Genomic DNA, 54663 nt, shown 5'->3' on the forward strand with positions numbered 1-54663 from the left:
GCTCATCACCACCACGCGGATGTCCTCATGCTCGGCGCCGACGCCGTGAATGCCCGCCGCATGTTCTGAATTGACGCGTCCGCAATAAAGCGCGCAGGTTTCGGTGGCGCCGCCGGGACTGACCAGATAGTGATGAACCGGCACCAGATCGCTCACATCGATCCCCGCCTCTTCCTTGGTTTCCCGCCTTGCGACGTCGGCATGGCTTTCGCCTTCCTCGATGATTCCGGCAACGATCTCGAGCAGCCAGGGATTCCAGCCATGCGCATAGGCGCCAATGCGAAATTGTTCGATCAGCACCACGGCGTCTTTGACCGGATCATAGGGCAACAGCCCCACCGCATGGCCGCGCTCGAACAATTCGCGGGTCATGACGCCGCTAAGCCCGCCCGCAAACAGACTGTGGCGCAACTTGTAGCGATCAATCCTGAAATACCCCTGATAAGCCGTAACCTTCTCGACCAGTTCGACCTTGCGTTCCTGCCCGTCCATCCGTTCCTATCCCCAAAAATTGCCCGTAGCGCCCAAGACCGAAACGATCATCCCCAGAACCAGATTGACCATCACCACCCGGCGGATGCGGTCGAATTCGCCCAAAGCCGTCTTCTGATCGGCCTGTTTCAGCGCCTGCATGAAAAGTTTGAAGGGGCGAAAATACATCCAACCGAACAACAGCATCATGACCAGCCCAAGCCCCTCCATCAAGCGGACATGCAGCCCGGCCCCGGACAGTCCGTCATAGCCGAAATACAGCACGCCGTAGCCGGTGACGAACAAGGCGATGATGGATATCCACACCCATTTGAAAAAGAGGGGCAGCAGACGGCCCCTCAGCGCCATGCGTTCGCCAGGCTCCATCGGCCCCATGGCGGGGCGCAAGATGACATGGGCGAAAAACATGCCGCCCACCCAGACGATGGCGGCCATTGTGTGGATGCCGATAGCAAGAACGAGCATGATCAACCTGCTTGGGTTATATCGATGTCAGTTTAAGCCCTGATGCGCAGGGGGCTACGTTGAAACGCACCTGAAAACTGTTTTGCTGAACGATGTCCGATACGCTGCCAAGCGCTTTCGCGATCCGCTGGCGCATCATATGGCCTTCCGTCGCATACCGATGCCTTGCCATCAAGCCCTCCTCGCCCATTGCGCCGAACAGGGCAAGGGCCTCGGCATGGCCCTGTTTCACTGACGTAAGGCTTGTCCCATCCACTTGCAAGACGCCCAACCGCTTTCTTTCCGCTGGCGGCATCACGGCGTCAAGGTCTGGAAAGTCGCCCGCCAGCAAGGGAATCTGCCCGGCATAGAGGGCGTCGAAGAAGCGGGTGGACAGGTCGCGATCGACCGGCAGAACCAACGACACCTTATAGCCCAGCCATTCTTGCAAGCGCTGCTCGGGCGTCTGGCCGAAATAGCCCTGCTTGTTTTCCGGCGACAGGCGGCGCACATCCGCCCAAGCCCCCTGCCCCGCCAACTCGCCCAGCAATTTCGTGCGCCCGGCCCAGGGATAATCGACGTAATGGGCCATCAACCGATCCGAACGCGGCCCAGACGGGGGCGGCAGTTCGCCTTGCCACTGAGCGCAGCAGGCAGGCAAATGCGGTCCCAGAATGGACATCGGATTCATCAAATGTGCGCTGGCATAGGCATGGCTGGGAAAGACGATATCGGCGGAAAGCGCACTGTGCAGATTGTGCAACAGGCCCAAGTGATTGTCCCAGGCCCACAGCAACGCCAAGCGACCGGGATGGTCCATTCGCCATGACCAAATGGCGGGAGCGACGTCAAGCCCATGATGGGTGAACAGGGCCAGATCGGCGGGCGACTTGGCGTCTTCGACCAGTTCGACGCCCTCAGGCAGATCGATGGGACGCGCGACATAGCCCAGCCGCTCCACCTCGGGTTCGATGCGCAAGAACAAACGCAGCGGCCTTGCCGCCTGGGACACGTAAAGCGCCGCATCTTGAATTTCTTGTATGCGCCGCTGAAGGGAGTCCATCAGAATTTCAGCCCCAAGTTTTTGGCGATTTCCTTGGCCAAAGCCTCGATCTCGGCCATGGCCGAAGGCGAGCGCGGCGTCTGTTCCATAACCCCCAGCCCATCCATCATGCTGGAGGCAAAGGCCATCCGGTTGCCCAGCATGGTTTTGGCCATCGGCAGATTGGCTTCATGCAAACGGGCCAGCACCGCCTGGGGCAATCGGCCCTTGGGCGGAATGCGGTTGATGACGATCAGGGCTTGGCTTTTTTCCTTGCTCACCAGTTCCAGCGTGGGCTTGGTGGCCCATAAATCCATCGGGCTGGGCTGCACCGGCACCAGCACCAGCCGGGCTGCGCGCACCGAAACGCGGGCGTCGGTTTCGGCATGCGGGGGACTGTCGATGACGATCAGGTCGAGATCTTTCTTCATGCGCTCGATTTCGTTGCCCAGCTTCCAGCCCGAAACCCGCGACAGCACGATGCCGCCCGCCTCTGGCCCCAGACGTTCCACGCGCGCTTCAAACCATGCCGACAGACTGCCTTGCGGATCGACATCGATCAGACCCACCTTGTGGCCTCGCTGGGCATAGGTGACGGCCAGTTGCGCCGCCAGGGTCGATTTCCCAGCGCCGCCCTTTTGTTGCGCGATGGTCAGAATGGAAGCCGTCATGTTCAGTCCTCCGCCAACTTCAACCGCCTTGCTATGCCCTTGACCTTGCCGGTGGCCTGCGCCTTGGTCTGGCCCAGATAGGCTTCATCCGAATGAAGACTGACGGTCACCATGAATTCGACGCCGTCGGGACCCAGCGACCCCGCCAAGCGCTTGGCCTCGGCCTGATCCGCCGCCTCGATGAAGCGCGTGGTCGAGCGCATGCCGCCGTCTTCGGTGGCGATCATGTAGCTGGCGATCCAACGCGCCATCGGCTACCTCGTCTTCGCTTCGGCCAGATAGTCGCCCGCCAGTTCGACATAATGCGGCGCCGACCAAGCGAAAGCGGCGATCTCCTCTTCCGATATGGCGCGCATCAGCTTGGCCGGGCTGCCCGCCCACATCTCGCCCCGTTTCACGCGCTTGCCGGGCGTGACGACGGCGCCCGCAGCCACCATCGATCCGCCCTCGACCACCGCCCCATCCAGAATGATCGCCCCCATGCCGACGAAAGCGCCGTCTTCCAAAGTGCAGGCATGGATGATGGCGTTGTGGCCGATGGTGACGTTGGAGCCGATATATGTGCCGAATTTGGCCCCGGTGACATGCACCACCGATCCATCCTGGATGTTGGTGTTGGCGCCGATGCGCACCTCATGCACGTCGCCGCGCACGGTCACGCCAAACCAAATGCTGGAATTGGCCCCGATCTCGACATCGCCGATCACGGACGCGGTGGGAGCGATGAAAACATTGTCGCCCAATTTCGGCATGCGCCCCTTGAAGGGCATGATTAAACCCTGCATTCACTTTGCCCCTTTTGAACACGCCGCCAAGGGCGGCGCGCCGGGTTCCACCCCGGCGGAAGCCAAGCACACCGGAGGTGTGCGCACGGCACCTGAGCGCAATATATTATGGGAACATCGGCACCAGATCGAGTCCCATGGTCTCGGGCAGGCCGAACATCAAATTCATGTTCTGCAAAGCCTGCCCCGAGGCCCCTTTGACCAGATTGTCGATGACCGAGAAGATCATCACGCGCCCCGGCACGCGGTCGCCCGCCACGCCGACGACGCACAAATTCGATCCCCGCACATGGCGCGTTTGCGGAATGCCGCCTTTGGGCAGGATTTTCACGAAGGCTTCGCCCGCATAGCGTTTTTCCAGCAGGTCGCGAATGTCGGCGGCCGTCACGCCATCCTTGGTCCGCACATAGATCGAAGCCAGCATGCCCCGGCTCATCGGCATCAGATGCGGCGTGAAGCTGGCCGTTACAGAATGGCCCGCCGCCTTCGAGAGCTCCTGATCGATCTCGGCCACATGCCGGTGCGACGCGACGCCGTAAGGATGGATGCCCTCGGTCACCTCGCAGAACAGAGACCCTTCCTTGGCCGCCCGCCCCGCTCCCGAAACGCCCGACTTGGCGTCGATCACGATATCGTCCTCCTCGATCAGCCCCGCTTCGGCCAGAGGGATCAGGGGCAACAGCGAACAGGTGGGATAGCAGCCCGGATTGGCGACCAGTCTGGCCGCCTGAATTTCGGCGCGCTTGATCTCGGTCAGGCCGTAAACCGCTTCCTTCTGAAGCGCCAGCGCGAGATGTTCATGGCCATACCATTTGGCGTAGGCCTGCGGGTCCTCAAGCCTGAAATCGGCCGACAGATCGACGATGCGCACATGGGCGGGCACCTTGGCCAGCACTTCTTGCGTGGTGGCGTGCGGCAGGCAGCAAAAGACGGCGGCGATCTCGTCCCAATTCACCTGCTCGATGGTGACCAGTTCGGGCAAAGACAGTTGCGCCAATTGCGGATAGACGGCGGACATCGAATGGCCCGCCTTGCGGTCGGCGGTCAGGGCCTGGATGTTGAAACGGGGATGGTTGGCCAGAAAACGCACCAGTTCGGCACCCGTATAGCCGCTGGCCCCAAGAATGGCGACATCGATGGCGTTCATCATCTTCTCCCACAAACGAAAGGGGCGTTCCTTGCCGGAACGCCCCCTTGTAACAAATAAGGACTTGATCCGACGTTAACGTTTCGAGAACTGATAGCTGCGTCGCGCTTTGGCGCGGCCGAACTTCTTGCGCTCGACGACGCGAGAGTCGCGGGTCAGGAAGCCACCCGACTTCAGGGCCGGACGCAAAGCCGGTTCATAGCCGGTCAGGGCCTTCGAAATGCCGTGACGGACAGCGCCCGCCTGACCCGACAGACCGCCGCCGACCACCGTGCAAACCACGTCATACTGATTGACGCGGTTGGTGATCAGGAAGGGCTGATTGATCAGCATGCGCAGCACCGGACGAGCGAAGTAAACCTCGATCGCGCGGTCGTTGACCAGAACCTTGCCGGAACCCGGCTTGATCCACACGCGGGCAACGGCGTTCTTGCGCTTGCCGGTGGCATAGGCGCGACCTTCTTTGTCCAGCTTCTGCTCGTAGACCGGCTTGGCGGCGGCGACGGCAGGCTTGGCGGCCATCATCTCGGACAGCTTTTCAAGGGATTCGGCCATTGGTTAGGCGCTCCTCTTGTTCTTCGGGTTCATGGCGGCGATATCCACCGTCTGCGGCTGCTGCGCCTCATGCGGATGGGCGCTGCCGGGATAGACGCGCAGATTCTTCATCAACTGGCGACCCAGATTGTTGCGGGTCAACATGCGCTCGACCGCCTTCTCGATCACCCGCTCGGGGTGCTTGCCGGAAAGGATCTGGCCCATGGTGCGGTCCTTGATGCCGCCCGGATGGCCGGTGTGCCAGTAGAAGCGCTTCTGAGCCAGCTTGCGGCCAGTCAGCTTCACCTTATCGGCATTGATGATGACGACATTGTCGCCGCAATCGACGTGCGGCGTGAAGATCGGCTTGTGCTTGCCGCGCAGACGAAGGGCGACCAGGCTGGCCAAACGGCCCAGCACGACGCCGTCGGCGTCGATCAGTATCCACTTCTTCTCCACCTCGGCGGGCTTGGCGGAATAGGTTTTCATCTTAAGGACCCGTTCTAATCAAAGCCCCCGATGGGGCGAAGGAGCGGCAGTATGGCGATTTAGCGCCGCATGTCAACGGCCCAGGCCGGAAAATGCTGAAAAATTCTTATGCGGTATTATTATACCGTATGCTGAAATCCAACAGTTCTAAAGGCCATTGACGGGCCAGCCCCCTGCGCCACATGATTTCTGGAAAGCCTTTAACACCCCAGACAACAGGATGAATTCCCCATGGCCGACACCGTCGCCTCGATCTCCTTCAACAATAATCACAGCATCAGCATGGATATCGAGGACGTCACCGCCATCGAAATCACCGATGCGATGGAACTGTCGCCGGGAAACTGGGCCTGCTCGCTGATCGTGCGCTCGGCCAAGGGCGCGGTGGCGCTGCAATTGCTGGCCGACAGCCGCGAGAAATTGGGCATCGTTCACAGCGAAGGCTAACTTTGACATTTAAATGCGCATCGCGTATTTTTCTTGGGTCCGGTGATTCACTTTCTCCTGGGCACGGCCTATCCCTCTGATCTTTCAGCTATTCTAATTCAATCATGCCAGACGATCTGCCCCACAGCTTGTTCGATGCGCCGTCTGCGTCCACCAGGAAGGCTAAAAACGTAAAGCGCACTTTCGAAGAGACGCTGGTGACGCTCAACCAATTGGCCAAGCTGGTTGGGGCCAAGCCCAGATCGCTTCAGCTTTGGACCGATGGCGGGGCGCTTAAGCCCTTGGAAGGCACCGATCGCAAGGGCAGCGGGGCCTGGCGGCTGTACAGCCAAGCGGAATGCGAATTGGCCGCCATCTTGACCGAAGCGCACAAGACCTTCCATCTGCCGGTGGGCATGCTGGCCGAATTGGCCGCCACCCTGCGCCGCCAAGAGGGCATGGCCGGGCAGGAAGAGGCCTTCGAACGCGCTAGGCGCGGCACTCATGCGGTCTGGCTGATCGTCGCCCCTCAGGGCGATGGCTATGGGCTTGGCTTTGCCACCGGCGCCGTGCTGGCCCTAAGCAATGCGCCCGGTCAGGCAGGGCTTAATCTGCGCGAATGCGGCGCCATTCTGGTGGTGAATCTCACGGCGGCGCTGGGACGGCTGAAGGGCTGAGACTTATAATTAAGCCTTTAACTTATATCCCAGCTTGAACATCCGCCAGCTTAGGAACAGCAGCAGCAAATCGACCAAGCCGATATACAGAGCACCTGCCAGCAGACTGCCGTCGGCATGACCGATCATGCCATAGCGAAAGCCGTCGATCATGTAGAAGAAGGGATTGATCAGGGCCAGGGTGTGAAAGACCTCGGGCAGGCGGTCGATAGTGTAGAAGGTGCCCGACAGGAACGACAAGGGCGTGACGATGAAGTTGGTGACGGCGGCCATATGGTCGAATTTGTCGGCCCAGATGCCGCCCATCATGCCCAGAAGCGACAGCATCAGCGACGCCGCCACCGCGTGATAGACGATGAAGAAGGGGTGCGGTGCGGCCATCGGCACGAAGAAGGCCATGGTGGCGGCCACCACCATCCCCACCAGCAGGCCCCGGATCATGCCGCCGCCGGCGAATCCCACCACCAACTCGCCGGCGCTTAGGGGCGGCATCAGCACGTCGATGATGTTGCCCTGCACTTTGGCCATGATCAGCGACGAGGAGGAATTGGCGAAAGCGTTCTGCACCATGGTCATCATGATCAGGCCAGGGGCCAGGAATTCCAGCAGATGCACGCCCGCCACCATCTCGACCTTGCGGCCCAAAGCCAGCGCGAACACGGCCAGAAACAAAAGCGTGGTGACCACGGGCGCGAAGATGGTCTGGAAATAGACTTTGAGAAACCGGCGCACTTCCTTGGACAGCAAGGTCCACAGGCCCAGCCAGTTCACAAGACCCATCGCGGGGTAGATGTTGGGAGTCATGGTTCGAAGCCTTCAGCAGTCAGCCATCAGCTATCAGCTTTTCCGCCCCGTTTCAATGTTCTAAGCTGGACGCCGACTGCTGAAAGCTGACCGCTTGCCATGAAACAACCTCGCAAAGCGACCCCGAAAAGCCTGGAAAACGCCGCCATCCATTATCTGGAGCGCTTTTCCACCTCGCGCGCCAACTTAAAACGCGTGCTGATGAACCGTGTCGCCCGCTCGGCCAAGGCCCACGACACCGACCCTCATGAGGGTCTGGCCTGGATCGAGGCCTTGCTGGATAAGCTGGAGGGGCTGGGCTACCTGAACGACGCCGCCTATGCCGAGATCAAGGCCGAAAGCATGAACCGTAGGGGCAAACCCAGCAATCAGGTGCGCTGGGCGCTGCGCATGAAGGGGGTGGACCAGGACACGGCCGAGGCGGCGATGACCAAATTGTCCGACGAGTTGGAGGGGAATGCCGACCGCGCCGCCGCCCTTGCCTTCGCCCGCAAGAAACGCCTGGGGCCTTATCGACCCGACGACCTGCGCGAAGCCCACAAGACCAAGGATATCCAAGCCCTGGCGCGGGCCGGTTTCGGCTGGGACTTGGCCCGGGAGATTATCGAGGGGGATGGGGAGATTGGTGACTGAAAGGGCTATGCTTAACGACGACATCCAAATCGGGGTAGCGCCCAAGCGCCATATCCACCAGTTGGCTCCTCGACGCTGGAAATGGATTTTGTCGGATGTATTAATCCGTCATGGCCGGGCTTGACCCGGCCATCCACAATTTTATTGCAAGGCCACCAGAAGACAAGGCGTGGATGCCCGGCTCAAGGCCGGGCATGACGATGCGTTGAAAGGTTGGCAACTCCACATGAAACGTCGAAGAGTCCACAAGTTGTTCACGGCTGAACAGGCTCATCTCACTTCCCCCCTGTCTTAATGCTTGCGGCAATCTGATCAGATTCGAAAATTACTTTCCCATCTGGAAACAGTTCAGGATACTTGCCGTTAAAGGTGGCGCTTCTGGTAATTCCCTCAACAACCAACAATTTGAACCTTGCGATGTCGTAATCGCTCGGCTCGCGACCCTTCGCTTTAGTAAATTTTTCAACAAAATCTTTTTCTTCAATTTTCGGAATAACGAAAAGAACAGGAACATGCCGCTCATAGGGTTCGCCAGTAATTGTGTTTTCGAATAGTTTTTTTTCTTTGAGCATATTTACCTCAAATTTATATTCGAAATCTCCAAGGCAGTACCTAAAGATAATGCCATTAACTGTATCTGGAGAACCCCGCACACTGCGGAGACTTGCCCCAGCTTCTTTGTCGTACGACATATGGGCTTTTTCATCATACTCGATCATGTCGTCACTCATCATGCTCTCCTGCAGCGGAACGCGCGTCGATTCCATCAAGAACTCTGCCAAGCGCGTTGGGGCTTGATGTATCGAGATACGAATCCCTGATGGCCTGCTTAACGACTGCATCCAGGTCGGGGTAGCGCTCAAGCGCCATATCCACAAGTTGTTCGCGGCTGAACAGACTCATGTCACTTCCCCCCTGTCTTAATGCTTGCGGCAATCTGATCAGATTCGAAAATTACTTTCCCGTTTGGGAACAGCTGCGGATGCTTGCCGTTATAGGTGGCGCTTCTTGTAATTCCCTCAACAACCAGCAATTTGAACCTCGCGATGTCGTAATCGCTCGGCTCGCGACCCATCGCTTTAGTAAATTTTTCAACAAACCTCTTTTCTTCTCTTTTCGGAATGACGAAGAGAACTGGAACATGCCGCTCATAGGGTTCTCCTGTAATTCTATTCTTGAATATTTTTTTTCATCTAAGAAATTAATTTCAAAGTTAAACGTAAGCCCTTCACGTTGATACGTGTAAATTCTTGCGTTCACGCTATCTGGAGAGCCTCGCTGTCCGCAGAATCCCGCGCCAATTTCCCTGTCATACGACATATGGGTCTTTTCATCATACTCAATCTTGTCGTCACTCATCATGCTCTCCTGCGAGTGAAAACGGGGGCAAGTCTTGATCGTTTCCTATTCTTGCGACTTCGCCGATTCTGTCCATGCGGGAAATTAGGAATCAATCAAGACCCGCCCCCCGAATCTTCCAGCAATCACGCAAGCCTCACTTCTTCGTGAATACCCGCTTTTCCACCTTGGCCGATGGGTTGTCGGGGTCGGTGGCGAAATAGCCGTCATTCAACCGGTAAAAGAAACGGCAATCGCCCCAGCGCGTTCCGTTGCTCTCGCGAATCATGTCGCGGCAGAACTTGCCCGCCGCATCGACCGTCCACTTGCCCTTGCTTCTAAATTCCCGCCCGTCCGCTGTTCGGGAGAACCCCGCAACGCTGCCGTCGCCCTCATATTCAAAATGGATGATTGCGCTCGCATTGTTGAGGCTTTCGCCCGTCATCACCAAACCGGAAAGCAGCTCGACCAACTCTTCCCGTTCGATCTTCTTGCCGCCTTGACTGACCAATTCCCCAAGATTCTCCTGGGCTTGCGCCAAGTTTGGAACAAGGAACGCCACCAACAACAAACACCAATTCAGCGTTTTCATTTTGCCTCCCCTTGCTTTGCCGCCGCCTTGCGCTCGAGACGCTTGGCGACGAACAGGACGATCACGCCGATCAGCAGGTAAAAGCCGCCTTCGATCAGCACCAAGAACGCATAGGCGCGCACGGATGCGTCGGAAGAAATATCGTAATAGGCGTAGCCGTAACGCAAAACGGCATAGATCACGATCGCCCAGCCGACGAAGCCTACAATCTTCGCGTCGCTGATTTTCCGCTTGGCCATGTCATACTCCTTGCTGTTTTTCCTGCTAGCCCTTCTTCCCCTCGCCCATCCAAACCATGATCTGCGGGAAGGGGATTTCGATGCCCAGTTCGTCGAACTTCGCCTTCATGCGCCGGTTGAATTCGCGCATCACCACCCACTGCTTGCCGGGTTCGGTTTTCATGCGCGCCTTCAAGATCACCGCCGAGTCCGTGAACTTGTCCAACCCCAGAACTTCCAACGGCTCTTGGATCAACTGGCCGAACTGTTCGTCCTCGGCCATCTGGCCGCCCAGATCGGCCAGCACCTTCATCACCTCGTCCACATTGACGCGGTAAGAAACGCCCACCTCGAACATGGCATAGGAGAAATCCACCGTCATGTTGACGAAGGATTCGATCTTGCTGAAGGGAATGACGTGCAGATAGCCCGCCTGATCGCGCAATTGAATATCCACCAGGGTCATCTTTTCGATAACCCCCGCATGCTCGCCGATGCGCACCACGTCGCCCACCGCCAGCGTGTCTTCCAGCAGCATCGAGATGCTGCCCAGCAGATCTTGCACCAGCTTTTGAGCGCCCAGGCCAAAGGCCAGGCCGACCATGCCCGCACCGGCCAACAGCGGGGCGATGTTGACGCCCAGTTCCGACAGCATGATCAAGACAGACATGGCGATCAGGACGATGGCGACCAAGGTTCGCAGCAAGGGGGCCAAGGTTTTCAGCCGCCCATGGCGACGCCCCCCCTGCCCGTCCAGGCGGCGCAAGGCCCCTTCCAGCGCCGCCGCCGCCAGTTCCCACAAGATCAGGGCCACCATCGCCACCAGCAGAACGGTCACGACCCGCCAAGCCAGCCAGCGGCCCTTTGTCCCCTCGAACCAAGCCAGCGCATCCAGATCGAAGGCCTGCAGCACCCCGACCACCGCCGCCATGACGGCCAGCAGACGGATGACGCCTTTCAGAAAGGGACGGTAGCGCCCGGCCCGCATGGCCAAGCCCGGCATCCTCTCTTCATGGCGCTTCAACTGCGCCACGCCGCGCTCCAGCCCCGACTGCAACAGCCCCGCCGCCGCCCAGGCCAGCAGCAGAGCGGCCAGCGACAGACCAATGCTTTGGGCAATGTCCTCGGGCGACATCTTCTTTAGCTTGACGCCTATCCTTTTGAAAAACCCTGGCAATTTCTCGGTAAGCGGGCTTACGGGCTGGACGGCGGGAATGGTTTGCGTCTCCTTGATCCTGGCGATCAGCTTGGCGCGGGCGGCATCGTCCTCAAGGACTTTGAGCAGCGTCTTGACCTCGTCGGGCGGCGGGGCATCCTGGGCCGCCGCCTGCATCGGCAGGGCAAAGGCCAGCCATAGCGCAATGATCGATGAAACAAGCCGCATGAGTACATCTCCGGATGAAAATCCGCTCCCCAACATCTCCCTCTTGTGGCACAATTTCACATCAAGGGGAATTGCCATGCAGGCCGATCCGGGGGCCATGCCTGGCTTGAGGTCATAGGCAGGACATGAAAGTCACCATCTATCACAATCCCCGTTGCTCGAAATCTCGCCAAGCCCTTGACATACTTATATCAAAGGGCATCGAGCCGGAGATCGTCGAATATCTCAAAACGCCTCCCTCGGCCACCGAGATCCGCCGCTTGCTCAAGCAGTTGCATGTCGGCCCGCGTGAAATCCTGCGCAACAAGGAAGCCGCCGAATTCGGACTGGCCGACCCCGCCTTGTCCGACGAGGCCCTGATCGCTGGCCTGTCGCGCCATCCCCAGGCCTTGGAACGCCCCATCGTGGTGGCGGGAAACAAGGCCGTTCTGGGCCGTCCGCCCGAAGCCGTGCTGTCGATTCTCTAGCCGGTATTTTTGCAAGAATCACAAGGAAATCCGTTGACAAACGGGCACCTTCGGACGACTTTAGACGCCAGCGCGCGCATGACGCGTCGCGCTCAAGCGTTCGTGTTTTTTTGCCACGAGAAACTGAAGGCCCGGATGGACCCGCAGGACAACGGAATCAGGCAGACGAAAACAGTGCCTTGCAAGGCGCTGGCTGGTCGTGCCGTGCTGTGTCGTCCGCAGGCCCTTCTGCTTCGACTTAGGTACCCCTGAGCGCTCCGTTTTGCCGGACCGCTTGGGGCGAGAGCGCGCCCAAGGGCGCTTGCAGTACCGACAAGTCGAATTCAAGTTTTTCGTGAAAGGGTCCATCCCATGAATAGTTCCAAGTCACCGGCGTCCGGCTCGAACCGCGTCATCATCTTCGACACAACCCTGCGCGATGGCGAGCAGTCGCCGGGTGCGTCGATGAATCTGGACGAAAAGCTGAAGATCGCCACCACGCTGGAGGAAATGGGCGTCGACGTCATCGAGGCCGGTTTCCCCATTTCATCGCCGGGCGATTTCGAAGCCGTGAAGCGCATCGCCGAAACCGTGAAGAAATCCACGGTCTGCGGTCTGGCCAGGGCCACCAAGGGCGATATCGAACGCTGCGCCGAGGCCATCAAGCCAGCCGCTTCTGGGCGCATCCACACTTTCATCTCCACCTCGCCCCTGCACATGAAGTTCAAGCTGCAGATGGAACCCGAGAAGGTCTATCAGGCGGTGATCGATTCCGTTTCGTACGCCCGCAAATTCACCGACGACGTGGAATGGTCGGCCGAGGACGGCTCGCGCACCGAGCATGATTTCCTGTGCCGCTGCGTGGAAGCCGCCATCGCCTCGGGGGCCAGAACCATCAACATCCCCGATACCGTGGGCTATTCGGTGCCCGACGAATACGCGGCCCTGATCGCCATGCTGTTCAACCGCGTGCCCAATATCGACAAGGCTATCATCTCGGTCCATTGCCACAACGATCTGGGCTTGGCGGTGGCCAATTCGCTGGCCGCCGTGAATGCGGGCGCTCGTCAGATCGAATGCACCATCAACGGCCTGGGCGAGCGCGCGGGCAACGCCGCGATGGAAGAGATCGTCATGGCGCTGCGCACGCGCCACGACCGCCTGCCCTACGCCACCGGCGTCAAGACCGAAAACATCATGAAGGCCTCGCATCTGGTTTCCAACATCACCGGGTTCGTGGTGCAGCCCAACAAGGCCATCGTCGGCGCCAACGCTTTTGCGCATGAATCGGGCATCCATCAGGACGGCGTTTTGAAAAACGCCCAGACCTACGAAATCATGACGCCGGAATCGGTGGGACTGAACCGCTCGAAACTGGTTCTCGGCAAGCTGTCGGGCAGCGCCGCCTTCAAGGCCAAGCTGAAGGAGCTGGGCTATGAGATGGGCGACAATGCGCTGAAGGAAGCCTTCAAGCGCTTCAAGGATCTGGCCGACCGCAAGCGCGAAATCTTCGACGAGGATATCGCCACGCTGGTCGACGACGAATTGCTGCGCGCTTCCGACGCCGTGCGTTTCGTCAGCCTGGATTTGCATTGTGGATCGAAGGCGCCGCCCAAGGCGGTGCTGGAATTGGAAATGGACGGCCAGTTGCTGTCGGCGACGGCATCCGGAGACGGGCCGGTGGACGCCGCATTCAACGCCATCAAGTCGCTGTTCCCGCACGAAGCCAAGCTGTTGCTCTATCAGGTCAGCGCGGTGACCGAGGGCACCGACGCGCAAGCCGAAGTATCGGTCAGGCTGGAGGAACACGGCAAATCGGTCAATGGCCAGGGGGCTGACACCGACACCATCGTCGCCTCGGTCAAGGCCTATGTGAACGCCATCAACAAGCTGGTCGTGAAACGCACGCGGTCGGCGCCCGAAGCCTTGTCGGCCTAGGGAATAAGCACGAGAGGTTTGGAAATCCGAAACGCAAGAAAGGCGTTTCGGGTTTTCCGAAAAGTTAAACAGTTCAAACGGAGCGGTCGGTACAAATGTTTTCGCGTCTGATGGGTATGATGTCGGCCGATATGGCCATTGATCTTGGCACGGCCAACACGCTGGTTTACGTGAAGGGGCGCGGCATCGTGCTCAACGAGCCATCGGTGGTGGCCATCGCGGACGTCAAGGGCAAGAAGCAGGTTCTGGCGGTCGGCAACGAGGCCAAGCAGATGCTGGGCCGCACGCCGGGTTCGATCCAGGCCATCCGCCCGCTTCGCGACGGCGTGATCGCCGATTTCGAAGTGGCGGAAGAAATGATCAAGCATTTCATCCGCAAGGTTCACAACCGCAAGACCTTCGCCAGCCCCTTGATCGTCGTCTGCGTGCCGTCGGGTTCCACCGCCGTCGAGCGGCGCGCCATTCAAGATTCGGCGGAAAGCGCAGGCGCTAGGCGCGTCTATCTGATCGAGGAGCCGATGGCGGCCGCCATCGGCGCCGGTCTGCCGGTCACCGAACCCACCGGTTCGATGGTGGTCGATATTGGCGGCGGCACCACCGAAGTGGCGGTGCTTAGCTTGGGCGGCATCGTCTATTCGCGCTCGGTGCGCGTGGGCGGCGACAAGATGGACGAGGCCATCATCGGCTTCATCCGGCGCAACCACAATCTTCTGATCGGCGAAAGCTCGGCCGAACGCATCAAGAAGGAAATCGGCTCGGCCTGCCCGCCCGAAGACGGCGATGGGCGGACCATGGAGATCAAGGGCCGCGACCTGATGAATGGCGTGCCCAAGGAACTGCTGGTCACCGAACATCAGATCGCCGAAAGCCTGGCCGAACCGGTGGGCGCCATCATCGAAGCGGTGAAGGTGGCCCTGGAACATACGGCCCCCGAACTGGCCGCCGACATCGTGGACAAGGGCATTGTGCTGACCGGCGGCGGCGCCCTTTTGTCCAACCTCGATTACGTGCTGCGCCACGCCACCGGTCTGCCGGTGTCGATCGCCGACGATCCGCTGTCTTGCGTGGCGCTGGGAACGGGCCGCGCCTTGGACGAAATGAAGAAGTTCCGCCAAGTTCTGGCAACGATGTATTAATCACACCGGCCTAAAATAGGTCGGTTTATATGGCGCAGGGAGGGTGAGTGAAGCCTTCAGGTTCGACCGCAAGATTGGCTATCGTCAGGCAACTGGCCCAGCGCTTCGCCTTCGCCACCATGGCGGTGGCGGCTTTCGCGCTGATGCTGGTCGGCAAGGCCGATACCGTGCTGGTCGAACGCCTGCGCGCCACGGCGGTCGATACGGTCACCCCCATCCTGGAAATGCTTTCAAGGCCTGCCGCCACCATGGCCGAGATGGTGGACAATGTGCGCCAGCTAGGCCATATCCGCACGGAAAACACGGCCCTGCGCGATGAAAACCAGAAGCTGTTGCGCTGGCAGGAAGCCGCCCGGCGCCTGGAAAGCGAAAACGCCCAATTGAAGGAATTGCTGAATTTCGTGCCCGGCCCCGACGCCGGTTTCGTGGCCGCCCGCGTGGTGGCGGATTCGGGTGGCGCTTTCGCGCACAGCGTGCTGATCAACGCAGGCTCGCGCGATGGCGTTCGCAAGGGCCAAGCCGTGGTCAGCGGCGAAGGATTGATCGGGCGCGTGCATCAGGTGGGGCAACATTCGTCGCGCGTCTTGCTGCTGACCGATCTCAACTCGCATCTGCCGGTCATGCTGGAAACCAGCCGCACGCGGGCCATCATGACTGGCGACAACGGCGAGCGTCCGAAGCTGAATTATCTGTCCGACACGCTGCGCCTGCTTCCCGGCGACCGTGTCGTCACCTCGGGCCATGGCGGCGTGCTGCCGCCCGGCCTGCCGGTTGGCCTGATGTTGCAAGGCCCCGACGGCGTCGTGCGCGTCGAGCCGTTCGTCAATCGCCACAAGCTGGAATATGTGCGCATTGTCGATTACGGCCTGGGCGGCGCCATCACGCCTCCGGAGGAGGGGGTAAGCGCCGGAGCCAAGCGTTGAGACCGGCGGGCCTGACCCAGCGCCTGGACATGGCGGCCCGGCATGTATTGCCGGTACTCCTCACCTTGCTGCTTTTGCTGATTTCCCTGCTGCCGCTGAAACTGCCGGGACTGGCCAGCATCATGCCGCCGCTGGCCTTGATGGGCGTTTTCTATTGGGGCGTCTATCGCCCCGATCTTTTGAACGGCCCGTCCGCCTTCGTCATCGGCATAGCGCAGGATCTTCTGTTCGGCCTGCCGATCGGCGTCAGCGCGCTGGTCATGCTGCTGGTTCACGGCTTTGCGCAAACCAGACGCCGCTCGTTTCTGTCGCACGGTTTTCTTGTCGTCTGGGTTGGTTTCGCGCTGGCCGGTGCGGGCGCCTCGCTCCTGACCTGGATTCTGGTTTCGGTTCTGGCCGGAACCCCCACCAACCCTAATCCCGCCTTTACCCAGTTCGTGTTGACGGTGCTGACCTATCCGTTGTTCGCCCGCCTCATGGGCCTGGCTCATCAAACGCTTCTGAAGGAAGAATGAGATGAGCCGCCAAGCTGATCGCAACAAAGTCTTCTCGCGCCGCGCCACCTTGCTGGCGGGAGGCAAGCTGCTGTTGTTCACGGCGCTGGCGGGGCGCATGTATTACCTTCAGGTGATCGAGCGCGAGAAATTCGCCACCTTGGCCGAGGAAAACCGGATCAGCCTGCGCCTGCTGGCCCCGCCTCGCGGACGTATCCTCGACCGTTTCGGCGTGCCGCTGGCCATCAATCAGGAAAATTACCGCATGCTGCTGGTGCCTGAACAGGCAACGGACATCGAAGCCACGCTGGAAGCGGCCAGCGAGATCATCCCCTTGTCCGACCACGAGAAGACCAAGATTTTGCGCGAGGCCAAGCGGCGCAGAAGTTTCATGCCCGTCACGGTGCGCGAGAACCTGACCTGGAACGACGTGGCCCGCGTTGAGCTGAACGCCGCCGATCTGCCGGGCTGCATGATCGATGTCGGACAAAGCCGCTTCTATCCCAAAGCGGATCGTTTCTCGCATGTGCTGGGCTATGTTTCGGTGGTGTCGGAGCAAGACCTGACCGGCGACCCGCTGCTGGAACTGCCAGGATTCCGCATCGGCAAGGCGGGGGTCGAGCGCGTGCACGATCTGGCCCTGCGCGGCAAGGGCGGCAACACGCAGCTTGAGGTGAATGCGCTGGGACGCGTGATTCGCGAATTGGCCAGGAACGAGGGTCAGCCCGGCGCGGAAGTGCGCTTGACCATCGATGCCGCCCTGCAAGACTTCGCTTATCAGCGCCTGGGCGAGCAAAGCGCTTCTTGCGTGGTGATGGACGTTCATTCCGGTCAGGTTCTGGTCATGGCGTCGGCCCCCGGCTACGATCCCAACGCCTTCGCCCAGGGGCTGAACGCCGAACAATGGAAAGACCTGATCCAGCATCCCAGAACGCCGCTGCTCAACAAATGCATTGCCGGGCAATACGCGCCCGGCTCGACCTTCAAGATGATGGTGGCGCTGGCAGCGCTTGAACACAATGTCGTCAGCCCCGATTTCAACGTCCACTGTTCGGGCCATGTCGAACTTGGCAACTCGGTCTTCCACTGCTGGAAGAAGGAAGGCCACGGCTATGTCGACATGCTGCGCGGCATCATGCACAGCTGCGACGTCTACTTCTATGAAATCGCCAAACGCGTCGGCATTGACCGCATCGCCGACATGGCCAAAAGATTCGGTCTGGGCAACACGTTGGATATCGATCTGGCCGGCGAAAAGCCGGGGTTGGTGCCCAATCGCGAATGGAAGCTGCGCAATCTGCGTTCGGCCTGGTCGCAGGGCGAAACCCTGGTGGCGGGCATCGGTCAGGGATACATGCTGACCACGCCGCTGCAACTGGCCGCCATGACGGCCAGGATCGCCAATGGCGGCATCGCTGTGCGGCCCCGCCTGACCTACGAAGTGGCGACCGGCCATGAATCGGCCCCCCTGCCCACCCCCACTTATCCCAGCATCCAGATCAACAAGGCCAATCTGGCCATCGTGCGCAAGGGAATGCGCATGGTCGTCAACGAGCCGGGCGGCACGGCGCTGGGTTCCCGCCTGCCCAATCCCAATTGGATCATGTGCGGAAAGACGGGAACGGCCCAGGTGCGCCGCATCACCATGCGCGAGCGCGACACCGGGGTTAAGAAGAATGACGAACTGCCCTGGAAGGAACGCGACCACGCGCTGTTCGTGGCCTATGCCCCCGACGACGACCCGAAATACGCGATCGCCGTCATCGTCGAACATGGCGGCGGCGGCTCTGCCGTGGCCGCCCCCATCGCGCGCGACGTCATGATGGAAACCTTGCGGCGCGATCCTGTCTCCGAAGGCGCTCGCGACCGCTTTGCCTATTCTGCCGAGAAGGACCGCGCCGGATGATCCTGGAACCCAGGGGAAATATGCGCCGCGACGGCAATATGGGGATCGGCGAGAAGCTGTGGCATGTCAGCTGGTCGCTGGTGGCTTTGATCTCCCTGGTCGCTGGGGTCGGTTTCTTCATGCTCTACTCGGCCGCCGACGGCAGCATGTCGCCCTGGGCCAACAAGCAGATCGTGCGTTTCGCCTTCGGCGTCGGGCTGATGATTGCCGTCGCCCTGGTCGATGTGCGTTTTTGGATGCGTCAGGCATACCTGATCTATGGCGTGGCCCTGTTCCTGCTGATTCTGGTGGATCTGTTCGGCACCATCGGCATGGGCGCTCAGCGCTGGATCAACCTGGGATTCGTGCAGATTCAGCCTTCGGAGATCATGAAGATCGCCCTAGTGCTGGCGCTGGCCCGCTATTTTCACGGCGCCAGCCATGAAGATGTCGGGCGCCCCCTTTTCCTGCTGCCCGCTCTGGGCTTGGTGATGCTGCCCGCCGCCCTGGTGGTGGTGCAACCTGACCTGGGCACCGCCATCCTGCTGATTCTGGGTTCCGGCGCCACCTTCTTTTTGGCGGGCGTTCGCTTGTGGAAATTCGGAATCCTGATCGCCCTTGGCGTCGGCGCCATTCCCATCGGCTGGCAGTTCCTGCGCGAATACCAGAAGAACCGCGTTCTGACCTTCCTCAATCCCGAACGCGACCCGCTGGGTGCTGGCTATCACATCACCCAATCGAAAATAGCGCTCGGCTCGGGCGGATTGTTCGGCAAGGGGTATATGGAAGGCACGCAAAGCCAATTGAATTATTTGCCGGAAAAGCATACCGACTTCATCTTCACCATGTTCTCGGAAGAATTCGGCATGGTCGGTGGGCTGCTGCTGCTGGTGCTGTACGCCTGCCTGATCGCCTATGGCTACGCCATCGCGCTTAGGTCGCGCAGCCAGTTCGGGCGATTGGTCGCCATGGGCATCACCAATATTTTCTTTCTTTACGTCTTCATCAACATCGCCATGGTGATGGGCCTGTTGCCGGTGGTCGGCGTGCCCTTGCCGCTGATTTCCTATGGCGGAACGGCGATGCTGACGCTTCTGTTCGGCTTTGGCTTGATGATCGGCGTCTATGTGCATCGCGACGTCAATATGGGTCGGCGCGGCGCTTCGGACGATGTGTAGCTATTCCAGCGCCACCCGATAGATCCTGAATGTTCCCTTGGATGTCGGCAAGGCTGCCTCCGCTTTCAGCCATGCGGGCGCATCGCCTTGCGCCAGTCTGGCATGAAATCCGAGACCTCCCCGTTTGGCGTCGAAGCCCAGCCCTTCCGATTCCTGATCACAGACCGCCACCCAGCCGATATGGCGACGTTGCGCCACCTCGCGGGCGGGCGCGTCGTCCATGGCGCCCAGCGCGTTGACGATGTCCAGAATGCCGTCGGTGCTGCGGTGATATGGACCCGCCACCACCGGATGGCGGCTGAGATAGGCAAGCTCGGGGCCGGGAAAGATGTAGGTCAGGATCGGCTTGCGATCATCGGGCCATTCTGTCTTGAAATGATGGGCCAGCCTGTCCCACGAACAAATGTCGGGAGCGCCTGGGTCTGCGTGGCCCAGCCCCATTTTAGCGACGAAGGCTGCCGCGGCAAGCGGCCCCACCAAGACCAGCGGCACCGCCAGCACGCGAAGCCTGCCCATGCGCAGCGCGGCCAGGGCCAGCAGGGTCCAGGGCAATACGTCGGCGGCGGCGGCAAAGACCGCGATGCGCACCTGATAAAACATGGCGGGCACATAGACCAGCAGCGCGCACAGGCTGATCAGGATGAATCCGCCCGGTTCCCGCCAGAAGCGCCAGGCGGCATAGATCAGGCCCATCAGAGGCGGGGCCAGCAGCAGAACCGCCTTGGGGCCAAGGGATAGTGGCTGGGCCTCCTTGACCAGCGAGAACCAGATGGGCACCAGCCGGGGATCGAGATTGCCATAGGGGCCGCGAAAGAATTGGGGAAAGGTCAAGGCCATCAGCCCGCCAGCCATGGCGGCCATGCCTAGGCCCAGCAACAGCCGCCGACCTTTCGTGTCGGCCCAGTCGTTCCCAATAATGGTCCAACCTGCACTGAGCGTCAGGAAACAACACAGCCCGAATTGCACCAGCGAGAGGCGGTCATATTCCTGATCCATCCAACTGGCTGGCGGGCGTTCAAGAACCAGCGCGCAAGCTGCGACAAGGCACAATGTCAGCAAATAGGCGAGCAGCCGTTTGCGTTCGCTTGCGCCATTCAGAATCCACAGCAGCCCCAGACACAGACCGGCGGCAAGAATCAGCAACAGGGCCTCGGCGCTGACCCACAAGGCCAATCCAGACGCCAAACCGGCCCAGACGGCGGACCTTGTCCCTTGGCGCATCAAACCCGCCAGCGCCCAAATCTCAAGGGTGATCTGCAACCCGTGATGATCAGGTCTGGCAGGCAGAAAAACGCCCACAATGCCGGGCTGCAAGACGAACAACGCCACCGCCAACAGAATGGCCGGAGACGAAAGATGCGGGCGCAAGCCCCAAACCAGCGCACCCACGGCGGCCAATTCCAGAAGCGGGCTGATCCACAGCCCTGCCTGCCAGACCGACTGTTCCACGCTCAGCCAGGGCAGCAACGGCAACGCCGCCAGGGCGATCAGAAGATCGAACAGTCGCGTCCAGTGCAGGGCTTCGCCGTAAGGGGCGTTCAATAAGACGGTGGTGGCGTCGTACCAGCCCTGCCCGCCCAGCAAAGCCTCGACGCGGGCAAGGCGGATATAGCAATCACCATCGACCAATCGGTCGGAAAGAAGGGGGGTGACGCCGGAAAGAATCGCCCCGGCCTGGGTTGCCGCAGCCAGCAGAAAAGAGCCTGACAGCAGCCAGCGCAAAGACACCCGTCAGCCTTTGAATTGTTGCATGGCCTGAATGACCGCCGGGCCGATGATGACGATGAACAACACGGGCAGGAAAAATAAGATCATGGGAACGGTCAACTGGGCGGGCAAGGCGCCCGCCTTCTTCTCGGCCGTCGCCATGCGCGCATCCCTGTTTTCCTGCGACAGCACGCGCAGGGCCAGGGCCACGGGCGTGCCGTATTTCTCGGCTTGGATCAGCGACGTGGCCAAGGATTTCGTCGAACCAAGCCCCGTGCGGTCGGACAGATTTTCGAAGGCTTGACGCCGGTCGCCAAGAAAGGCCAGCTCGGCCGTGGTCAGGCCCAATTCCTCGGCCAGCGGCGGGCAGGATTCCGCGATTTCATCGGCCACCCGGCCAAAGGCCGCTTCGACGGAAAGCCCGGCCTCGACGCAGATCACCAGCAGATCGAGCGCATCCGGAAAAAATCGCGTCAGCAAGTGCTGGCGTTTCTGAATGGCGTTTGAAACGATCAGGCTTGGCAGGTAAAAGCCGATGGCTGCCGTCATGACCAGCACCAGCACCAACGTTGGAAACGAGAATTCCAGCTTCTTGACGCCAGAGGTCAGCAGCAGCACGGCGATGAACAGAATCACCGGCGTCGCCACGCGCATGAAGGCGAAGGTGACCGGAGCGCTTGGGCTGCGCCATCCGGCCTGAGCCATGCGGTTGCGCGTTTCCTTCGAGCCGATCAGATTCTCGAGCTTGATCTTTTCAAGGAATGAACGCATGGCGCCCACATGCGCCTTGGGCTGCAAACGCATGCTTTGCTGGAACTTGGCCTTCTGCTGGCGCGACAATTCCTCGCGCCTGGCGGCAACCGCTTTCATGCGGCTGGCCAACTGGTCGCGACTGACCAGGGAAATGCCAATGCCCAGAATGGTGACGAAGCTGCCCAGCGCCGCCAGCACCACCACGATATTTTCAAGCGTCACGATCTCGTTCATCTTGGGCCTCAGTAGTCGAAGGCGATCATGCGCGACATGACGAAAATGCCGATGCCCATCCAAGTCAGGCCGCCCGCGATCAGGATATGGCCGGTGGGATCGATGAACAGAATCCTCAGATACTCCGGATTGACCAGATACAGAAGGCCGCAAACGAAGAACGGCAGCGAACCGATGATGCCAGCCGACGACTTGGCCTCGCTGGAGAGCGACTGAATCTTGTCCTTCAGCTTTTTGCGCCCGCGCAGCACGTCGGACAGCTTGGAAAGCGTATCGGCCAGATTGCCGCCCGTCTGCTGCTGGATGGACAAGACGATGGCGAAGAATTTCAATTCCGGCGTCGGCATGCGCGCCAGCGAACGCGTCATCACTTCATCCATGGTCAGTCCCAACTTCTGCCCTTCGACGATCAGGCGGAATTCAAGGCCGATGGGTTCGGGCAATTCCCGGGCGATGATATTCAGGCACTCGCCAACCGGCAGGCCGGAACGGATGCCGCGCACGATCACGTCGACGGCGTCGGCGAATTTGAAGGTAAAGGCCTTCTGGCGCTTGGTGGCCATGCGCCTGACCACCCAGCGCGGCAAGCCCCAGCCCAATGTCAGCGCCACCATCGGCGACACCAAGGGCGGAAACCCCTTCAGCAGATACAGCGCCGTCCCCACAACGGCGACGATGGCGGACACGGTATAGAATCTGGCGGGCGTCCAATCAAGATTGGCCTGCATCAGCATCTCGCGCAGCGTATTGCCCGCCGTTTTCTTGGCCTTGGCCTTATCCTCGATTTCCTTGAGCTTGGCCGCCACCATGCGCTTGCGTTGTCCGCCGCCCCTAGACCCGCCAAAGGATTTCGAGGTCGGCAGGGTGCCAGCCACCTGGGCGATGCGCTTGCGCATCTTGGCCCGCTCGGCCTGGGTAATGGACAAAGTGGTCAGCGTGCCGACGACAACGCCGACCATCAGCGCCACCAGCATGACGTTGACGAAATCCGGCAGACCTGGAATCAGCTCGATCATGACAGGGACTCGTCCAATGAATCCGCCAACTCGCGCTCCATGCCGAAATATCTGGCCCTGTCCCAGAATTTGGGGCGCAGGCCGGTCATCTTATGGCGCCCCACGATCTTGCCGTTGGCGTCCTCGCCCAGAATTTCGTAGACCATCAAGTCTTGCAGCGTCACCACTTCGCCTTCCATGCCCACGATTTCCGTGACATGGGTGATGCGCCTGGAGCCGTCGCGCAAGCGCGCGGCCTGCACGATCACTTGAACGGCGCCAGCAATCTGCTCGCGCACGGTTTTGGCGGGCAGCGTGAAGCCGCCCATGGCGATCATGTTCTCGATGCGCGAAATCGCCTCACGCGGGTTGTTGGCGTGAATGGTGCCCATCGATCCATCATGGCCGGTGTTCATGGCCTGCAGCAGATCGAAGGCTTCCGGCCCGCGCACCTCGCCCACGATGATGCGTTCCGGGCGCATGCGCAGGCAGTTCTTGACCAGATCGCGCATGGTGATCTCGCCCGCCCCTTCCAGGTTGGGCGGCCTGGTTTCCAGGCGCACGACATGGGGCTGCTGCAATTGCAATTCCGCCGAATCCTCGCAGGTAATCACGCGCTCGCCGGTATCGATGAAATTGGTCAAGCAGTTGAGCAGCGTGGTCTTGCCCGATCCGGTGCCGCCCGAGACCACCACATTGATCCGGCAATGCCCGATCACTTTCAGCAGGTTGGCGCCCTTGGGCGTGATGGTGCCGAACGAGACCAGCTTGTCCAGCGTCAGCTTGTCCTTCTTAAACTTACGAATGGTCAGGGAAGGACCATCGATCGACAAAGGCGGCGCGATCACGTTGACGCGAGAGCCGTCGAGCAAGCGCGCGTCGCAGATCGGGCTGGCTTCGTCCACGCGGCGCCCAACCGCCGAGACGATGCGCTGGCAGATGTTCATCAACTGCGCATTGTCGCGAAATTTGATGTCGGTCAGGATGATCTTGCCGCTGGTTTCGATGTAAACCTTGTCATAGCCGTTGACCATGATGTCGGCGATGTCGTCCCTGGCGATCAGGGGTTCCAGCGGCCCCAGGCCCAGCACGTCGTTGCAGATGTCGGCGATCACGGTCTGGGTTTCGGCTTGCGAAAGCACCAGATTGCGCATGCTGATGATCTCGGCCACGATGTCGGTAATCTCTTCTCGCACCTGGGCGGGCGACAATTTCGAGATTTCCGTCAGATCGACAGAATTGATCAGATCGTTGAAGATGCCGATCTTCACGTCTTGCAGGCGCGTCGATTCGCTGGCTCCGGTGTCGCCAAGACCCTTGCCCGGCTTGGCGGGCGGATGCGAGGGCTGTCGCTGCGGGGCGGCGGCTGCCGCGATGGCTGGCGGTGGTTCCGAAGCCGGGAGGCGGGGCACCGAAACCTCTGCCGGTTTCGGCTGTGGCGGAGCTTCCAAGGGGCCGCTGCGCTTGCCGAACATCGGCTACCCTTTCTTGATCAGGGCTTGCCAGATGCGGTTGACGCTTTCGGGCAAAGCCAGACCGCCGACCACAACCGGCGCGCTGCGCGCTTTGCCTTGCGCCGCATGGGCGCCCAAAGCCGTCGCCAGCGCCTTCAAGGATTCGACCGCCTTGTGCGTCGCATTCACGTCGCCAGCCATCTGGCCGTTGTTGGCCGCCGTTTCGAACAAAACGCGGTCGTTGGCGATCAGTTGCAACGGCTCGATGCCCGTGGCTTCCTGGAAATCTTTGGCCGTCAATTGGGTCTTGCGCGACGGATCGACGCGGTTCAGCACCAGCTTGGGCTTCGACCCCTCGCCGCGCTGCTCGCTCAAATACTCGCTCAGATTCTTGGCTTCGCGCAGATTGGCCAGATCGGGATAGGCGACCAGAATCGCCTCGTCCGCCTGCACCAGCACATCCTTCACCCAGGGAAGCCACATGTGCGGCAAATCGAGAATGACGAAATTGGCCTGGCCACGCACCAACTCGATGACCTTCTCCATGGCTTCGGGTTCGATGGGCGTAAAGCCCCGCACGGCGGCAGGAGCCGCCAGCACGCCCAGACGATCATCGACGCGGCTGATAAAGCGCTCGATCAAGGAGGCGTCCAAACGTTCCGGGTTGGAAAGCGCGTCGCCCAAGGTCTGCTTGGGATCTTGATTGAAGGACAAGGCCGCCGTGCCGAACGCCATATCGGCATCGACCACCACCACATCGTCATTGCCCAGGCGCGAGATCGCCCAGGCGGCGTTGTAGGCCACCGTGCTGGAACCAACGCCGCCGCGCACGCCGAAAAAGGCCAGAACCTTGCCGCGCTGCTTGGCGCCTGGGTCGCTGTAGATCGAATCGATGGTTTCCAGAATCTGCCGCGACGTGACCGGGGTGATCAGATATTCGCTGACGCCCGCCGAGATCAAGGTGCGGTACAGGCGAATGTCGTTGACCTGACCGATCACCACAACTTTGGTGGTAGGGTCGCACACTTCGGCCAAACTTTCCAACTGGTCCATCATGGCGCTGTCGGCGCTGCCTTCCTCGACCAGAATCAGGTTGGGCGTATGATTGCTTTTGTAATAGGTCAGTGCGGCGGGAAGGCCGCCATCCAGAATATTCACGATGGAACGAGACAGGCGACGATCGCGGCAAGCCTCTTCCACGGCGGCCTTGGTCGCCGCAGAAAGAGTGAAGGCCTCGAACGTGATTTTATAGCTCATGCGCGCCCTATTGCGTTCCCACGGTGCTGATCGTGCTGGTGACGGAGCCTTTCGAAATCGTTTCCTCGCCGGCGCGGTATTTGCCGATGATGGTGGCTCCGCGCGTGGCGTCCCGCCCGTCCAGGGCATGCGGACGGATCAGATCGCGCGGATTGTCGACCATCAAGCCAATATTGCGCGCAACCGAACAACCGAAACTGGGCAGGGGGTCGTTGCGAAACGGCGTAAAGGACGAATTCTCGTTCCAGTCGCCGCATTGCGGCACCCGCACAGCGTAAACGTCATAGCCAAGGCGTGCCATGCCCTCGGGCGATACGTCGCTGGCGGGGGCCGTGCGCACGCGAAGTCCGGCCTGATCGACCCCCATCGCCGTCAAAAGATCAGCCATCAAGGAAGCGCGGCGCTTGGCCACCAGTTCCGCCTCGTCGCCTTCGCCCTTGGAGACCGTGATGGCGAAGGGCGCTTCGCCCCGCTGCAAGAAAACATCGACGAAGGATTGCAGGCGCGACATGTCTTCAGGCTTGATCACGCTGTCATCTTGCACAGGCAAGGCCAAGGCAACCGGCCGTTTCTCGACCACCAGACGCTGATGGACGCGCCAATCGCCTTCCTCGGCGCAGGCTGACAGGATGGGCGCCAACAGCAGCAGGGCAAAACCGAACAAACGGCGGCGGATCGATGTCATATCCGTCCTCCTATTCCATGATGTAGCCGAAGGGGCCTTCGATGGCCATGGCCGGAGGCGGACCTTTGCCGCCCTTGTAGACATGGTGCAAGCGTCCAAACAAATACTGATCGAGATCGCTGGAATGTTCCAGTCCGTCGGTCGGCAAGGCGAACTGGCTGTCGCCGCCCGGCCGCACCACATAGGCCGTGACATTGACCACCAATTCCGATTCCGAACGCTGGAACGAGGTCGAGCGGAACAAGGCGCCCAGAATGGGTAAGTCCTTGGCGCCGGGCAGGCCGCGAATGTCGTTGGTGATATCGTTTTGCAGCAAGCCCGCAATCATCAGGCTGCCGCCTGAAGGCAGTTCAACGGTCGATTCAGCGCGGCGCACTTTCAAGCCCGGCACCGACGTAGTCGAAGACACGGCTACGGTCAGATTCGAATCAATGGAACTGACTTCGCTGGACAGTTTCAAGCTGATCCGCCCGTTCGACAACACCACCGGCGTGAAGGCCAGCCCCACGCCGAAGGGCTTGAACTGCACGGAAATCTGTCCGTTCTGATCGGACACCGGAATGGGATACTCGCCGCCCGCCAGCAGCTTGGCGGTTTCGCCCGACACCGCCGTCAGATTCGGTTCGGCCAAACTTTTGATCAGGCCGCGCTTTTCCAACGCCTTGATGACGAACTGCAGCGGATTGACGCCGCCCCCGGCATGATCGATCTTGGTAAGCGTGTTGCTGTACAGGGACGAACTGCCGGTCAAGGCGCCGGTGGCTGGCGAGGTCAGCGTGCCGCCCAGCCCGGCGAAAACGAAGGAGCCGATCGAGGTCTGGATGCCCAGCTCCTTCAGGGCCGATTTCTGCACCTCAGCCACGCGTACTTTCAGCAACACCTGCTGCTCGGCTTGCACCTTCAACAGATTGATCAGCTTGGCATCGTCGGTGACGAAGGGACGCGCCACCGCCCTGGCGCTGGCGGCGGCGGAATCGGAACGCACCGAACCGGACAGGAACAGATTGTCGCCCACTGCGTAAGCCGAGATGTTTTCGCCCGGCAGAATCTGCACCAAGGTGGCGCGCAGGGAATCGATATCGACCTGGACATGCAATTCCAGCTTCAGAACGACATTGCCGAAGCGATCCAGGAACATGATGTTGGTGTCGCCCACCGATTTGGCGATCAGGAAAGCCTGCCTGGGCGTTTTGATCTGCACGTCGGCGATATCCGAACTGGAAACCAGCACGTCGCGCACGTCTTCGGGCAATTCGATGATGCGCGCCTTGTTGAGCGCCAGACGCATGACATCGGACACTGCCGCCTTGGCGGCCAAGGGAGGCGGCAATTGCGGGGCGGGCTTGGCTGCAACCTTGGCGGCGGCGGGCCTGGCGTTCAAGCCGCCCTTCGTCACCTGCGCTTGCGGCGCCGGTGTCGGCATGGGCGGTTCCGGCGCCTGCGCGAATGACGGCAGAACGGTGCCCAGGCAGAAGGCAAGCAGAATGGCCAGTTTGGAAAGGGAGCGCGGGCGCATCATCGCACCTGCTCCATGGTTGGCGCGGCGCCCCGATAAACCTTGACCTGTCCACCCGTGAAATCGCCATCCGTCTGGCGCGGCGCCGTGCGCCTGGGCGGCGGAGCTTCCACCGGTTCGGACGCCATGGAGGCCGCCGCCAATGGTCCGCCCTCGTCGCCGGGTCCGGGCGTCAGGCTGCGCAGAACCAACGTGATCTCGCCCGACTTTTCGGATTGCAGCAGCGTCTCGGCATCCTTGGGCGAAACTTCCAGCGTGACCGTTTTGCCAACCTGCGCCATCGACTGAACGTCATCCACTTTCTGATCGACAGCCAAGACGCGCAAATCGCGCACCACCGTTTCCGACTTGGCCTTTTTCGTCACATCTTCCGAGGAGCCGGTGCTTTGACGCAAATCGGCGGTCATGATCACATCGACGCGATCTCCCGGCAGAATGAAACCGCCCGCCGACGACTGCGGCGACACTTGCAGGCCGATGGCGCGCATGCCAGGCGACAAGATGCCCGACATCATCCCGGCCCCTTCCTGGCGGAACACTCGATTGGCCATCATCGGCTCGCCGGACAGAAATGCTTGGCGAACCGCAGCGCCGACGAAAGCGTTTCTGGCTTCTTCGCCCGACCCCAGCTTGACGATATAGCGACGATCAACGGCCTCGTTGGGCCAGGATTGCCATTTCAGGTCGCCTTCCTTCAGCACGGTTCCAGTCGCCAGATCGCGCCCCGCGACCAACACTTGCGACATGGGTGCGGGCTTGGCCGCCAGTTCGGCCACGGCCTGCGGCGTCGGCGGACGATTAAGCGCCCGCTTGGCTAAAAACGCCGTTACCCCGGCGATACCCAAGGCCGCTACCAGAAGAATGATGGTGATCGGTCGCATCCGCCCGTACTAATCCGTTCCTAAAACTACCCCGTCGCCGCTTGGCCGATGAGCCAGCGGGCTTTTGGTTAACCAAAGGTTAACCTACCAGAATTCCAGAAAAACAGAAGCATTAAGAAGGGTCTGCGACGGCCATCACAGCGACTCGGAAAATCAACGCCTAGGGCCTTCCCTGAAGCAGGTCGCGGACATCGGTGAAGGTGTCCACCAACTCCGTTCCTAAAGCAAAGGTTGCGGCTATGATGGCCACTCCAACCCCCATGGCGATCAAAGCATATTCGATGGCTGTAGCGCCCCGCTCGCAGGAGAATTTGCTTTGATCTGGCATGGCGCTCGTCTCGTCCGCCTGTTCTTGTCCGGAAAGCCTAACCCCCGGCAAGCCGAACGGCAAGCAGACCAAGGCGCATATTTTTATAGCTTGACCGGTACGCCTGCCTAGTTTTTAGTCGCTATAATGTTCAAGCCCGCATAATTCAAAGGGTTATGGCTGGCATGCGGCGTGCTATGAGTGATCGGACAAGCCGCTTTGGCAAATGGCAAGGGATGCATGGACGCTTTTGACGAAATGCGGGGACCCAAGGGCATGGTTGCCGCCGCCTATCAGGCCATTGCCGAATGGCTGTACGCGACTCCTCCCGAATTGCTGGACGACAAGCGGCGCGAAGCCGAAATCCTGTTTCGCAGAATCGGCATCACTTTCAACGTCTATGGCGAGGACGCGGGCGCCGAGCGCCTGATCCCCTTCGACATCATTCCCAGGGCCCTGGGTCCCGGCGAATGGACCAAACTGTCCAAGGGCCTGGAACAAAGGGTACGCGCGCTGGATGCCTTTCTGTCCGACATCTATCACGAACAGGAAATCTTGAAGGCGGGCAAAATTCCCGTCGCCAAGGTGCTGAACAACGACCTGTACCGGCCGGAAATGCAGGGCATCGAAGTGCCGGGCGGCGTTTACGTGCAGGTGGCGGGCATCGACGTCGTGCGCACCGACCCCGATCATTTCTTCGTTCTGGAAGACAATCTCAGAACGCCGTCCGGCGTCTCTTACATGCTGGAAGACCGCGCCGTGATGATGCGCCTGTTCCCCGATCTGTTCGCCAAGGCAAAAGTGGCGCCGATCGATCATTATCCGCACGAATTGCTGCGCACACTGCGCTCGGTCGCCCCCTCGCATGCCGGCGCCGACCCGGTGGTGGCGCTGCTGACCCCCGGCCCCTACAACAGCGCCTATTTCGAACATGCCTTCCTGGCCGAGGAAATGGGCATCGAACTGGTCGAGGGCCAGGACCTGTTCGTGCAAGACGACGCCGTTTTCATGCGCACCACCATGGGGCCGAAGCGCGTCGACGTGATCTATCGCCGCCTGGACGACGAGTTCATCGACCCCTTGGCCTTCCATCCAGATTCGATGTTGGGCGTGCCGGGCTTGCTGTCGGTCTATCGCAAGGGGGGCGTCACGCTGGCCAATGCGCTGGGCACCGGCGTCGCCGACGACAAGTCGGTTTATCCCTACGTGCCCGAAATGGTGCGCTTCTATCTGGGCGAGGAACCGATCTTGCAAAACGTGCCGACCTGGCTTTTGGAGCGCCCCGACGATCTGTCTTACGCCCTGGATCATCTGTCCGAACTGGTGGTCAAGGAAACGCAAGGCTCGGGCGGCTATGGCATGCTGGTGGGGCCGAAGGCCAGCAAGCAGGAGATCGAGGATTTCAGGGCCAAGATCAAGGCCAATCCCCAGGGCTATATCGCCCAGCCCACGCTGGCCCTGTCCACATGCCCCACCTTCACCGACGAAGGAATAGCGCCCCGCCATGTCGATCTGCGCCCCTTCATCCTGCACGGCAAGCACAGCATTTCAATCGTGCCCGGCGGCTTGACCCGCGTCGCCTTGCGCAAGGGATCATTGGTGGTCAATTCGTCGCAGGGCGGCGGCACCAAAGACACCTGGATACTGGAGGAATAGGCATGCTGAGCCGCACCGCCGAAAACCTCTACTGGACCGGACGCTACATGGAGCGGGCCGAGAACCTGTCCCGCCTGCTCGACGTCAGCTTCAGGGCCGCCTTGCTGCCCGCCGCAGACGCCAATCCCGCCGCCGACTGGCAATCCGCCCTCGACATTCTGGGCATCACCGACGCCTACAAGGCCAAGCATGGCGGCATCAATCAAGACAGCGTAATCGTGTTCCTGACGCTGGACACCAGCCATCCCTATTCGATCAAGTCGTGCATCGACCAGTCCAGGGAAAACGCCAGAACGCTGCGCGCCACGCTATCGGTCGAATTGTGGGAAAGCCTGAACACCACCTGGCTTGAGATGAAGAACATCTCGCGCCAAAGCCTTTTGGAACGCGGCCCCCGCACTGTCTTTGATTGGGTGAAAGAACGCTCGCACCTGTTCAGGGGCGTCGCCTATTCGACGCTTCTGCACAACGACGCCTTCCATTTCCTAAGGCTAGGCACCCATCTGGAACGAGCCGACAACACGTCTCGCCTGCTGCAGGCCAAGGATCGCAGCCTGGGTGCGCTGCCGCCCGAAGGCGGCACCGCTTATTATCAGTGGGGAGCGGTTCTGCGCTCGGTCAGCGCCTTTCGCGCCTATACCCAGATCTATCGCGACGTCATCGAACCCGTGCGGGTGGCCGAACTTCTGATCCTGAAGGCCGAAATGCCGCGCTCTTTGCGCTTTTGCTTCGATCAGATCACGAACGCGCTGGACGCGCTTGGCCAGGGACGCGATCTGGAATGTCGGCGTCTGGCCGGAGAAACGCAGGCGAAATTGCGCTATTCGCGCATCGAACACCTGGAAAGCCAGGGCGTTGGCGACTTCCTCAGCGTCATTCTCAACCGCCTGAATGGACTTGGCGTCCAGATCGGGCGCGATTTCCTGATGACCGTGTAAGGAGCGGCAGCGACATGCGCCTCAACATCCATCATGAAACGGTCTATCACTACGCGGCTCCTGCCAGCTACAGCATCCAATATCTGCGCCTGACGCCGCCCACCGTTCCCGGCCAACGCGTCCTGTCTTGGAAACTGTCGGCCCCCGCCCCCCTGCGGCCCTGGACCGACGCTTTCGGCAATCAGGCCCATGTCCTGGTGATCGACCAGCCGCACGAGGAAATCCGCCTCATGGCCACCGGCGAGGTGGAAAGCGACGACGTTCTGCACCTGTTGCCCGGCGAGGGCGAGTTGCACCCGCCATCGCTTTACCTGCGCGGCTCGCGCCTGACCGAAGCCGACAACGCCCTAACCGATTTTGCACGCTCCTTGAACATCCCGCTTCAAGGCGGGCGTCGCCAAGGGCTGGACGGGTTGATGCACGCCATCAGGGACCTTGTGGATTATCAACCGGGCATCACCGACGCCGCCACCAAAGCGTCCGAAGCCTTCGGCCACAAGGCGGGCGTCTGCCAGGATCATGCGCACATCTTCATCGCCTGCTGCCGCACGCTGGGCATTCCGGCCCGCTATGTCAGCGGCTATCTATGCACCGCCAAACTGGGCGAGGAAGGCATGGCCAGCCACGCCTGGGCCGAAGCCTGGATCGACGATGAAAGCGCGTCGGGCTGGGCCACCTTCGACGTCGCCAACCGCACCCAGGCGGGCGAGGCGCATGTGCGGCTTGCCCACGGACTTGACTATCTCGACGCCTGCCCGGTGCGCGGCATGCGCAAGGGAGGGCGCGGCGAAGCGCTTGACGTTCTGGTGCATGTCGGCGAGGCTTCGCACGAACCCAAGCGCCAGACGGCCAGGGAAACGGCGCGCCGCAGGCAATCCGAACAGAGCCAACAGTAATTCGTTCAATCCAATCAAAGGCATGACATGACATATTGCGTCGGCGTTCTTCTCGATCAAGGGCTGGTCATGGCCAGCGACACGCGCACCAATGCGGGCGTCGACAATGTCGCCAGTTTTCGCAAAATGACCATCTTCAACGTGCCGGGAAAGCGCAATATCGTGCTTCTGTCGGCTGGAAATCTGGCCATCACTCAGACCGCCGTCGCCGTGATCGACGAATGGCGCCACGGCAAGAACGCCAAGCTGAATATCGACAAGGCGCCCAGCATGTTCAGGGTGGCGGGAATCATCGGCAAGGCGCTGCGCGAGGTTTATCACCAGGACGCCGATTATCTGAAGAAGCACAATGCCGAATTCAACGCCACCTTCCTTCTGGGCGGCCAGATCAAGGGTGAAAGGCCGCGCCTGTTTCAGATATACGGCGCTGGCAACTTCATCGAGGCGCAGGCGGAAACCCCCTTCTTGCAAATCGGCGAAATCAAATATGGAAAGCCGGTCTTCGACCGTCTTCTGACCATGGCCATGCCGATGGACGAAGCTGGCAAACTGATTCTGATCTCGTTCGATTCCACCATGCGGTCGAACATTTCTGTGGGACTGCCGATCGATCTTCTCATCTTGCGCAAGGACAATTTCAAAAAGCCGGAAATCCGGCGCATCGGCGAGAAGGACCCTTATTTCGCCGATCTGCGCGCCCGCTGGGGCAGCGCGCTGCGCAAAACCTTCGAAAGCCTGCCGCCGCTTCCATTAGAAAGCTGAAATTTACCGCCTTGCCCCGCCTTTCCTTTTGCGCAATGCTTGCTCCAACAATAAAACCATGGGAGGAGCGGCATGGCCATCGAATGGAACGAACGCGCATTTCGGCTAGGCGTCGACGATATCGACGCCGACCATCACAGGAAAATCGAAGCCCTCAACAAGGTCGAGTTCCTGATCGAGAACGAGGCCGAGCAGGCCGTGATCGCCAAGGCGCTTGACGACCTGATCAAAGGAACGGCCGAACATTTCGCCCGCGAGGAGGAACTGATGCGCCGCACCAGATATCCGGCCTTGGCCAAGCACATCGAATTGCACAAGGAATTCCTGGAGCGCCTAAGCGGCCTGCATGCCAACAGCTTTTCCGCCGAAACGCAGACCGACGCCAGGGCAGAATTGGATTTCTTTTCCGACTGGATGACCGTGCATATCCAGAACGCCGACCGCAATTACGTTCATTGGCTTCACCCGGAAAGATGATGATCGAGATCGGCTTTCCTCCTTTGGACAGCGACCATCGCTATCTGATGGCGATGCTGGATGAATTGGCCAGGGCGGCCCGAGACGGCGCCGACGCTTTATTGCTGGAAGACCAGTCGCTGGAAGTGGCGGCCAGCCTTGAATCCCATTTCGCCAAGGAAGAACGCATGCTTGAGGAATGTTTGGATGCGAAGCGCAGCCAACATATGGCAAGACACGCCGACTTGCTGGACCGCATGAACGGCATGAACGGCCAAGTTTTGTCAGCCCTGGGACCCGAGGGCGCTTACGAGCGAATCCTGTCCTTCGCGAATGAACTGGCCGAAGAAGTGGAAGCCTTCGATCTGGACGCCGTGCCCGGTATCATCGCCCTGCAGAAAAGCTAGGCGCATGCCCCTTCCCGCCTGGAACCCGCAATCCTTCGCCAGACGCCGCCCGTTTCTTCAAGCGAGAGGCAAGATTCTGAAGGCCGTGCGCGACTGGTTCGAAAGCCAGGATTTCGCCGAGGTGGAAACGCCCTGCCTTCAAACGTCGCCCGGCTTGGAAGTGCATTTGAAGGCCTTTTCGACCGAGTTGAATGAGCCGTTCGAAACTTCGCCCGGGCGCCTGTATCTGCACACCTCGCCCGAATTCGCCATGAAGAAGCTGCTGGCGGCGGGCGTGCCGCGCCTCTATCAGTTGGCTCATTGCTTTCGCAACGAAGAGCGCAGCCCAACGCATCACCCCGAATTCGCCATGCTGGAATGGTACCGGGCCAATGAAACAGTCGATAGCTTGATGGCCGACTGCGAGGCGCTGCTGAAACTGTCGTTGCAGGCGGCGGGGCGCGACCATTTTTCCTGGCAGGGCAAGAAGTGCGACGCCAGCCTTCCTTGCCAGCGGATCAGCGTGGGCGATGCCTTCCATGAATTCGCGGCCATCGATCTTCTGTCCACGATAACCGATCCCGACGATCCCGATCCGCGACCTTTGGCCGAAGCGGCCAAGACCATCGGCATCCACGCGCAACCGGCGGATCGCTGGGAAGATGTATATTTCCGTATTTTTCTGGAACATATTGAACCGCATCTGGGCATCGGCGCGCCGACCTTCCTGACCGGTTACCCATTATGCATGGCGGCGCTGGCAAGGACCGATTTGAAAGATTCTCGACTGGCGCAACGTTTCGAGCTGTATATCTCCGGTCTTGAACTGGCAAACGCCTTTGGAGAATTGACAGATTCCAAGGAACAGCGCAGGCGCTTCGAGCGAGATCAGCGGCTTAAGCGTCAATTATATGGCGATAGCTACCCAATCGACGAAGATTTTCTTTCTGCTTTGTCTTTCATGCCGGAAAGTGCTGGAATAGCGCTTGGCTTTGATCGTCTTGTTATGTTGTCCGTCCATGCCGAGAAGATTGACGACGTGATTTGGCTGCCAGTTATAAGACCTTAGCGCCGACGCTTGCAAAAGACGCCGCTTTTTTCTAAAGAGAAGGCGGTCGCGGGGGCGGCGGAAAAAAAGAAACAATTATTTTGCGGGTTATCTTATGAGCGCCTCACAGGCAACGGCTACCGTTCTGCCGCCGGTTGACATCACGCCAGAAACGCGCAACGCCATCGTGGATGGGTTGAAGCAGTGTCTTGGCGTTTTTCAGGCCGCCAAGAAAGTGAAGAATGAGATCAGCTATCAGAACCTGATCGAGAATCCGGCGGCTCTGTACCAATTCATCCAGATCTACCGCGCCAATCGCGAAATGGTCGATAGCATCGTCAAGGCGAAATCGGGCCAACCGGTGCGCGACGACGATACGGAATTGGCTTGCGGTGTTTCCCTATCCCAAGTGCAGCGCCTGCTGATTCTGACCGCCGCCAAGCGGCATTTCGGCGTGTCCGGCGCCATCCAGAAACCGGCCGAGGAAAAGAAGGGCGGCATCGGATCGCTGTTTCGCAAATCGGAAGCCAAGGCGGAAGCCCCCTCGCGCACCAACGAGGAGCGCAAGCTGTCGGAACTGGCGAAATATCTGGCCTATGACTGGCAGATTCCGCTTTTGCAGGTCTACCGCGATTCCCTTACCTACCAGCACGTCATGGAATTGGGGCCGGAACTGACCCTATTGAAGGACGCCAAGGCCATCGCCCAGGCCGGAAGGCTTGATCCGGCGCAGGTGCGCAAGGCCCGCCAGGTGGTGGGCGGCGACTTCGTGAACCTGATCTCGGACAATCCCAAGGCCATCGAAGGCGTGATCTACTGGAACGCCGACATGTACAAATTCTTCCGCTCGTTGCTGGGAGACAAGGCCTGGATTTTCTTTGGCCGCGACCAACAGTATTTCAACGCCCTCGCCTCGTTCGAAAAAGCCAAACTCAGACTGTTCGGCGACGCGTTGGCCTATATGGCCCCCGAATGCTTGATCGAGTTCGAACGCCTCAACATCGACAAGATCAACGCCATGATGGAGGCCTTCAGGGGCAATTTCGGCGACGATCTGGAAATGATTCTGTCGCAGAAAAGTTTCGCCTTCGACGTCATGCACCGGCTGGTCGAAAGCTTCGTGCATTTGAAGAAAGAACCCGACCAGTTGAAGGTTTATGCCGACATGACCTGCAAGGCGATCCTGCCCAGCATGCAAGAATGGCTGGCGAAGACGAAAGCTAGCTCGACGCCTTCCTGATCGCCTCGTTCATCGCTTGCACCCCAGCCCCAGCTCCGTCTGGATGCGCCCACACGCCCGACGAGACGGCCAGAAAATCGGCGCCCGCCTGCACCAAAGGCGCCGCGTTTTCAGCCGTTATGCCGCCGATGGCGACCGACGGCACCACCGTCACATCGCGCCACCATTGCAAAATTTCAGGCAAAGCCCTGCTTTTCGCTTCTTTGGTCGAGGTGGGGTAGAAAGCGCCGAAAGCCACGTAGTCTGCCCCGGCATCGCCCGCCTCCATGGCCAGATGACGGGAATCGTGGCAGGTGACGCCAACGATGGCCTTGGGTCCCAGAATGCGTCTGGCTTCGGCGTAGGACGCGTCCTCTTGGCCGACATGCACGCCGTCGGCATTGCAAGCCTTGGCCAGATCAGGCAGATCATTCACCAGAAACGCCGCTCCATGCGATTGCGCAAGCGGACCCAGCCTTTGCGCCGCCTGCAAGATGGCGGCATCCGGGCAATCTTTCAGGCGCAATTGCACCACAGCCACGTCGCCCGCCCCCAGCGCCTCGGCCATGGTTGCGGCAAAGCGATCCAGATCGGGGATGGCGGGCGGGGTGATCAGATACAAGCGGCAGGCCGGTTGTTTGGTCATCGTTTTGGCTTCCTTTTTATCTCGATCCTGGCCCCTTGGGCTTTCGCAATGTCCATCAACCTTGCTGCGCTTTTCATTCCGGCATCGATGCGCACCACATCGGCCCCGCGCGCCAAGGCGTCCATCGCCAGTGCAGATGCAGGTCCTGCATCGACCAGGGTCTGAACGGCAACGCCGGAAACAACTGCCTTGGCCTGCCCCACCAGGGCCAGAAACCAGGCCGCCCCCTGTATCTCCGCCACCCGAGGGGGGCTTTCAAGAATCAACAAGCAGTCCTGTTCGCGCGCCGCCTCGAGCGCCAAAATGGCCCCTGGCAAATCGTGAATGCAAACCGTCATTGATCTTTGTTTAGCCATTAGCTGCTTGTATTTCCTAATATTGAGGCTCAGTCTTAGCCAGTCTAACCCGATGGAGAGTTCCGTTGAAGCCCCGCTTACGCCAGATCGCGTCCGCCCTTGCCCTTCTGCTGGCAATCTTTGCAGCTTGGACCTTCTTGAGAGCGCCAACGGTCGAGGTAGCGCCGGTTTCGCGCGGCCTTGCCGTCGAGGCGATTTACGCCACCGGTACCGTCGAACCCCTACGTTGGGCCAGAATATCCCCCACGGTAACGGCCAGACTGGTCGAAGTCATGGTCAAGGAAGGCGATCAAGTGCAGGAGGGCGACCTGCTGGCCCGCCTCGACGATGGCGAGGCCAAGGCGCGCGTGGGCGAACTGACCGCCCGCGAAACATTCCTGAAACAGGACCTGGATCGCGTCGCCCGCCTGGAAAAAAGCGAATTCGCCAGCCGCCAATCCAGCGAGCGGGCCAGAAGCGAGTTGGGACAAGCCGCCAACGCCAGGGTCGCCGCCCAGAAGCGATTGAATGAATACGAACTGGCCTCGCCGGTATCGGGCACCGTGCTGCGCCGCGACGGCGAACCCGGCGAAGTGATGCAACCGGGTTCCGTGCTGTTCTGGGTCGGCGAACCCAAGCCCTTGCGGGTGACCGCCGAGATCGACGAGGAAGACATCGTCCGGATCAATCTGGGGCAGAAGGCGCTGTTGAAGGCCGACGCCTTTCCGGGCCAAGCGCTGGAATCCAGCGTGGCGGAAATCACGCCCAAGGGAGACCCGGTCAACAAAACCTATCGCGTGCGCCTTCATCTGCCCGACGAATCCAGGCTTCTGATCGGCATGACGGTCGAGGTGAATGTGATCGTGCGGGAATCGCCAGACGCCCTGCTGGTTCCCGCCACCGCCATCGAGACCGGTCATTTATGGGTGGTACGAGATGGGAGAGCTGAACGGCGCAGCGTGAAGGTTGGCGCCCTTGGCGTCGCCAAAAGCGAAATCCTGGAAGGCGTCAACGAGGGCGATCTGGTGATCGTGTCGCCCGACAAGGCCCTGAAGGAGGGCCAGCGGGTGTCTGGCAAAACCGTGGAACAGCCGTGAAACTACTTTTGCACATAGCCCTTGGGCATCTGTTGGCCCGCAAACGGCAAACGCTGGTCTCGATGATGGGCGTCGCCATGGGGGTGGGTTTCACCATCGCCATGTCGTCGCTGATGGAAGGTTCGCAGCGCGATTTCATCTCGCGCATCGTCGACAACATGCCGCACGTCACTTTGAAGGACGAATTTCGCGCCAATCCCGCCCAGCCGGTCGATCTTGTCTATCCCAAGGGGGCCGTGGCCTTGAAAGGCGTCAAGCCCAAGGACGAGATCAGAGGCATCAAAGCGCCCTGGAACAAGATCGCCGCCCTTGAAACCATGCCTGGCGTTCGCGTCGCCCCCTCCTTGCACGCCCAGATTTTTCTTAGTTTCAGCGGCAAGGATGTGGCGGTCAACCTGCTGGGCATCGACATCGAGCGCGAGCGCAGGGCGTCGCGCATCGAAGAAGACATCAGCACCGAAGGCGGCCTGACCGCGCTTGAAAGCGCCGCCAACGGCATCATCATCGGCAAGGGCTTGGCGTCGAAACTGGGCGTGCAGATGAACGACACGCTGACGGCCGCCTCGGCGTCGGGCGTCGTGATGAAGATGAAGGTGGTGGGGCTGTTCCATACCGGCATCATCTCGACCGACAATGGCCAAGCCTTCGCGCTGATCAAGAAGGCGCAGATTCTGGCCGACCGGCCCAATGTGATCAACCAGATGCGCATCAAGCTGGCCGATCCCATGCAAGCCATCGAGATCGCCGCCAAGCTGGAGCAACGCTGGGGCTACAGGGCGGAATCCTGGCAAGAATCGAACGAAGGGCTTTTGGGCGCCTTCGTCATCCGAAACACGGTGATGTACATTACCGTCTCGGCCATTCTGATCGTCGCCAGCTTCGGCATCTTCAACGTCGTCTCGACCGTCGTCTTCGAGAAAACGCGAGACATCGCCATCCTGCGCTCGATGGGGTTCGAACCCGCCGACATTCGGGGCATCTTCCTGCTTGAAGGTTTCCTGGTCGGTCTATTGGGCGCTTTGCTGGGCTGGGCGCTGGGTTTTGGCCTGTGCCAGATTCTGGGCATGGTGCGCTTCAACATCAAGATGATGACCGAGGTGCAGGGTTTCATCCTGCATTCAAGCTGGATTCACTACACCATGTCGGGCGGCGTCGCCGCGGCATCGGCCACCCTGGCCGCTTGGCTGCCCGCCAACAAGGCTTCGCGCTTGAAGCCGGTTGAAATCATCAGGGGCGCCGCATGACGACAGGGGCAGCGATAGAAGCCAGGAAGCTGGCGCGCATTCTGCCGGGCCTGATTCCCGTCACCCTGGTCGATGGCGTCGATTTCATGGCGAAGCCCGGCGAGCTGGTGGCGATTACCGGGGCGTCTGGCTCCGGCAAGTCGTCGTTGCTTTATCTGCTGGGACTGTTGGACGAACCCACATCTGGCTCGGTGATCATCGACGGCATCGACAGCGCCAGCCTGACCGATGCCCAGCGCACGCATCTGCGCCTGGAACGTCTGGGTTTCGTTTTCCAGTTCCATTTCCTGCTGCCCGAATTTTCGGTGCTGGACAATGTTTGCATGCCCATGAAAAAGCTGAACGCCTTGCCAGAACAGGCCCAGGCCGAACGCGGGCGCATGCTGCTGAAAGACCTGGGGCTTGAAGGGTCCGAGAAAAAATTGCCGGAGCAGCTTTCGGGCGGCGAGCGACAAAGGGTGGCCGTCGCCAGGGCGCTGGCCAACGCCCCCAGCATTCTGTTGGCCGACGAGCCGACCGGCAACCTGGACAGCAAGAACAGCCACGCCGTTTTCGACATCTTCCGCCGCCTGACCCGTCAGGACGGCAAGACGATCATCGCCGTCACCCATGACCAGGAACTAGCCAGCGCTTGCGACCGCCAGGTCCATCTGGCCGATGGACAGGTGGTGGAATGACTTGCGTCGACAGGGAATGAGGCAGACAACATTGACCACATTATCATTCCTCCAGGATTGACGCCCCGTTCGCCTGGGCCTATCCTCGCCGCGAATTTAAGAAAGTCAGGCTCTTGAGCAGCAACAACGCCAGCAAAGCGCCCCCGAAGTGCAACCAGGCAATCGCGCGCCTGGAGCGCGCCATTGCGCGTCTGGAACGGGCCGCTCAGCACGGCAGTTCCAAGGCCGATCCCAACGCGGCCCGCCTGGAAGCCGAACTGGCCGAGATGCGCCAACTGACGGAACTGGTGGCCGGGCGACTGGATGGCGCCATCGGGCGCATCCGCCTCGCGCTGGAGAATTAGCCATGGGTCAGATTACCGTTACGGTCAATCAACGCCCCTATGTCATCGCCTGCGACGATGGCCAGGAAGCGCATCTGACCAGACTGGCCCGCTATGTCGATGACAGAATCAAACAGTTGGTGGCCGCTGTCGGACAGGCGGGCGAAGCCAGATTGTTGTTGATGGTCAGCCTGCTGCTGGCCGACGAGCTTTCCGAAGCCTATGAGCAAAGCAAGCGTCTGGGGGCCGGGCTGGAACCCAGTTCCGACGAAACCTTGGCCCGATCGCTCGACAAATTGGCAAGTCGAATCGAAACCATTGCCGAACGCCTGGAACAGGCATAGAGTCGTCAATGGACGGTTGCTGCACGACCCGTCAGGTCGGAACGTCCCTGGGGCCAATACAATACCTCTTGGGAGCTGTCCCTACCAGGACCGTGGTCCTGGCATATGGCGCCCACCTGCACTTGCAGGCCACAGAGGTGACGCTGGGCCAACGATCGCGGCGGCACCGTCCACTTTCTTTCCCTTCCATGTTTTCCTCATGATGGATGGCAAGCGAGATTTGCGCCGCGCCTTGCGAGCGGCACGCCGGGATGCGCGCCCCCTTCTGGGCGGACGAGCCGCCCTTCGTTTGGCGACCCACGCCCTTCCCCATCTGCCTTGCCAGCCGGGCAACGTCGCCACCGGCTACTGGCCGGTCGGTTCCGAAATGGACCCTCGCCCCTTGATGCTGGCCCTGCAAGACAAAGGCATGCGCCTAGCCCTGCCGGTGGTGGTGGGACGAGACGAGCCGCTGGCCTTCTGCGCCTTCGATTTCGACGACGCGCTGACGCCCGGCATCATGGGCACACCGGAACCAGCCGCCGACAAGGAACGGCTTGACCCCGACATCCTTCTGGTGCCCTTGCTGGGCTTCGACAAAAGCGGGCTGCGCCTGGGCCAAGGAGGCGGCTTTTACGACCGCACGCTGGAATCGCTTCGCAGGCGGCGGCGCATCTTCGCCCTGGGCATCGCCTATGCCGCGCAAGAGGTGGTCAGCCTGCCCTTTCTGGCCCATGATCAGAAACTGGACGCCATCGCCACCGAACAAGGCTTCATCAAAATATGAAACTGCTTTTTCTTGGAGACATCGTAGGCCGCAGCGGACGCGACGCCGTCGTGGCGCTGCTGCCCGGCCTGAAGCGCGACATGGCTCTTGACGCCATCGTGATCAATGGCGAGAACGCGGCGCACGGCTTCGGCATTACGCCAAAGCTGTGCCAGGAATTTTACGCCGCCGGGGTCGACGCCATCACGCTTGGCAATCATTCATGGGATCAGAAGGAATTGATGGCCTATGCCGATTCCGATCCCCGGCTGATCCGCCCCTTGAACACAGTGCGGGGAACGCCGGGGCGCGGATTCGCCATTCTTGAACTGCCCAGAGGCAAGAAACTTCTGGCCGCCCAGGTGATCGGGCGACTGTTCATGGACGCCGCCGACGATCCCTTTGGCGCCATCGACGACCTGCTGGCCCGCTATCCCTTGAAGGGCGCCGTTTCGGCCATTCTGGTCGATGTGCATGCCGAAGCGACCAGCGAGAAAATGGGCATGGGGCATTATCTGGATGGCCGGGTCTCGGCGGTCATCGGCACGCATTCGCACATCCCCACCGCCGACGCCCAGGTGCTGCCAAAGGGCACGGCTTACCAAACCGACGCGGGCATGTGCGGCGACTACGATTCCGTCATCGGCATGGGCAAGGAAACCGCCGTCTTCAAGTTGTCGCGCAAACTGCCCACCGACCGCTTGGCCCCCGCCGACGGCCAAGCCACCGTTTGCGGCGTGCTGGTCGAAATCGACAACGCCACCGGACTGGCCAGTTCCATCGCCCCCTTGCGCCTGGGCGGCCGATTGATCCAGGCGAGCGCATCATGGTGATCCTGCCGGTCTATGACGACAATCCGGCCACTAGGCCCGCCTTGGTCACCTGGGGCATGATGGCGGCTTGCGTCCTGGCTTTTCTGTGGCAGATGGGTTTGGGTCCGGATGCGGGACAAGAGGCCGTGCTCAGCCTGGGCATGATTCCCGCCGTGGTTTCCGGCCAGGCAGAGCTTGCGCCCGAACTTTACCTGATTCCCGGCTGGGCCACCTTGCTCAGTTCGATGTTCCTGCATGGCGACATCATGCATCTGGCGGGCAATATGTTGTTCCTATGGATCTTTGGCAACAATGTCGAGGATGCCATGGGACATTGGCGCTACTTTGTTTTCTATCTGCTGTGCGGCGTTGCCGCCGCCATGGCGCAGATGTTGCCGAATCTTGCATCGGAAATTCCGATGATCGGCGCGTCGGGCGCCATCAGCGGCGTGCTGGGAGCTTATCTTCTGCTTCATCCCAAGGCCAATGTGCGCGTCTTCATGTGGATCGTGGTGATCGTACGCATCTTGAACGTGCCCGCCGTGATCGTGCTGGGACTGTGGTTCGCCATGCAGATATTCAGCGGCATGAGCGCGCCTGCGGGCGAAGCAGGCATCGCCTTCTGGGCGCATGCGGGCGGTTTCGTAGCCGGGATGGCCTTGATCCCCCTTTTCAAATACGCAAACGTGCCCTTGCTTCAAGGCGCCCAAAGCCAGGCATTTTCCGTGACGCGCCAATTGCCGCCCAGGAAGGGACCCTGGGGGTAGAGCCTCTTGCGATAAATCTGAAGCATTTCGCCGGGGCGATTTTCCGTCGCAGGCAGGAGAAGGGCGAAAAGCGTAGCAGGGACTACGGTTGAGACCTTCGACGAACCTGCGCCGAAAAAGCGCCCGGCCCATTTGGGTCGCGTTGGGTCGGACGCCTCTAAGCGAAATGCCACTCGTGCGATGCGCCGCATCGCCCTTCGCGTCCTTCCACTTCAGGCGCACGCGCCCGAACGCGACGAAACTGCGTCAGATTTATCGCAAGAGGCTCTGATCACTTATCCTTTGAAATCGGCGACCAATCGGGTTCCGCCTTTTTCTTGCGATCAGTCGCCATCTGTCCAATGGGCAACATCTCGACCGGCCTGCTTTGGCGTTCATGGGCGACCATGGTCCATTGGTCCTTGGCGGCTGGCTTCTGTCCCTCGACCAGACGGCCCTTCGGCCCGCCCATCCCTTCGATCTTCTTGACCGAAACGGCTGTCTCGGCCGCCGCCAACACCGCCCCCACATCGACCCGCCCATCGGCATTCACCATGTCGGCCAAGGCGATATTGGCCAAGCGCACGTCGGGCACCACGCCATCCACTTTGCCGGTGCTGAACTTTTCGCCCACCAACTTCTGCCCCAACTGCACCGCCGCGTCATAACCGCGCTTGGCACTTTCCTTTTCGTCGGCCCCCGGCATCAACATCAGAAACACGTCTTCGCCCTGGCTAAGACAAGACTCGCCCTGGCCCAGATGGCGGCGAAGGGTGCTTTCGGACAGCATGCGGATGGTGTTGGCCCTGGTCGCCCAGGCTTCGCCGATGGCAATCCGGTAATCTTTCAGCGAAATCACCTGCAGCCTGGCCCTGGGGTGCTTTTTCAGCAGATCGTCCAGCGCCAGGGCCACCCAGGTCTCCTCCTCTCTGCTTTTCGAGGCAGCCGCCATTTCGGACACGGCCTCTTCCGGCTTTTCCTTGAACAAGGCCTTGCGAATTTTGCCAAAAAGGGACTTTCCCTCGGCCATATTCAACCCCCAGCAGGAAGCAGCGAACGGTGCGATAAATTAGCGCCTGAATTTAGTGGCGGCCAACTACCTAGGCAAGCCCGGCAAAGAGGTTGTCGCCTGAAAGCGATTAAGCTAAGGTATCGCGCCTGAAATTATCATGATTCCAGGCCGATGATTTTCTGCTCTGGGAGACTTTGCATTCATGGCCAGAATTCGCCCGCTTCTCGATGCCAAGCCCCCAGCGCTGGGAGTGGCCCTGACCGCCCTGTTGCTGTCGGCCACCCCCGTCATGGCCCAGCAGGTCATCACCGACAACAGTTCGATTTATTCCAACAACCCAAACGTTTACATTGATCTTGGGGTTTTGGACCAACTGGGCCAGCCGGCCAGTCTGCAATCATTGCTGTCGGGCCGTCAGGCGACCGAAGCCGGCTATCCCCAACTGGCTGTGCCCTCACAGCAAAAACTGAAGCTGAAGGCCCCGGCCAAGCCGGTCGTTGCCTCCAAGCCCAAGCCCAAGCCGGTCGAGACCGTGCTGGCCGAACCCGCCGCCACGCTTAAAGTCCCCAGCTACGAACCCGTGTCGGCCACGCCAGCCCCCAAAACGGCTGTCGAGACGGCGCCCGCCGCCCCCATGCCCCCGGCGCCGCCCAAGATCGCCGAGGCGCCCAGCGCCCCAACCCCAATCGCCAAAGCGCCCGAAGCGCCCAAGCCGCCCTCCGTGCCCGCGCCGCCCTCGATCGAGGCCAAGCAGGTGACGCCGGTGCCGCCCAGCGTCCCCGAAATCAGCCGCCCCACTGAAACCGCCTCCCTGCCCGACGCAGCGGCTCCGTCCGTGATGGAAAGCGGCGAAACCCTGATGCAGGTCGTTTTCGCCGATGGCGCCACCCGCATTCCCGACAACAAACTGACCGACCTGAAAGCCCTGGCCGGTCGCATGAGCAAGGACGAGGATATCCGCCTTCAACTGCTGGCTTATGCCGAGGGCACCGACGCCAACGCCAGCAAGGCGCGTCGCCTGTCCTTGTCCAGGGCCTTGGCCGTTCGCTCTTACCTGATCGATCAAGGCGTGCGCTCGACCCGCATCGATGTGCGAGCGCTGGGCAACAAGGCGGGTAGCGGCCCGGCCGAGCGCGTCGATGTCGTGATGATGAAGAAGTAGCCCTTTAAAGCAACTTGCGATCAAAAGGCCACGGCGTCGCCCGTGGCCTTTTTGATGTCGGCGGCCAGCGTTTCCAGAAGTTCGCCGCCGCCACGAGTCGAATGCCAGGAATCGCCGCCGTCTTGCGATGCATAATGCGAAGCCCCGCTGATCGGCGAAGCCAGCCAGATTTGCTTCATCGGCGCATTGCCGTTCAGAACGAATTGTCGACCGTCGTCCAACTCGATGGTCAGGACGTTGCCCTGCTGTTCGGCATCCAGCCCCGCCGCCTCGACCGCTTGCGCGATGCGGTCCAGCAATTGGGCGGCAAGGGTCGCAAATCGGGAATCGTCGATAACCATGGGCTTTTTCCTCAGAGGCCTCTTAAAGAAAGATAAGGTCTTCGCCTGCCTCTTTCCAGCGCCTTTCCATAGATGGACAGCGTGGCCTCCATCTGCCTGTCCATGCGCAACTCGGCAATGGCAAAAGCCTTGGCATTTCCTGCCAGACGGTTCGCTAGGTCGGTATCCGTCGCCAGTTTCTCGATAGCCCTGGCCAGCGACAAGGGATCACCGGGCGGCACCAGCAATCCCGTCTTGCCGTCCTGAACCAGTTCGGGCAATCCGCCCACCTTCGTCGCCACCACCGGCTTACCGGCAGCAAAGGCCTGGGGCACCACGCGCGACTGGGCCTCCAGACGCGAAGGGACGGCAACCAATTCCGATGCGCCAAGAAGGTTTGGAATATCGTTTCGGTAACCCGTCCAGCGAATGCGGTCTGTGACTCCTTGCTCCCGCGCCAGCGTCAATAGCGCTTGGCCATAATCGTCGCCTTCTCCAGTCGCTGCGCCGATCATCATGACAATGTAGCTGTCGGGCAGATGCGCCAGGGCATTGATCAGAATGTCCTGCCCCTTATCGGGACGAAACATGCCAACGCAAACGATGACGGTCTGATTCGTCTGGATTCCAAATTCATTGCGCAATCCTTGGCGCACTAGTTCCGATGGCTGCGTAAAGAAGAAATCATCCGCCCACTCGCCCACCACCCAAGTACGCTCGGGGTCCACCAATCCATCGGCGATCATCGACTTGGCAATGCAGTCGGCAACGGCAATGACCGCATCCGCTCCCCAACGCCATTGAAGCGAACGCATTGCGCCCGGCTTTAAACGCTGCGTGATATGGCGCGAGCGGACAACGGCAACCAGATCGCGGCAAAGCATCAGAACCTTGGCGTCACGGGTGACATGCGCATCGACGACCTCGATCTCCAGATCACGGATCAGGGCGCGCATTTGTCGGATGGTGTTCAAATGCCACGGGCGATCGAAATCGACGTCGATAAGGGGAAGTCCCTGCGCCGAAGCGCGCTTAAAGCTCTCACCGCCCTTGGGCGTCGCCAGCCACGCCTGATGGCCGTGTGCATTCAGCCAAGCGATCTGTTCCAGGACGCGAAATTCCATCCCTCCCCAATTCAAGCCCGGAATGGTGTGCAGGATTCGCATCAAACAAGCAGGAACCGCGAGAGAATGGACGGCGTCGCTTCCGGTTTCAAGGCGATCGACGTCAGGTTTCTCGCTGCCAGCCCCTCCGCCAATGAGCGCATGACCTCAAGTGTGGCGAATGATTTAAGCCCTCCGTCAGGAAGATCGCCAACCGGCTGGTCGTGCATCAGAATAATCGCTCTAGGTAAGTTCGGGCGGTCGAGAAGTTGGCCCACATGGATGCGGGCCGCCTCGGCGACGGCCCTCTCATCCACGCAATTTGATGCGATCATATGGTCTTTGGTCGACAGCCCCCAATGGGCAATCTGACAACCCGGCATCCAGGAAGCGAGAGCTTGATGGACCTTGGCATTCCTGTAACCGCCATTATAAGGCAGGCGAACCAGATAGGGGGTGGGTGTTGGGCGGAAACCTGCCAGCAACCTTTCTGCCCGCGTCATATCGTCGATCAGGCGTGCGGAGGGTTGACGATCCAGCCGGATATGCTCCCAGCCATGCGCATATACAGCATGGCCTTCTTGAATGATGGATTGGACAAGCCCTGGCGCTCTTTCCGCTCGAAAGCCCGAGACGAAAAAAGTGGCCAGCATCTTGTGACGTGAAAGGAGAGACAATAACCCTGGCGTCGCCTCTGGCGTGGGCGCGTCATCAATGGTGATCGCCACTTCGTTCGAACGGGCAGACCCCACCTTGCGAAGCACCGGAACCCAGCGGCCAAAAGACAATGAAATTTTTGCCATCGAGAATTAGTCTACTGTCTCTTATTTCCGCTCCCAGCCTCGGGAGTCGAAACAAGTATAACAACCTAGCCGTCACCCATTCTACTGCGCACAATCACTCAGAAAAGCAATGAGGTGATTTGTTGCGGCATGAATTGATATATTATTTATCAACACACACTGCTATCTAGGCTATTAGTTGATAATACATTACGCATCAGGTGCTAATAGAGCCATAGACCGTTCAGGCGTCTTCCATGACATCGTATCGAAGGCATGGCAGGAGGGGCATGACGAGGACCAGGATTCGTCGACATGGCCGCAGGCGGAACAGCTCCAGACGGGATCGGGAGCGGCATCGTTCAACCGGCGCAGCCAAGCGACGGAATCGGCCAACCGCCCCTCGGCTTCATCGATGGCCGCCATCAGGCTGATCACGCGAGCCTGAGGATGCGCCGCTTCGGCCAGCGGCAGAAGCGCCGTCCTGGCCTTGCCCCACAGGCGGGCCTTCAAGGCGGCGGTGGCGATGGCGATATGGCTCTCAGGATCGCCTTGCTTTCCACTCACCATTTTCTCGACGGCGATCACCTGTTTCAAAGGATCTTCGTTGGCGACCAGATCGAGAAACGTCTGGGCAATGCTTGGGTGCGGGCATGACGACCACGCCTTCTCAAGCAAGCGGACGGCCTTGGATTCCTTGCCGCATTCCTTCAGTCGCTGGGCGGCCAACATGACGGCGGCAGGCAGGTCGGGCGCCAACTCGAAAGCGTTCTGAGCCAACTTGGCGCCATGCGCCGGGTCCGCCGCCTCGCCAGCCGCTTCCAGCAACAAGAGCGCCCGCCTGCGTTTGGCGACGGTTGCTCCGACCAAATGGCGCTTGGCGGCCTTTTCCGTCAGCACCAGCGCTTCGTCCCAGGCATGTTCCTCGATCAGCAAGGAGGAAAGCGCCGAATAAACCCATTCAGCTTCGGGTTTCAGGGCGTGCGCTCGTCTTGCATGGCGCAAAGCGGCGGCGTGATCGCCTTTCTTCAAGGCCTGGGTCATCAGGCCGCGCAGGGCCAGAAATTCCGTTTCCGGCCGTTGACGCATGGCTTCGAAATGCCGGGCGGCTGCGTCGTCGTCTCCCGCCAATTGCGCGGCCTGGGCGGCCAGCAGCAAAGTCAGCGGCGGCGCCTTCAGAAATGAATCTGCCTGTCTGGCTTGGCGCAGAGCCTCTTTCGGATCGCCCGCCGCCACCGCCACCAATCCCTTGGTCAGCGCCTCGTAGCCTTTGCGTTGTTTGCGCTCGTCCAACATGCGGCCAAAGATGCTGGGCATGCCGACCAGAAAGCCGAAGACGCGCGCCAGCCAGAACAGAGCAAAGGCCGTCAGCAGCAATAGAACAAGCAGCAAGGGCACGCTGGTCTCGATGCGCCAACCCAACCAGTCAAGCGCCACCGATCCAGGACGGTCGGCCAGCCACACCGAAAGCGCTACCAGTACGCCAACACCAAAGAGATAGCGAAGCAGGCGCAGCATCAGGGTTTCACCGTCAAGGCCAGGGCGCGGTCCAGCAAGGACTGGATATGCAGATCGGCTTCGATATGGATATAGGCTTCGCCCAGCCAGGGCTTGATCAACTCGCCGGCAGGCCCGGCAAGCGTGGTGAGGTTGGCGGCAGCCCCCGCCAGATCGCGTTTGGCCAGCGCCGCCTCGGCCCTGGCCACCGCGCCGTCGATGCCGCCTTCTTCCTGTCCCTGACTATCGACCCGCCGGATTGAAATCAAAACCGACAGGCGGCGCAGAACGCTGGCCCACAAGTCTTCGTTGGCATCCATGGTCGAGCGCAGCAGTTCGGGCTTGAGCGTTTGGAAGTTGCGCTCGATTTCGGCAAACGGGGCAATGCCCTTCTCCTGGATCGGTTTCAAGGCGGCAAGATGCGGCGCCATTTCCGCATCGTCTCCGGCCAGCCGGGCCAGCGTTTCCAATTCCTTGCCGAAAGAGCGGCCTGCGTTGTTGGCGTCGCGCAGCAAAAGGGCGGCCACCAGCATCGACGGTCCCGCCTCGCGCTTTGACGACAGGGCCTGCAGGTCGGTTTCCAGTTTCGCGAAACGCTCGTTCAAGCGGGCCAGGTCTTCAGGAGCCAGCCCAGGGCCTTCGTGAACCGGCTGGGCTGCCTTGGATTCAAGGTCCGAGATACGCCGGGCCAGGGATTCGTCGCGCGCCGAAAGCGCCTTGATGACGTCGCTGCCAGCTGTCAGCGCCGGTTCACCGTCCGCCTCTTCTTGCATGATCTCGGTCTTCAAGGAATCGACCAGCGTCGGCCACAGCATGGCCCCGGCCCCCGCCACCAGGGCAATGCCAAGAACGCCGCCGGCCAGAAAGACGGGCAAGGCGCTTTTGGCCTTGAGAACCGGAGGCGGCATCGCATCGTCGATTTTTGCAGCACTCTGGTCTTGCGGTTCCTTGGGTTCGGCTTCGCTGGTCATGGCCCCCTCGTCGATGCAGGTGAGAAGCGCGTTCTGATCCGGACTTTCGGCAATGCGCACTACCTTGAAAGGCAGCGTTTGCAGCCGGGATGCGACGGCCTGGCTCAGGGCAAAGGCCGTCACGCAGCCAAGCCTGTCTGCGATGTTAGCTTGCTTGGCCAAGGAAGCAAAGCTCTCAGCCGTGCGGGGCGAGAAAAAGAGCGCGCCGTCAATGGCGCCTTCCTGCAATAGCCCAATCGTTTCGGAAGACAGCGCCTTTGCCGCCTTGGATTCGTAGATTACCCTACGTCGAACCTCGAATCCGGCATCCCCCAGCAAACCCGCCAGATCGCCTGCCACCTGGCTGGCCGCCGGATGCAGCAGCGCCCCCTTGGCGGGGTCGCATTTATGCCCAACCAACCGGGCCAGATCGGCCACGTCGCCCTCGGCGCTTTCGACCTGAGAAAAACCGGCATTGCTGGCCGCGCTGGCCGTGGAAGCGCCCACCGCAAAGACAGGAAGACCGCGGTCGGCATGAAGGCTCGCAAAGGCGCGCACGCCATTGGCCGAGGTGAAAAGCAAGGCCTGCACGCCGTCAAGATCGATGCTGGCGTCTGGAAGCGGCACGATTTCCAGCAAAGGTTCCAAAACCGCCCGATGCCCCCTCTCCTCCAGCAACTTCGCCAAAGGAGCGGCGTCTTCGGCCGGGCGGGTGACCAGCAGCCTCATACCGTCATCTTGAATTCAGGCCCCATCTGGGCCAGCAATTCGCGCCCAGCAGCATCGCCCATGGCTGCGGCGTCCTTGGAATCGCCGTCACGCTTGGCGCGCAGGATTCTCTTGCCGTCCGGGGTGGCGATCAGCCCTTCGAATTGCATATGGCCATTTTCGATGATTGCCAAGGCGGCGATGGGCGTGCGGCACGAACCGTCCAGAACGGTCAGGAAGGCGCGTTCAGCGGCCACCCGCATTTCGGTTTCGGCATCGTTGAGGGCGGCCAGATAAGCGCGCATGCGGGTGTCATCCGTGCGGCAGGCGATGCCGATGGCCCCTTGCGCCACGGCAGGCAGAAGATCGATGGTTTCAATGGCCGAGGCCACATGATGCTCCAGCTTCAAGCGCCGCAAGCCCGCCATGGCCAGAAGGGTGGCGTCGGCCACCCCTTCCTCGATCTTCTTCAAGCGCGTCTGCACATTGCCGCGCAGGGACTGCACCTTCAGATCGGGACGTTTCGCCAGAATCTGGGCCTGCCTGCGCAACGAGGCGGTTCCCACCACAGCGCCCGAAGGCAAATCGGCCAGCGACTTGGCCTTGATGGAAATGAAAGCGTCGCGCACGTCTTCGCGCGGCAACAAGGCCGCCATCACCGTGCCCTCGGGAATCAGGGTCGGCACGTCCTTCATGGAATGGACGGCAAGATCGATGCGCCCATCCAGCAAGGCCTCGTCGATCTCCTTGGTGAACAGTCCCTTGCCGCCGATCTCGGCCAGCGGGCGGTCCAGCACGGCATCGCCGGTGGTCTTGATGATCTCGATCTCGACCATCCCCGCAAGCTCGGGGAAAGCCTTGGCCAAGCGGGCCTGGGTTTCATGGGCCTGGGCCAGCGCCAAGGGGCTGCCCCGGGTTCCTAGACGAAGTTTTGTGTGCGCGTTCATAAGGGCTTGTTGTAATGTCCCCGGCCTGGATTGCAAAGGCCTAAGAATGCTTGCCCTTGGCATAGAAACAAGCTGCGACGAAACGGCGGCCGCCCTGGTGGACGGCCAGGGCCTGATCCTGGCCGAACGGATCCTGTCGCAATTGGACGAACACCGCCCCTTCGGCGGCGTGGTGCCTGAAGTGGCGGCCAGGGCGCATCTGGAACATCTGGACAGGCTGATCGGCCAAACCATGCAGGCCGCCGGGAAGGAATTCGCCGATCTCGATCTGGTGGCCGCCACCTGCGGACCCGGCCTGATCGGTGGCGTTTTCGTAGGCGCCATGACCGGCAAGGCCATCGCGCTGGCGGCGAACAAACCTTTCATAGCCGTCAACCACCTGGAAGGGCACGCTTTATCGGCCCGGCTGGGGACCAGCCTGCCCTTTCCTTACCTTCTGTTGCTGGCTTCCGGCGGTCATTGCCAATTGCTGGCCGTCGAAGGGGTGGGCCATTACCGCAAGCTGGGCGGCACCATCGACGACGCCGCTGGAGAAGCCTTTGATAAAACGGCGAAACTTTTGGATTTGGGCTATCCGGGCGGCCCTGCCGTCGAACGGGCCGCCCTGGCGGGCGATCCATCCAGCTTCGCTTTTCCCAGGCCGATGAAGGGGCGACCCGGTTGCGACTTTTCCTTCTCGGGCCTGAAAACGGCGGTGCGCTTGGCGGCGGAACAGGCATCGGAACTGACCCCGCGCGTCAGGGCAGACATTGCGGCCAGTTTCCAGCAAGCGGTGGCCGAGGTGATGGCCGACCGCGCCGAACATGCCATCGCCCTGACGCCCCAGGCCAGACATCTGGTGGTGGCTGGCGGGGTGGCGGCCAATCAAGCCATCAAGGCTAGGTTGCTGGCCCTGGCCGAGAAACATGGGCTGACCTTCATGGCGCCGCCCTTGAAACTATGCACCGACAATGCCGCCATGATCGCCTGGGCGGGCATCGAACGTTTCCGCCTGGGGCAACGCGATTCGCTGGATTTCGCGCCGCGCCCCCGCTGGCCGCTGGAAGAGATGAAGGCGCTATAAGGAAGACGTTAAACCACCAGCACCGGGGCGAAGCCGCCGCCCTGGGTTCTGAAATTCGTGGTTTGCCCCTGATAAAGCCTAGCCGCCATCAACAGGCCGTTGCCGTCATAGCTGTAGAGGCGAATATCCGATTTCATGCGCGCGGCGATGCCTTCAACCATCACGCCGCGTTCGGCGGGAGGAGCCACTTCCTGGGCCACATAGGACTCGGCTTTCAGAATGTCTTGCCAAACGCCACGCGTCATTTTGTCGCCGCGATAGGCCGCCTTGCCCGCATGTCCCGAGGCGGGCTTGAAGAACCAGCGCTTGCGCCCGGCCCACAGTTCGTCGGCATTCTCGGGCGTCACCAAAATCGTGCGCGGCACATGCGCCGAAATCATGGCCGCATCGTCGGCGCTTGCTCCCAACGCCAGCAAGGCGTCGGCGTCCGACAACAAAGTCAGATGGCGCTTATTTGCCAGCAGGGCATGGGCGCGCGGGCTTGGCGTGACGACCACAGCCCCATCCAGACAGGCCATGCGCAATTGCGCATGGCGCTCCTCGTCCAGTCCGAAATCGACCAAGCGGTTGTAAACCAGATCGACGGTTCTGCCTTGATGCGAAAGCACGCCGTCCCGGTAGTCGAGCGATCCGGGATCGGCGATCACGCTCGCGATGCCCGCCCTTAGAAAAGACGCCTGAACCAATTCGAATTCGGGCAACAAATATTGGTTTTCTGGATCGTCATCGACGATGGCTGCGAAGGCGAGCGCTTGGCCTAGCTTCTGGGCTTGCATCTCGGCACGGAAAATCTCGACGAAAGTTTCATCAAGGCGCTTCACGTCCGGATGATGATCGGCCATCGCCCGCCCTGCATCCTCGCAACAAGCGTCCAGCACGTCCAGAATCGCCAGATTGAGATAGGCCCCGCCAGCATTGGTGTTCACCTCGATCAGCAGCGGGCCTTGCGGGCCGATGTGAAAATCATAGCCCATGAACACGCTTTTCGTCTTGAAGTCGCGCTTGGCCGTTTCGGGGGCGTCTTCAAGCGCCGCCTGAATCCAGGCGGGCATCCTGGAGACTCTTTCGATGGCCTTGACCATGTCGGCCATCATGGCGGCGTCGTCCCTGGTGACGAAGACGGGGGTGCGCGAAAAGAGATGGGGGCGGCTTTCCAGAACATTTGCTCCGAATCCCGCCTTGCCCGCCCGCCTGTCTAGCGATTGCGCCAACTTGTCATCCGACACAGCCTTGCACAGGCATTCCAGATTCAAACGTTCGGCATTCCGGCGCAAAATCAAACTCTCCATTTCCAGGCCCCAATTTCCAGGGCCAGCCCCCTATA

65 protein-coding genes and 1 other RNA gene (2 of these 66 running past the window's edge) are annotated in these 54663 nt (G+C 60.6%); 29 read left to right on the forward strand and 37 right to left on the reverse strand.

Translation table 11 applies throughout. The annotated features are described in order from the left end of the window. From nudF to rplM, 9 genes are all read right to left on the reverse strand, one after another. Positions 1–492: the 5' portion of an ADP-ribose diphosphatase gene (gene nudF, locus HQL44_02420; GenBank protein ID MBF0267426.1), read on the reverse strand. 126 nt of this gene lie to the left of the window's left edge; the window shows 492 of its 618 coding nt (coding positions 1–492); its start codon is at positions 490–492; its stop codon lies beyond the left edge, outside the window. Between the two features lie 6 nt (positions 493–498). Continuing rightward, complete coding sequence (locus HQL44_02425) at positions 499–957, reverse strand: CopD family protein (protein ID MBF0267427.1); 459 nt, start codon at positions 955–957, stop codon at positions 499–501. Between the two features lie 16 nt (positions 958–973). Then, on the reverse strand, positions 974–1999 hold the full coding sequence (locus HQL44_02430; GenBank protein ID MBF0267428.1) for a hypothetical protein: 1026 nt from the start codon (positions 1997–1999) through the stop codon (positions 974–976). Then, the gene (locus tag HQL44_02435) at positions 1999–2649 is read right to left on the reverse strand and encodes a ParA family protein (protein MBF0267429.1); all 651 of its coding nucleotides are present in this window, start codon (positions 2647–2649) and stop codon (positions 1999–2001) included. The genes HQL44_02430 and HQL44_02435 overlap by 1 nt, the downstream gene beginning before the upstream one ends. Positions 2650–2651: 2 nt before the next feature. Further along, positions 2652–2900, reverse strand: a complete 249-nt coding sequence (locus tag HQL44_02440) for a hypothetical protein (protein MBF0267430.1) — start codon at positions 2898–2900, stop codon at positions 2652–2654. Positions 2901–2903: 3 nt separating this feature from the next. After that, positions 2904–3434: a gamma carbonic anhydrase family protein gene (locus tag HQL44_02445; GenBank protein MBF0267431.1), complete on the reverse strand. Its 531-nt coding sequence runs from the start codon at positions 3432–3434 to the stop codon at positions 2904–2906. Positions 3435–3540: 106 nt separating this feature from the next. Continuing rightward, positions 3541–4584 carry an N-acetyl-gamma-glutamyl-phosphate reductase gene (locus tag HQL44_02450; protein MBF0267432.1) on the reverse strand — a complete coding sequence of 348 codons (1044 nt, stop codon included), beginning with the start codon at positions 4582–4584 and terminating at the stop codon, positions 3541–3543. 72 nt (positions 4585–4656) lie between these two features. Beyond that, positions 4657–5136 carry a 30S ribosomal protein S9 gene (gene rpsI, locus HQL44_02455; GenBank protein MBF0267433.1) on the reverse strand — a complete coding sequence of 160 codons (480 nt, stop codon included), beginning with the start codon at positions 5134–5136 and terminating at the stop codon, positions 4657–4659. Positions 5137–5139: 3 nt separating this feature from the next. Continuing rightward, positions 5140–5604: a 50S ribosomal protein L13 gene (rplM, locus tag HQL44_02460; protein MBF0267434.1), complete on the reverse strand. Its 465-nt coding sequence runs from the start codon at positions 5602–5604 to the stop codon at positions 5140–5142. A 231-nt stretch (positions 5605–5835) separates the two neighbouring features. Here rplM and HQL44_02465 point away from each other — a divergent pair, with 231 nt between their 5' ends. After that, positions 5836–6051 (forward strand): hypothetical protein, encoded by a 216-nt coding sequence (locus tag HQL44_02465; protein MBF0267435.1) that lies wholly within the window; start codon positions 5836–5838, stop codon positions 6049–6051. 104 nt (positions 6052–6155) lie between these two features. Further along, positions 6156–6707, forward strand: a complete 552-nt coding sequence (locus tag HQL44_02470) for a hypothetical protein (protein ID MBF0267436.1) — start codon at positions 6156–6158, stop codon at positions 6705–6707. A 9-nt stretch (positions 6708–6716) separates the two neighbouring features. Here HQL44_02470 and HQL44_02475 read toward each other — a convergent pair whose 3' ends face one another. Then, complete coding sequence (locus tag HQL44_02475; GenBank protein ID MBF0267437.1) at positions 6717–7487, reverse strand: ABC transporter permease; 771 nt, start codon at positions 7485–7487, stop codon at positions 6717–6719. A gap of 123 nt (positions 7488–7610) precedes the next feature. Between HQL44_02475 and HQL44_02480 the strand changes: the two genes are divergently transcribed. Next, positions 7611–8144: a regulatory protein RecX gene (locus HQL44_02480; GenBank protein ID MBF0267438.1), complete on the forward strand. Its 534-nt coding sequence runs from the start codon at positions 7611–7613 to the stop codon at positions 8142–8144. A 100-nt stretch (positions 8145–8244) separates the two neighbouring features. Here the strand turns inward: HQL44_02480 and HQL44_02485 are convergent, their stop codons facing one another. The 7 genes from HQL44_02485 to HQL44_02515 all read right to left on the reverse strand — a co-directional run bounded on the left by HQL44_02485 (position 8245) and on the right by HQL44_02515 (position 11676). Next, positions 8245–8418, reverse strand: a complete 174-nt coding sequence (locus tag HQL44_02485) for a hypothetical protein (GenBank protein MBF0267439.1) — start codon at positions 8416–8418, stop codon at positions 8245–8247. Between the two features lies 1 nt (position 8419). Further along, positions 8420–8875 (reverse strand): hypothetical protein, encoded by a 456-nt coding sequence (locus tag HQL44_02490; protein ID MBF0267440.1) that lies wholly within the window; start codon positions 8873–8875, stop codon positions 8420–8422. Beyond that, positions 8868–9047 (reverse strand): hypothetical protein, encoded by a 180-nt coding sequence (locus tag HQL44_02495; GenBank protein MBF0267441.1) that lies wholly within the window; start codon positions 9045–9047, stop codon positions 8868–8870. The genes HQL44_02490 and HQL44_02495 overlap by 8 nt, the downstream gene beginning before the upstream one ends. Before the next feature lie 51 nt (positions 9048–9098). Continuing rightward, on the reverse strand, positions 9099–9503 hold the full coding sequence (locus tag HQL44_02500) for a hypothetical protein (GenBank protein ID MBF0267442.1): 405 nt from the start codon (positions 9501–9503) through the stop codon (positions 9099–9101). 136 nt (positions 9504–9639) lie between these two features. Then, positions 9640–10074: a hypothetical protein gene (locus HQL44_02505; GenBank protein ID MBF0267443.1), complete on the reverse strand. Its 435-nt coding sequence runs from the start codon at positions 10072–10074 to the stop codon at positions 9640–9642. After that, a complete protein-coding gene (locus HQL44_02510) occupies positions 10071–10313 on the reverse strand; it encodes a sugar transporter (GenBank protein MBF0267444.1) in 243 nt (80 codons plus the stop codon). Before HQL44_02510 ends, HQL44_02505 begins: the two co-directional genes overlap by 4 nt. A 25-nt stretch (positions 10314–10338) precedes the next feature. Then, positions 10339–11676 carry a mechanosensitive ion channel family protein gene (locus HQL44_02515; GenBank protein MBF0267445.1) on the reverse strand — a complete coding sequence of 446 codons (1338 nt, stop codon included), beginning with the start codon at positions 11674–11676 and terminating at the stop codon, positions 10339–10341. Between the two features lie 125 nt (positions 11677–11801). Here HQL44_02515 and arsC point away from each other — a divergent pair, with 125 nt between their 5' ends. The 7 genes from arsC to rodA all read left to right on the forward strand — a co-directional run bounded on the left by arsC (position 11802) and on the right by rodA (position 19676). Continuing rightward, the gene (gene arsC / locus HQL44_02520) at positions 11802–12143 is read left to right on the forward strand and encodes an arsenate reductase (glutaredoxin) (GenBank protein MBF0267446.1); all 342 of its coding nucleotides are present in this window, start codon (positions 11802–11804) and stop codon (positions 12141–12143) included. Between the two features lie 351 nt (positions 12144–12494). Then, positions 12495–14060 (forward strand): 2-isopropylmalate synthase, encoded by a 1566-nt coding sequence (locus HQL44_02525; protein ID MBF0267447.1) that lies wholly within the window; start codon positions 12495–12497, stop codon positions 14058–14060. A gap of 95 nt (positions 14061–14155) precedes the next feature. Next, positions 14156–15196 (forward strand): rod shape-determining protein, encoded by a 1041-nt coding sequence (locus HQL44_02530; protein MBF0267448.1) that lies wholly within the window; start codon positions 14156–14158, stop codon positions 15194–15196. A gap of 47 nt (positions 15197–15243) precedes the next feature. Continuing rightward, positions 15244–16119, forward strand: coding sequence for a rod shape-determining protein MreC (gene mreC, locus HQL44_02535; protein MBF0267449.1), 876 nt, complete (start codon positions 15244–15246; stop codon positions 16117–16119). Continuing rightward, the gene (gene mreD, locus HQL44_02540; protein ID MBF0267450.1) at positions 16116–16634 is read left to right on the forward strand and encodes a rod shape-determining protein MreD; all 519 of its coding nucleotides are present in this window, start codon (positions 16116–16118) and stop codon (positions 16632–16634) included. Before mreC ends, mreD begins: the two co-directional genes overlap by 4 nt. A 1-nt stretch (position 16635) precedes the next feature. Next, a complete protein-coding gene (gene mrdA, locus HQL44_02545; protein ID MBF0267451.1) occupies positions 16636–18519 on the forward strand; it encodes a penicillin-binding protein 2 in 1884 nt (627 codons plus the stop codon). After that, positions 18516–19676, forward strand: coding sequence for a rod shape-determining protein RodA (gene rodA / locus HQL44_02550; protein ID MBF0267452.1), 1161 nt, complete (start codon positions 18516–18518; stop codon positions 19674–19676). Before mrdA ends, rodA begins: the two co-directional genes overlap by 4 nt. Here rodA and HQL44_02555 read toward each other — a convergent pair whose 3' ends face one another. The 9 genes from HQL44_02555 to HQL44_02595 form a co-directional block, all read right to left on the reverse strand. Beyond that, positions 19677–21404, reverse strand: coding sequence for a hypothetical protein (locus tag HQL44_02555; GenBank protein MBF0267453.1), 1728 nt, complete (start codon positions 21402–21404; stop codon positions 19677–19679). Positions 21405–21407: 3 nt separating this feature from the next. Beyond that, positions 21408–22370, reverse strand: a complete 963-nt coding sequence (locus HQL44_02560; protein MBF0267454.1) for a type II secretion system F family protein — start codon at positions 22368–22370, stop codon at positions 21408–21410. Positions 22371–22378: 8 nt separating this feature from the next. Next, entirely contained in the window at positions 22379–23386 is a 1008-nt protein-coding gene (locus HQL44_02565; GenBank protein ID MBF0267455.1) for a type II secretion system F family protein, read from the reverse strand. After that, a complete protein-coding gene (locus HQL44_02570) occupies positions 23383–24840 on the reverse strand; it encodes a CpaF family protein (protein MBF0267456.1) in 1458 nt (485 codons plus the stop codon). The genes HQL44_02565 and HQL44_02570 overlap by 4 nt, the downstream gene beginning before the upstream one ends. Before the next feature lie 3 nt (positions 24841–24843). Further along, positions 24844–26076 carry a pilus assembly protein CpaF gene (locus HQL44_02575; GenBank protein ID MBF0267457.1) on the reverse strand — a complete coding sequence of 411 codons (1233 nt, stop codon included), beginning with the start codon at positions 26074–26076 and terminating at the stop codon, positions 24844–24846. A 7-nt stretch (positions 26077–26083) separates the two neighbouring features. Then, the gene (locus HQL44_02580) at positions 26084–26761 is read right to left on the reverse strand and encodes a CpaD family pilus assembly protein (protein MBF0267458.1); all 678 of its coding nucleotides are present in this window, start codon (positions 26759–26761) and stop codon (positions 26084–26086) included. A gap of 10 nt (positions 26762–26771) precedes the next feature. Then, positions 26772–28277: a type II and III secretion system protein family protein gene (locus HQL44_02585; protein MBF0267459.1), complete on the reverse strand. Its 1506-nt coding sequence runs from the start codon at positions 28275–28277 to the stop codon at positions 26772–26774. Continuing rightward, positions 28277–29158, reverse strand: coding sequence for a Flp pilus assembly protein CpaB (cpaB, locus tag HQL44_02590; GenBank protein ID MBF0267460.1), 882 nt, complete (start codon positions 29156–29158; stop codon positions 28277–28279). Before cpaB ends, HQL44_02585 begins: the two co-directional genes overlap by 1 nt. Positions 29159–29318: 160 nt before the next feature. Then, positions 29319–29486 (reverse strand): Flp family type IVb pilin, encoded by a 168-nt coding sequence (locus HQL44_02595; protein MBF0267461.1) that lies wholly within the window; start codon positions 29484–29486, stop codon positions 29319–29321. A gap of 219 nt (positions 29487–29705) precedes the next feature. Here HQL44_02595 and HQL44_02600 point away from each other — a divergent pair, with 219 nt between their 5' ends. The 8 genes from HQL44_02600 to HQL44_02635 all read left to right on the forward strand — a co-directional run bounded on the left by HQL44_02600 (position 29706) and on the right by HQL44_02635 (position 36847). Then, the gene (locus HQL44_02600) at positions 29706–31121 is read left to right on the forward strand and encodes a circularly permuted type 2 ATP-grasp protein (GenBank protein ID MBF0267462.1); all 1416 of its coding nucleotides are present in this window, start codon (positions 29706–29708) and stop codon (positions 31119–31121) included. A 2-nt stretch (positions 31122–31123) separates the two neighbouring features. Further along, entirely contained in the window at positions 31124–32059 is a 936-nt protein-coding gene (locus tag HQL44_02605) for an alpha-E domain-containing protein (GenBank protein MBF0267463.1), read from the forward strand. Between the two features lie 14 nt (positions 32060–32073). Continuing rightward, complete coding sequence (locus HQL44_02610; GenBank protein ID MBF0267464.1) at positions 32074–32955, forward strand: transglutaminase family protein; 882 nt, start codon at positions 32074–32076, stop codon at positions 32953–32955. Positions 32956–32982: 27 nt separating this feature from the next. After that, on the forward strand, positions 32983–33717 hold the full coding sequence (locus HQL44_02615) for a peptidase (protein MBF0267465.1): 735 nt from the start codon (positions 32983–32985) through the stop codon (positions 33715–33717). 72 nt (positions 33718–33789) lie between these two features. After that, complete coding sequence (locus HQL44_02620; protein ID MBF0267466.1) at positions 33790–34194, forward strand: hemerythrin family protein; 405 nt, start codon at positions 33790–33792, stop codon at positions 34192–34194. Then, a complete protein-coding gene (locus HQL44_02625) occupies positions 34191–34580 on the forward strand; it encodes a hemerythrin domain-containing protein (GenBank protein ID MBF0267467.1) in 390 nt (129 codons plus the stop codon). Before HQL44_02620 ends, HQL44_02625 begins: the two co-directional genes overlap by 4 nt. A 4-nt stretch (positions 34581–34584) precedes the next feature. Continuing rightward, positions 34585–35628 (forward strand): EF-P lysine aminoacylase GenX, encoded by a 1044-nt coding sequence (gene genX, locus HQL44_02630; protein MBF0267468.1) that lies wholly within the window; start codon positions 34585–34587, stop codon positions 35626–35628. Positions 35629–35722: 94 nt separating this feature from the next. Continuing rightward, positions 35723–36847, forward strand: a complete 1125-nt coding sequence (locus HQL44_02635; protein MBF0267469.1) for a hypothetical protein — start codon at positions 35723–35725, stop codon at positions 36845–36847. Here HQL44_02635 and thiE read toward each other — a convergent pair. Continuing rightward, positions 36828–37472 carry a thiamine phosphate synthase gene (gene thiE, locus HQL44_02640; GenBank protein ID MBF0267470.1) on the reverse strand — a complete coding sequence of 215 codons (645 nt, stop codon included), beginning with the start codon at positions 37470–37472 and terminating at the stop codon, positions 36828–36830. The two genes, HQL44_02635 and thiE, sit on opposite strands and share 20 nt — an antisense overlap. Next, a complete protein-coding gene (locus HQL44_02645) occupies positions 37469–37810 on the reverse strand; it encodes a hypothetical protein (protein ID MBF0267471.1) in 342 nt (113 codons plus the stop codon). The genes thiE and HQL44_02645 overlap by 4 nt, the downstream gene beginning before the upstream one ends. Before the next feature lie 83 nt (positions 37811–37893). On the opposite strand from HQL44_02645, the gene HQL44_02650 reads away from it, so the two are divergent. The 9 genes from HQL44_02650 to HQL44_02690 all read left to right on the forward strand — a co-directional run bounded on the left by HQL44_02650 (position 37894) and on the right by HQL44_02690 (position 43816). Then, positions 37894–38904, forward strand: a complete 1011-nt coding sequence (locus HQL44_02650; protein MBF0267472.1) for an efflux RND transporter periplasmic adaptor subunit — start codon at positions 37894–37896, stop codon at positions 38902–38904. A 62-nt stretch (positions 38905–38966) separates the two neighbouring features. Next, positions 38967–40148 (forward strand): ABC transporter permease, encoded by a 1182-nt coding sequence (locus HQL44_02655; GenBank protein MBF0267473.1) that lies wholly within the window; start codon positions 38967–38969, stop codon positions 40146–40148. Further along, complete coding sequence (locus HQL44_02660; protein MBF0267474.1) at positions 40145–40825, forward strand: ABC transporter ATP-binding protein; 681 nt, start codon at positions 40145–40147, stop codon at positions 40823–40825. Before HQL44_02655 ends, HQL44_02660 begins: the two co-directional genes overlap by 4 nt. A 113-nt stretch (positions 40826–40938) precedes the next feature. After that, a complete protein-coding gene (locus HQL44_02665; protein MBF0267475.1) occupies positions 40939–41169 on the forward strand; it encodes a hypothetical protein in 231 nt (76 codons plus the stop codon). Between the two features lie 2 nt (positions 41170–41171). After that, positions 41172–41492 carry a cell division protein ZapA gene (gene zapA / locus HQL44_02670; protein ID MBF0267476.1) on the forward strand — a complete coding sequence of 107 codons (321 nt, stop codon included), beginning with the start codon at positions 41172–41174 and terminating at the stop codon, positions 41490–41492. 13 nt (positions 41493–41505) lie between these two features. After that, a non-coding RNA gene (ssrS, locus tag HQL44_02675) (6S RNA) lies at positions 41506–41663 on the forward strand. A 28-nt stretch (positions 41664–41691) separates the two neighbouring features. Then, positions 41692–42258 (forward strand): 5-formyltetrahydrofolate cyclo-ligase, encoded by a 567-nt coding sequence (locus HQL44_02680; GenBank protein ID MBF0267477.1) that lies wholly within the window; start codon positions 41692–41694, stop codon positions 42256–42258. Next, positions 42255–43070: a YmdB family metallophosphoesterase gene (locus tag HQL44_02685; GenBank protein MBF0267478.1), complete on the forward strand. Its 816-nt coding sequence runs from the start codon at positions 42255–42257 to the stop codon at positions 43068–43070. Before HQL44_02680 ends, HQL44_02685 begins: the two co-directional genes overlap by 4 nt. After that, a complete protein-coding gene (locus HQL44_02690; protein MBF0267479.1) occupies positions 43064–43816 on the forward strand; it encodes a rhomboid family intramembrane serine protease in 753 nt (250 codons plus the stop codon). The genes HQL44_02685 and HQL44_02690 overlap by 7 nt, the downstream gene beginning before the upstream one ends. A gap of 271 nt (positions 43817–44087) precedes the next feature. Here the strand turns inward: HQL44_02690 and HQL44_02695 are convergent, their stop codons facing one another. Next, complete coding sequence (locus HQL44_02695) at positions 44088–44825, reverse strand: hypothetical protein (protein MBF0267480.1); 738 nt, start codon at positions 44823–44825, stop codon at positions 44088–44090. 616 nt (positions 44826–45441) lie between these two features. On the opposite strand from HQL44_02695, the gene HQL44_02700 reads away from it, so the two are divergent. After that, positions 45442–45969 (forward strand): OmpA family protein, encoded by a 528-nt coding sequence (locus tag HQL44_02700; GenBank protein MBF0267481.1) that lies wholly within the window; start codon positions 45442–45444, stop codon positions 45967–45969. A gap of 20 nt (positions 45970–45989) precedes the next feature. Here the strand turns inward: HQL44_02700 and cyaY are convergent, their stop codons facing one another. From cyaY to hemC, 6 genes are all read right to left on the reverse strand, one after another. Further along, positions 45990–46310 carry an iron donor protein CyaY gene (gene cyaY, locus HQL44_02705; protein MBF0267482.1) on the reverse strand — a complete coding sequence of 107 codons (321 nt, stop codon included), beginning with the start codon at positions 46308–46310 and terminating at the stop codon, positions 45990–45992. A gap of 11 nt (positions 46311–46321) precedes the next feature. Next, positions 46322–47455, reverse strand: coding sequence for a glycosyltransferase family 4 protein (locus HQL44_02710; GenBank protein ID MBF0267483.1), 1134 nt, complete (start codon positions 47453–47455; stop codon positions 46322–46324). Beyond that, positions 47455–48195: a polysaccharide deacetylase family protein gene (locus tag HQL44_02715; protein MBF0267484.1), complete on the reverse strand. Its 741-nt coding sequence runs from the start codon at positions 48193–48195 to the stop codon at positions 47455–47457. Before HQL44_02715 ends, HQL44_02710 begins: the two co-directional genes overlap by 1 nt. A 189-nt stretch (positions 48196–48384) precedes the next feature. Beyond that, the gene (locus HQL44_02720) at positions 48385–49692 is read right to left on the reverse strand and encodes a heme biosynthesis protein HemY (GenBank protein MBF0267485.1); all 1308 of its coding nucleotides are present in this window, start codon (positions 49690–49692) and stop codon (positions 48385–48387) included. Continuing rightward, the gene (locus HQL44_02725; GenBank protein ID MBF0267486.1) at positions 49692–51350 is read right to left on the reverse strand and encodes a uroporphyrinogen-III synthase; all 1659 of its coding nucleotides are present in this window, start codon (positions 51348–51350) and stop codon (positions 49692–49694) included. The genes HQL44_02720 and HQL44_02725 overlap by 1 nt, the downstream gene beginning before the upstream one ends. Beyond that, the gene (hemC, locus tag HQL44_02730; GenBank protein ID MBF0267487.1) at positions 51347–52276 is read right to left on the reverse strand and encodes a hydroxymethylbilane synthase; all 930 of its coding nucleotides are present in this window, start codon (positions 52274–52276) and stop codon (positions 51347–51349) included. The genes HQL44_02725 and hemC overlap by 4 nt, the downstream gene beginning before the upstream one ends. Positions 52277–52322: 46 nt before the next feature. Between hemC and tsaD the strand changes: the two genes are divergently transcribed. After that, on the forward strand, positions 52323–53339 hold the full coding sequence (gene tsaD / locus HQL44_02735; GenBank protein ID MBF0267488.1) for a tRNA (adenosine(37)-N6)-threonylcarbamoyltransferase complex transferase subunit TsaD: 1017 nt from the start codon (positions 52323–52325) through the stop codon (positions 53337–53339). Positions 53340–53347: 8 nt separating this feature from the next. Here tsaD and HQL44_02740 read toward each other — a convergent pair whose 3' ends face one another. Together HQL44_02740 and HQL44_02745 are read right to left on the reverse strand one after the other, a co-directional pair. After that, the gene (locus HQL44_02740; GenBank protein ID MBF0267489.1) at positions 53348–54628 is read right to left on the reverse strand and encodes a hypothetical protein; all 1281 of its coding nucleotides are present in this window, start codon (positions 54626–54628) and stop codon (positions 53348–53350) included. Next, positions 54616–54663 carry the end of a hypothetical protein gene (locus tag HQL44_02745; protein MBF0267490.1) on the reverse strand. The gene runs 636 nt beyond the window's last position, so only the last 48 of its 684 coding nucleotides appear in the window; its start codon lies beyond the right edge, outside the window; it ends in the stop codon at positions 54616–54618. Before HQL44_02745 ends, HQL44_02740 begins: the two co-directional genes overlap by 13 nt.

The sequence above is a fragment of the Alphaproteobacteria bacterium genome (assembly GCA_015231795.1).
Lineage (GTDB): Bacteria > Pseudomonadota > Alphaproteobacteria > Rhodospirillales > WMHbin7 > WMHbin7.

Coding starts and splice junctions, on each gene's coding strand:
- HQL44_02560 (MBF0267454.1), bottom strand. CDS start 22,370: ATGAACGAGATCGTGACGCTTGAAAATATCGTGGTGGTGCTGGCGGCG.
- HQL44_02625 (MBF0267467.1), top strand. CDS start 34,191: ATGATGATCGAGATCGGCTTTCCTCCTTTGGACAGCGACCATCGCTAT.
- HQL44_02510 (MBF0267444.1), bottom strand. CDS start 10,313: ATGGCCAAGCGGAAAATCAGCGACGCGAAGATTGTAGGCTTCGTCGGC.
- HQL44_02570 (MBF0267456.1), bottom strand. CDS start 24,840: ATGTTCGGCAAGCGCAGCGGCCCCTTGGAAGCTCCGCCACAGCCGAAA.
- mrdA (MBF0267451.1), top strand. CDS start 16,636: ATGAGCCGCCAAGCTGATCGCAACAAAGTCTTCTCGCGCCGCGCCACC.
- tsaD (MBF0267488.1), top strand. CDS start 52,323: ATGCTTGCCCTTGGCATAGAAACAAGCTGCGACGAAACGGCGGCCGCC.
- HQL44_02610 (MBF0267464.1), top strand. CDS start 32,074: ATGCGCCTCAACATCCATCATGAAACGGTCTATCACTACGCGGCTCCT.
- HQL44_02695 (MBF0267480.1), bottom strand. CDS start 44,825: ATGGCCGAGGGAAAGTCCCTTTTTGGCAAAATTCGCAAGGCCTTGTTC.
- rodA (MBF0267452.1), top strand. CDS start 18,516: ATGATCCTGGAACCCAGGGGAAATATGCGCCGCGACGGCAATATGGGG.
- HQL44_02480 (MBF0267438.1), top strand. CDS start 7,611: ATGAAACAACCTCGCAAAGCGACCCCGAAAAGCCTGGAAAACGCCGCC.
- HQL44_02525 (MBF0267447.1), top strand. CDS start 12,495: ATGAATAGTTCCAAGTCACCGGCGTCCGGCTCGAACCGCGTCATCATC.
- HQL44_02470 (MBF0267436.1), top strand. CDS start 6,156: ATGCCAGACGATCTGCCCCACAGCTTGTTCGATGCGCCGTCTGCGTCC.
- HQL44_02440 (MBF0267430.1), bottom strand. CDS start 2,900: ATGGCGCGTTGGATCGCCAGCTACATGATCGCCACCGAAGACGGCGGC.
- cyaY (MBF0267482.1), bottom strand. CDS start 46,310: ATGGTTATCGACGATTCCCGATTTGCGACCCTTGCCGCCCAATTGCTG.
- HQL44_02710 (MBF0267483.1), bottom strand. CDS start 47,455: ATGCGAATCCTGCACACCATTCCGGGCTTGAATTGGGGAGGGATGGAA.
- HQL44_02720 (MBF0267485.1), bottom strand. CDS start 49,692: ATGCTGCGCCTGCTTCGCTATCTCTTTGGTGTTGGCGTACTGGTAGCG.
- rplM (MBF0267434.1), bottom strand. CDS start 5,604: ATGAAAACCTATTCCGCCAAGCCCGCCGAGGTGGAGAAGAAGTGGATA.
- HQL44_02530 (MBF0267448.1), top strand. CDS start 14,156: ATGTTTTCGCGTCTGATGGGTATGATGTCGGCCGATATGGCCATTGAT.
- HQL44_02645 (MBF0267471.1), bottom strand. CDS start 37,810: ATGACGGTTTGCATTCACGATTTGCCAGGGGCCATTTTGGCGCTCGAG.
- HQL44_02690 (MBF0267479.1), top strand. CDS start 43,064: ATGGTGATCCTGCCGGTCTATGACGACAATCCGGCCACTAGGCCCGCC.
- rpsI (MBF0267433.1), bottom strand. CDS start 5,136: ATGGCCGAATCCCTTGAAAAGCTGTCCGAGATGATGGCCGCCAAGCCT.
- HQL44_02500 (MBF0267442.1), bottom strand. CDS start 9,503: ATGAGTGACGACAAGATTGAGTATGATGAAAAGACCCATATGTCGTAT.
- hemC (MBF0267487.1), bottom strand. CDS start 52,276: ATGAACGCGCACACAAAACTTCGTCTAGGAACCCGGGGCAGCCCCTTG.
- thiE (MBF0267470.1), bottom strand. CDS start 37,472: ATGACCAAACAACCGGCCTGCCGCTTGTATCTGATCACCCCGCCCGCC.
- HQL44_02700 (MBF0267481.1), top strand. CDS start 45,442: ATGCCCCCGGCGCCGCCCAAGATCGCCGAGGCGCCCAGCGCCCCAACC.
- HQL44_02565 (MBF0267455.1), bottom strand. CDS start 23,386: ATGATCGAGCTGATTCCAGGTCTGCCGGATTTCGTCAACGTCATGCTG.
- HQL44_02445 (MBF0267431.1), bottom strand. CDS start 3,434: ATGCAGGGTTTAATCATGCCCTTCAAGGGGCGCATGCCGAAATTGGGC.
- HQL44_02435 (MBF0267429.1), bottom strand. CDS start 2,649: ATGACGGCTTCCATTCTGACCATCGCGCAACAAAAGGGCGGCGCTGGG.
- zapA (MBF0267476.1), top strand. CDS start 41,172: ATGGGTCAGATTACCGTTACGGTCAATCAACGCCCCTATGTCATCGCC.
- HQL44_02585 (MBF0267459.1), bottom strand. CDS start 28,277: ATGCGCCCGCGCTCCCTTTCCAAACTGGCCATTCTGCTTGCCTTCTGC.
- HQL44_02655 (MBF0267473.1), top strand. CDS start 38,967: ATGATGGGCGTCGCCATGGGGGTGGGTTTCACCATCGCCATGTCGTCG.
- HQL44_02615 (MBF0267465.1), top strand. CDS start 32,983: ATGACATATTGCGTCGGCGTTCTTCTCGATCAAGGGCTGGTCATGGCC.
- HQL44_02425 (MBF0267427.1), bottom strand. CDS start 957: ATGCTCGTTCTTGCTATCGGCATCCACACAATGGCCGCCATCGTCTGG.
- HQL44_02485 (MBF0267439.1), bottom strand. CDS start 8,418: ATGAGCCTGTTCAGCCGTGAACAACTTGTGGACTCTTCGACGTTTCAT.
- HQL44_02505 (MBF0267443.1), bottom strand. CDS start 10,074: ATGAAAACGCTGAATTGGTGTTTGTTGTTGGTGGCGTTCCTTGTTCCA.
- HQL44_02740 (MBF0267489.1), bottom strand. CDS start 54,628: ATGGAGAGTTTGATTTTGCGCCGGAATGCCGAACGTTTGAATCTGGAA.
- genX (MBF0267468.1), top strand. CDS start 34,585: ATGCCCCTTCCCGCCTGGAACCCGCAATCCTTCGCCAGACGCCGCCCG.
- HQL44_02725 (MBF0267486.1), bottom strand. CDS start 51,350: ATGAGGCTGCTGGTCACCCGCCCGGCCGAAGACGCCGCTCCTTTGGCG.
- HQL44_02620 (MBF0267466.1), top strand. CDS start 33,790: ATGGCCATCGAATGGAACGAACGCGCATTTCGGCTAGGCGTCGACGAT.
- HQL44_02660 (MBF0267474.1), top strand. CDS start 40,145: ATGACGACAGGGGCAGCGATAGAAGCCAGGAAGCTGGCGCGCATTCTG.
- HQL44_02575 (MBF0267457.1), bottom strand. CDS start 26,076: ATGAGCTATAAAATCACGTTCGAGGCCTTCACTCTTTCTGCGGCGACC.
- HQL44_02595 (MBF0267461.1), bottom strand. CDS start 29,486: ATGCCAGATCAAAGCAAATTCTCCTGCGAGCGGGGCGCTACAGCCATC.
- HQL44_02600 (MBF0267462.1), top strand. CDS start 29,706: ATGGACGCTTTTGACGAAATGCGGGGACCCAAGGGCATGGTTGCCGCC.
- HQL44_02515 (MBF0267445.1), bottom strand. CDS start 11,676: ATGCGGCTTGTTTCATCGATCATTGCGCTATGGCTGGCCTTTGCCCTG.
- HQL44_02495 (MBF0267441.1), bottom strand. CDS start 9,047: ATGAGTCTGTTCAGCCGCGAACAACTTGTGGATATGGCGCTTGAGCGC.
- HQL44_02605 (MBF0267463.1), top strand. CDS start 31,124: ATGCTGAGCCGCACCGCCGAAAACCTCTACTGGACCGGACGCTACATG.
- HQL44_02465 (MBF0267435.1), top strand. CDS start 5,836: ATGGCCGACACCGTCGCCTCGATCTCCTTCAACAATAATCACAGCATC.
- HQL44_02680 (MBF0267477.1), top strand. CDS start 41,692: ATGATGGATGGCAAGCGAGATTTGCGCCGCGCCTTGCGAGCGGCACGC.
- HQL44_02715 (MBF0267484.1), bottom strand. CDS start 48,195: ATGGCAAAAATTTCATTGTCTTTTGGCCGCTGGGTTCCGGTGCTTCGC.
- HQL44_02490 (MBF0267440.1), bottom strand. CDS start 8,875: ATGAGTGACGACATGATCGAGTATGATGAAAAAGCCCATATGTCGTAC.
- HQL44_02635 (MBF0267469.1), top strand. CDS start 35,723: ATGAGCGCCTCACAGGCAACGGCTACCGTTCTGCCGCCGGTTGACATC.
- cpaB (MBF0267460.1), bottom strand. CDS start 29,158: ATGCGACCGATCACCATCATTCTTCTGGTAGCGGCCTTGGGTATCGCC.
- HQL44_02580 (MBF0267458.1), bottom strand. CDS start 26,761: ATGACATCGATCCGCCGCCGTTTGTTCGGTTTTGCCCTGCTGCTGTTG.
- HQL44_02475 (MBF0267437.1), bottom strand. CDS start 7,487: ATGGGTCTTGTGAACTGGCTGGGCCTGTGGACCTTGCTGTCCAAGGAA.
- HQL44_02450 (MBF0267432.1), bottom strand. CDS start 4,584: ATGATGAACGCCATCGATGTCGCCATTCTTGGGGCCAGCGGCTATACG.
- HQL44_02685 (MBF0267478.1), top strand. CDS start 42,255: ATGAAACTGCTTTTTCTTGGAGACATCGTAGGCCGCAGCGGACGCGAC.
- arsC (MBF0267446.1), top strand. CDS start 11,802: ATGAAAGTCACCATCTATCACAATCCCCGTTGCTCGAAATCTCGCCAA.
- HQL44_02430 (MBF0267428.1), bottom strand. CDS start 1,999: ATGGACTCCCTTCAGCGGCGCATACAAGAAATTCAAGATGCGGCGCTT.